This window comes from Streptomyces sp. NPDC101132, assembly GCF_044759225.1.
Taxonomy (GTDB): domain Bacteria; phylum Actinomycetota; class Actinomycetes; order Streptomycetales; family Streptomycetaceae; genus Streptomyces.
Map to the genome: position 1 here is coordinate 257,214 of NZ_JBIVYX010000004.1, position 57,671 is coordinate 314,884.

Below are 57,671 nucleotides of genomic sequence, written 5' to 3' on the forward strand. Positions count from 1 at the left end.
TCAGCCCTCTTGATCTACGCATGAGCCCCCCAGGGCAATTCGCCCGGTGATGAATGGCTGAAATTATCCGAACAGCCATATGTACTGGCGCAGATTAGGGCTCAAGCGAGGGCCCGGTCACCCCACTTGACCCATTGCATACCAATGGGCTCGAGCGAATCGGTGCACTGCGGACATACGGCACTACGGACGTTCGAACGGCATGTTCCGGCCACGACCCGGTGGTGGTGACCGGAACATGCAAACTCTAGGACCTCAGCGGTCGATCCGGACGGTTGCCCCGGCCAACTGGTCCTCGACCTGGCGGATGTCGGCGTCCACCATGATCCGCGCCAGCTCGTCCACCAGGACCGTCGGCTTCCAGCCGAGCAGCTCCTGGGCCTTGCTGGAGTCGCCGATGAGGGCGTCGACCTCGCTGGGGCGCTCGTACTTGGGGTCGTACCGCACGTGCTCGTTCCAGTCGAGGCCGGCGTGCGCGAAGGAGGCCTCCACGAACTGGCGGACCGTGGCCGCGACGCCGGTGGCCACCACGTAGTCGGTCGGCTCGTCCTGCTGGAGCATCCGCCACATCGCGTCGACGTACTCCGGGGCGTAGCCCCAGTCGCGGACCGCGTCGAGGTTGCCCAGGTACAGCTTGTCCTGGAGGCCCGTCTTGATCCGCGCGACGGCGCGGGTGATCTTGCGGGTCACGAAGGTCTCGCCGCGGCGCGGGGACTCGTGGTTGAAGAGGATGCCGTTGACGGCGTACATGTCGTACGCCTCGCGGTAGTTCACGGTGGCCCAGTACGCGAAGACCTTCGCGGCGCCGTAGGGGCTGCGCGGGTGGAACGGCGTGGACTCGTTCTGCGGCGGCGGGGTGGAGCCGAACATCTCGGACGAGGACGCCTGGTAGATGCGGGTGTTCACGCCGCTCGCCCGGATCGCCTCCAGCAGCCGCAGCGCGCCGAGGCCCGTGACGTCGCCGGTGTACAGCGGGGCGTCGAAGGAGACGCGGACGTGGGACTGGGCGCCGAGGTTGTAGACCTCGTCGGGCTGTATCTCGCGCAGCAGGTTCACCAGGGCCACGCCGTCGGACAGGTCCGCGTGGTGCAGCACGAAGGAGCGGTTGGCCGTCTGCGGGTCCTGGTAGACGTGGTCGATCCGCTCGGTGTTGAAGCTGGACGACCGCCGCACGAGCCCGTGCACCGTGTAGCCCTTCGAGAGCAGGAGCTCGGCCAGGTACGAGCCGTCCTGTCCCGTCACGCCGGTGATCAGTGCGGTCTTGCTCATGCGGGTTCCCCCAGGATCGTTGTTGTTCGTACTGAAATACGGGGTTGGTCCCCTGCGGGTGAAGCGGGTTTGACATCATCCGACGCATGACTGCATCGATGCCGTACCTGCCCACGCACGCCCGCGTCTTCGTCGCGGGTCACCGCGGCCTCGTGGGCTCCGCCGTGGCCCGGCGGCTCACCGCCGACGGCCATGAGGTGATCACCCGCGGCCGCGCCGAGCTGGACCTCCGCGACGCCGCGGCCACGGAGGCCTTCCTCAAGGACGTCCGGCCCGACGCCGTGGTTCTCGCCGCCGCCAAGGTGGGCGGCATCATGGCGAACAGCACCTACCCGGTGCAGTTCCTCGAGGACAACCTGAAGATCCAGCTGAGCGTCATCGCCGGGGCGCACGCCGCCGGTGTCGGCCGTCTGCTGTTCCTCGGTTCCTCGTGCATCTACCCGAAGCTGGCGCCCCAGCCGATCAGCGAGGACGCGCTGCTGACCGGCCCGCTGGAGCCGACCAACGAGGCGTACGCGCTGGCCAAGATCGCCGGCATCGTCCAGGTCCAGTCGTACCGGAAGCAGTACGGGGCCTCGTACATCTCGGCGATGCCGACGAACCTCTACGGCCCGGGCGACAACTTCGACCTGGAGACCTCGCACGTGCTGCCCGCCCTGATCCGCCGCTTCCACGAGGCGGCCGCCGAGGGGCGCGAGGAGGTCACGCTGTGGGGCTCGGGCACGCCGCGCCGCGAGTTCCTGCACGTGGACGACCTGGCGGCCGCGTGCGCGGTGCTGCTGGCCTCGTACGACGGCGACGAGCCCGTCAACATCGGCTGCGGCGAGGACCTGACCATCCGGGAGCTCGCCGAGACCGTGGCCGACGTGACCGGCTTCCGCGGCCGGCTCGCGTGGGACACGAGCAAGCCCGACGGTACGCCGCGCAAGCTGCTGGACGTGTCCCGGCTGACCTCCCTCGGCTGGAAGCCGGGGATTCCGCTGCGGGACGGCATCGCGTCCACCTACCGGTGGTGGCGCGAGCAGGGCTGAACTCATCCGGGGTGCTCCTCAGTACGCTCCGCGCCCGTCGACGACGGCGCGGAACGTACGGGCCACCAGGTCGACGTCGCTGGTGAAGGACCAGTTGTCGACGTACTGGAGGTCGAGCTGGATGGTCTCGTCCCAGGACAGGTCGGAGCGGCCGCTGATCTGCCACAGGCCGGTCATGCCGGGACGGACCGTCAGGCGGCGCAGCTCGACCTCGTCGTACTCGGCGACCTCCTCGGGCAGCGGCGGCCGGGGGCCGACCAGCGACATCCGGCCGGTGAGCACGTTGATGAGCTGCGGCAGCTCGTCGAGCGAGGTACGGCGCAGGAAGCGGCCGACCCGGGTGATCCGGGGGTCGCGGCGCATCTTGAACATGTGGCCGTCGTTCTCGTTGGCCCCGGCCAGGTCCGCCTTGCGCTGGTCGGCGTCGACGACCATGGTGCGGAACTTCCACATGACGAACGGGACGCCGTCCCGGCCGATGCGGCGCTGCCGGTAGAAGGCGGGGCCGGGCGAGCCCAGCCGGATCGCGGCGACGAGCGCGAGGAAGACGGGCGCGAGGAGCAGCAGGCCCAGGCCGGCGCCGGCCCGGTCGAGCACCGACTTCAGTACGGGCTGCACGCCGCGGCGCACGGGGGGCGCGACCCGCAGCACGGCGAGGCCGCCCGCCGACAGGGTCTCCAGCCGCTTCACGGATATCTCGACGAGGCCGGGGAAGACGGCGAGTTCGAGGCCGGCGTCGTGCAGGGCCCAGGCCACCCGGCGCAGCCGCTCGCCGGCCAGCCGGGCTCCGGGGGCGACGAGCACGAGGTCGGCGCGCAGGCCGCGGACCGCGGCGAGGACGGTGTCGGCGTCCCCGGCCGGGGCCGCGGGCATCTCGTGGGCGAGGCGGGCGGGCACCGGTACGCCGCTGGTCGTGCGGCCCGGGCCGACGGGGAGGGCGCCCACGACGACGTACGGGTGGTCGGTGCGGCCGGCCAGGTGGGCGATGACGCTCTCGGCCGCGTCCGGCTCCCCGATGACCAGCACCCGGCTGACGGCCTGGGCCTCGCGCCGGGCGGCGGCGAGGTGCCGGTAGGTCAGCTTGTGGCAGACGAGGGTGACCAGGAGGGCCGGCAGCAGGGCCGCGAGGGAGACCAGCGGATGACTGGACTCGCCCGTGGCGGCCCGGGCAACGGCCAGGACACCGAGCAGAATCAGCCAGTCGTGGAGTACGGGCAGCGCTCCCCGGGACTCGCCCAGGGCACGGGAGGAGTAGCGCCGGCGGAGCGTCTGGACGCCCGTCCAGGCGAGCGCGGCGCCGACGGCGCAGAGCACGGGACGCGGCTGGTGGGAGGCCTCGAAGGCGAGGGCGACCGGGACCCCGGCGCCGAGCAGGTCGGAGCTCAGCGCGGCGGGCAGGTACCAGCGGGCCTTGTCACCGAGGCCGCGCGGGACGGCTTCCGAAACCGGCTCTGATCTGGCCACTCTTTGAGCGGGAACGTGAACATGCCTCATGGGCCCCCCTGGCACGTGTGGTCTCGACTGTCGCGCTCGTCCACGCTTCCCCTGGCGATGGACGTCTGACGCACCGGGAAACAGTACGACAAACACCCGTACGGTAAGTGCCGTTTACGGCAAAGAGACATCTCGTTGCCCAGTCGTTAACACCCGGTACCTCTCATTCCACATGCCGGATGCCCGGCCATCCACCCGGCCGCCCATAAGGAGATGAACGGTTCGTATAGCGGACATGCCGCTTCGGACAACGAACCATTTCTGGCCAACCTTGCGCCGCGCCACTGACATGTTCATGCCTCTGGTGGCACTCTTCACTCCGTTCTGCGCACTGCCTGCTCTGCCCGGTGGCCCACCCAGCCGTCCGGAACCCCCCTGCAGAAGGAGTCCTGCGTTGAGTCCCACCCCCCATAGGCGTGCCACCGCGGCCGGCGCGCTCGTTGCCGCTGCGGCCATGCTCGCCGTCGGCATCCAGGCCGGTTCCGCCACCGCCGACGCCACCGCGTCGAACGCGGTCCAGGCCGCCCGCCCGAACCCGGGCGCCGCTGCCGTCAAGCTGACCCCCTCCCAGCGTGCGACGCTGATCGCGGAGGCGGGCTCCGGCACCGCCCAGGCCGCCAAGGCCCTCGGGCTCGGCGGCCAGGAGAAGCTCATCGTCCGCGACGTGGCCAAGGACGCCGACGGCACGACGCACACCACCTACGAGCGGACCTTCGCGGGACTGCCCGTGCTCGGCGGTGACCTGACGGTCCATGCCCGCAACGGCGTGACCAAGTCCGTCACCAAGGCCACCAACCACACCATCAGCGTGCCGACGACCTCCGCCACGGTGGCCGCCTCGGCCGCCGAGAAGCAGGCGATCGGCGCCGCGAAGGCCGAGGGCGGCAAGGACGCCAAGCCGTCCCGGGCCGCCCGCAAGGTCGTCTGGGCCGCCTCCGGCGCCCCCGTCCTCGCGTACGAGACCGTCGTCGGCGGCCTCCAGCACGACGGCACGCCGAGCGAGCTGCACGTGGTCACCAACGCCAAGACCGGCGCGAAGATAGCCGAGTGGCAGGGCGTCGAGACCGGTACCGGCAACACCATGTACAGCGGCACCGTGACGCTGGGCACCTCGCAGTCGGGCAGCACCTACAACCTGACCGACGCGGCGCGCGGCAACCACAAGACGTACAACCTCAACCGGGGCACCTCCGGCACCGGCACGCTGTTCTCCGGGTCCGACGACGTCTGGGGCAACGGCTCGCCTTCCAACCTGGAGACGGCCGGCGCCGACGCCCACTACGGCGCCGCCCTGACCTGGGACTACTACAAGAACGTGCACGGCCGCAACGGCCTGCGCAACGACGGTGTGGCGCCCTACACCCGGGTCCACTACGGCAACGCCTACGTCAACGCGTTCTGGCAGGACTCCTGCTTCTGCATGACGTACGGCGACGGTGACGGCAACGTCAAGCCGCTCACGTCGATCGACGTGGCCGCGCACGAGATGACCCACGGCATGACCTCGGTCACCGGCAACATGACCTACTCGGGCGAGCCCGGCGGTCTGAACGAGGCCACCTCCGACATCTTCGCGGCGGCGGTCGAGTTCTACGGCGCCAACTCCAACGACGTGGGCGACTACCTCGTCGGCGAGAAGATCGACATCCGCGGCAACGGCACCCCGCTGCGCTACATGGACAAGCCGAGCAAGGACGGCTCGTCCAAGGACGCGTGGTACTCCGGCATCGGCTCCATCGACGTCCACTACTCCTCGGGCCCGGCGAACCACTGGTTCTACCTCGCCTCCGAGGGCAGCGGCCCGAAGGTGATCAACGGCGTGAGCTACGACTCGCCGACCTCCGACGGCCAGCCGGTGACGCCGATCGGCCGCGCCGCCGCCGAGAAGATCTGGTTCCGCGCGCTGACCGTGGGCTACTTCAAGTCCACGACCAACTACGCGGACGCCCGCGTCCAGACGCTGAAGGCCGCGGCCGACCTGTACGGCCAGGGCTCGGCCACGTACAACAACGTCGCGAACGCCTGGGCCGCCATCAACGTCGGCTCGCGCATCGTCAACGGCGTCTCGGTCACCAACCCGGGCAACCAGAACACCGTCGTCAACACGGCGGCCAGCCTGCAGATCCAGGCGACCTCCACCAACCCGGGCGCGCTGAGCTACTCGGCCACCGGCCTCCCGGCCGGCCTGTCGATCAACTCCTCCACCGGTCTGATCTCCGGCACCGCCACCACCGCGGGCACCTCCAACGTCACGGTGACGGTCACGGACTCGACCAACGCGACCGGTACCGCGTCGTTCACCTGGACGGTCGGCACCAACCAGCAGAACGTCTTCGAGAACACGAACGACTACACGATCAGCGACAACTCGACCGTCGAGTCGCCGATCAACGTCACCCGCACGGGCAACGCCCCCGCGACCCTCAAGGTGGACGTGAACATCGTCCACACCTACGTCGGTGACCTGAAGGTCGACCTCGTCGCCCCCGACGGCTCCGTCTACAACCTGCGCAACCGCACCGGCGGCAGCGCGGACAACATCGTGCAGAGCTTCACGGTGAACGCCTCCTCCGAGGTGGCCCAGGGCACCTGGAAGCTCCGTGTCGCGGACCTCGCGTCCCTCGACACCGGCTACATCAACAGCTGGAAGCTCACCTTCTGACCGGGGCGAGTGACAGCCGCACCACCTGAGTGACCCACAGAACGGCCCGGGGACCTTCCCCGGGCCGTTCTGCCCGTACGGACGGGACCTTCGCCGGGCTCCCGGCCCCCACCCCCGCGCCACACTGGAGCCGCGAACCTACGGAACCGTAGGTTCGAAGGCGACCCGAGGACGCGACGCGCATGCCCGAGACCGCAGAACACCCGTGGCTGATCCAGGGCGGCATGGGCGTCGCCGTCTCCGGCTGGCGCCTGGCGCGCGCCGTCTCAGGGCCCGGCCGGCTCGGCGTGGTCTCCGGCACCGCCCTCGACGTCGTCCTGGCCCGGGTGCTCCAGCTCGGCGACCCCGGCGGCCACACCCGCCGTGCCCTGGCCGCCTTCCCGGTCCCCGGCCTGGCCAGGACCGCCCTCGACCGCTGGTACCGGCCGGACGGGCTGCCGGAGGGCGCCCCGATGCGGAGCACACCGAAGCTGCGCGCGGCCGGCGGCGGCCCCGCGGAACTGCTCACCGTCCTCGGCAACTTCGTCGAGGTCTGGCTGGCCAAGGAGGGCCACGACGGGCCGGTCGGCGTCAACTACCTGGAGAAGATCCAGCCGGCCACGGCCCCCGCGATGTTCGGCGCGATGCTCGCGGGCGTCGACCACGTGCTGGTCGGCGCCGGCGTACCGGGCCGGATCCCGGCCATCGCCACCGCCCTCGCGCGGTACGAGCCCTGCGTCACCCAGATCACCGTGGAGGGCGACGAGGAGCCGCTGGAGCAGCACTTCGACCCGGTCGCACTGCTCGGCGGCCGGCCCGTCGGCGCCCTGCGCCGCCCGCGGGTGCTGGCGATCGTCTCGCTGCCGGTGCTCGCCGCCTACCTCGCCCGGGACCCGGCCACCCGCCCCGACGGGGTCGTCATCGAGACCAGCCGGGCGGGCGGCCACAGCGCGCCGCCGCGCGGCCCGCTGCGGCTCGACGCGGCCGGCGAGCCCGTATACGGCCCCCGGGACCATCCCGACCTGGCCCGGATGGCCGCGCTCGGCCTGCCGTTCTGGCTCGCGGGCGGCCAGGCGCATCCGGAGGCGGTGGCCGCGGCCCGGGCCGCCGGCGCGGCCGGGGTCCAGATCGGCAGCGCCTTCGCGCTCTGCGAGGAGTCGGGACTGGCGGAGCCGCTGCGGCGGGAGCTGCGGGAGCGGGCCGCGGCAGGCACCCTCCGGGTGCGCAACGACCCGGACGCCTCCCCCACCGCCTTCCCCTTCAAGGTGGCCGAACTCCCGGGCACCCTCTCGGAGCCCGGGGTGGCCGGATCCCGGCGCCGGGTGTGCGACCTGGGGCTCCTCCGGACGCCGGTGCGCGGGGCGCGCGGGGTGGCGTACCGGTGTGCGGCCGAGCCGGAGGGCGCGTACGTCCGCAAGGGCGGGGCCCTCGCGGACACCCGGGGCCGGCTGTGCCTGTGCAACGGGCTGCTGGCCACCGTCGGGCTGGGCCAGCGCCGCGGCTCGGGGCAGCCGGAGCCGCCCCTGGTCACGATCGGCCAGGACCTCTCGTTCCTGGCCACCCTGTCCCCCGCCGGCGCCCCGTACCCGGCCGCGGACGTCATCTCCTGGCTCAGGCCGGGCGCTGCCTGAACCCTGCGGGCCCCCGCTCCTGAATCTGCCCCCGGGGCCACTTCCGGCCTCGCCGGCGGTTGAGGCGTGGGGGTCCCCCCGGACGGAGTCTGGGGGAGGGTCCGGGGCGGAGCCCCGGTTTCGGGAAAGGGGCGGGGTGGGGAACCGGCTCCGCGCAGCGGCAACGGCCCGCACCCCGCACGGCCCCGCACGGGACCGGCACGGGACCCGCACCCCCCGGAGGGCTACCGCAGCGGCGGCGGCGCGGCCGTGGACGCCGCGGTCGACGGCGCGGCCAGCAGCCCCAGCTCCGCCCCGTGGGCCAGCAGCCCGTGGGACGGCAGGATCCGCACCGTGTAGCCGAACGGCCCGGTGCGGTCCAGGGCCAGCGGCCCCTCGTACAGCCAGCGCCCGTCGAGGTCCGGGCCACCCGCCGGCTTGAGCGGGAACACCCGGGCGTCGGTGATGACGTCCTCCGCGTCCACCCGGCCGGCCAGCGCCTGCACCTCCACGTCGTCCGGCCCGAGCGCGTCCAGGCTCACCTGCACCCGCAGGCTCAGCGTGGCGCCCAGCTGCGCCGTGCCGTTGACCGGAGTGGCCGCGAGGGCCTCCACGTGGTCCACCGCCACCCCCGGCCAGGCGGCCCGCACCCGGGACTTCCATTCGGCCAGTCCGCGGGCGGCGTCCGGGACCAGCGCGCGATGGGCCCGGGCGGCCGGGGTGTACAGCCGCTCCACGTACTCGCGCACCATCCGGCCCGCCAGCACCTTCGGTCCCAGTGACACCAGCGTCCTGCGGACCATCTCGATCCACCGGCCCGGCAGGTTGCCGCCCCCGGAGCGGTCGTAGAACCGGGGCACCACCCGGCGCTCGATCAGCTCGTAGAGGGCCGCCGCCTCCAGGTCGTCGCGGCGGTCCTCGTCCGTGCCGGCGCCGTCGGCGGTCGGGATGGCCCAGCCGAAGTCCGGCTCGAACCACTCGTCCCACCAGCCGTCCAGCACCGACAGGTTGAGGCAGCCGTTGAGCGCCGCCTTCATGCCGCTGGTCCCGCAGGCCTCCAGCGGCCGCAGGGGGTTGTTCAGCCACACGTCGCAGCCCGGGTAGAGCTTCTGGGCCATCGCCATGCCGTAGTCGGGCAGGAAGACGATGCGGTGCCGCACCCGGGGGTCGTCGGAGAACCGCACCAGCTCCTGCACCAGCCGCTTGCCGCCGTCGTCGGCGGGATGGGCCTTGCCCGCCACCACGATCTGCACCGGCCGCTCCGGGTCGAGCAGCAGCCTGCGCAGCCGCTCCGGATCGCGCAGCATCAGCGTCAGCCGCTTGTACGAGGGCACCCGGCGCGCGAACCCGATGGTCAGCACGTCGGGGTCCAGCACCGAGTCGACCCAGCCGAGCTCCGCCGCGCCGGCGCCGCGCTGCCGCCAGGAGGCCCGCAGCCGCTCGCGCACCTCCTGCACCAGCTGCTCGCGCAGCCCCCGGCGCAGGTCCCAGACGTCCGCGTCCGGGATGTCCGCCACGGCGTCCCAGCGCGCCGAGCCGCCCACCGACAGGGCGTCCTCGGCCCGTCCGGCGCCGATCTGGCGGGCGCCGAGCCGCATCACCTCGGGCGCCACCCAGGTCGGCGCGTGCACGCCGTTGGTGATGGAGGTGATCGGCACGTCGGCGGGGTCGAACCCGGGCCACAGGCCCGCGAACATGCCGCGGCTGACGGCCCCGTGCAGGGTGGAGACGCCGTTGGCGCGCTGCGCCAGCCGCAGCCCCATCACGGCCATGTTGAAGATGCCGGGGTCGCCGCCCTCGTAGGTCTCCAGGCCGAGCTCGAGGATGCGGTCGACGGGGATGCCGGCCAGTTCGCCGCCCTCGCCGAAGTGGCGGGCGACCAGGGCGCGGTCGAACCGGTCGATGCCGGCGGGGACGGGGGTGTGGGTGGTGAAGACGGTCCCCGCGCGGACCGTCTCCAGCGCGGCGTCGAAGCCCAGGCCCTCGCCCGCGAGTTCCCTTATGCGTTCCAGGCCGAGGAACCCGGCGTGTCCCTCGTTCGTGTGGAAGACCTCGGGTTCCGGGTGCCCGGTCAGGGCGCAGTACGTGCGGACCGCGCGCACCCCGCCGATGCCGAGCAGCATCTCCTGGAGCAGCCGGTGGTCGCTGCCGCCGCCGTAGAGCCGGTCGGTCACCTCGCGGGCGGCGGGGTCGTTGTCCTCGACGTCGGAGTCGAGCAGCAGCAGCGGCACGCGGCCCACCCGCGCCTGCCAGACGTGGGCGTGCAGGGAGCGGCCGGACGGGAGCTGGAGGGTGATCCGGCAGGGGTCCCCGTCGGGCTGGCGGAGCAGGGAGACGGGCAGCTCGTTCGGGTCGAGCACCGGGTAGTGCTCCTGCTGCCAGCCGTCCCGGGAGAGGGACTGGCGGAAGTAGCCGTGGCGGTAGAGCAGCCCGACGCCGATGAGCGGGGCTCCGAGGTCGCTGGCGGCCTTGAGGTGGTCCCCGGCGAGGATCCCGAGGCCGCCGGAGTACTGCGGCAGCGCGGCGGTGATCCCGAACTCGGGTGAGAAGTAGGCGACGGCGGCAGGGAGTTCCGGGGCGTTCTCCTGGTTCTGGTACCAGCGGTCGCCGCGGAGGTAGTCGTCGAGGTCGGCGGAGACGGCGGCCAGCCGGCGCAGGAACCTGCGGTCCTGGGACAGCTCGGCGAGCCGGGCGGCGGAGACGGAGCCGAGCAGCCGGACGGGGTCGCCGCCCGCCGTGTGCCAGCCCTCGGGGTCGACGGATTGGAAGAGTTCGCGGGTCTCCGCGTGCCAGGACCAGCGCAGGTTGCGCGCGAGGCCGTGGAGCGGCTGGAGGGGTTCCGGCAGGACGGGGCGCACGGTGAATCGACGGATTGCCTTCACGTGTCCACCTTCGCAGGGGAGGTACGGATCGTCATGGACGCACCACGCTGTGCGTTCCGGCTTCACCCCAGGAAAGGTAGCCGCGTCGAACTCCCGCCATTCCCGTTACGTATGAGTAGTTGACCCGAAGACCGGATTGCACCGCCCGAAGGCGGGGAAAGGCTGACCGCGTGCCTCCCCCGCCGGGAGTGCACCGTGCACCCGCCCCCCACTTCCCGCCACCCGAGTGAACGCGGACAGGAGCGGCCATGCCCGCACTTCAGCCGTCGTTGGAGCGGCTAGAAACAGACCGAGCAGAGCGCGTCGCCCCGGCGCGTCTCGGACCATGCCCCCGGAACCACCCCCAGGTGATCTCATGATCGGTCGCATTCCCGTGCTGGACGTCCGCCCTGCCGTCGACTGCGGCGCCAGGCCCGCGAAGGCGGTGGTGGACGAGGTGTTCGAGGTGTCGGCGACGGTGTTCCGCGAAGGGCACGACTGCGTCGCGGCGCAGCTCGTGCTGCGGGACCCCGCCGGCAAGGAGCAGCCGCCCGTCCCGATGCGGGAGCTGGCCCCCGGGACCGACCGGTGGGGGGCGCGGGTGTCGGCGCCGGCGGAGGGCCGCTGGACGTACACGGTGGAGGCGTGGAGCGATCCGCTCGCGACCTGGCGGGAGCACGCCGGCATCAAGATCCCGGCCGGGATCGACACGGCCCTGGTGCTGATGGAGGGCGCGGAGCTGTTCGACCGGGCGGCCGCGGGCGTGCCGAAGCGGGACGGCCGCGAGGTGGTGCTGGCGGCGGCGGACGCGCTGCGGGACGAGGAGCGGCCGGCGGCCGAGCGGCTGGCGGCCGCGGTGGCGCCGGAGGTGACGGAGGTGCTGGCGCGGTTCCCGCTGCGGGAGCTGGTGACGCCCTCGAAGGCGCTGCCGCTGCTGGTGGAGCGCAAGCGGGCGCTGTTCGGCTCCTGGTACGAGATGTTCCCGCGCTCGGAGGGCGCGGTGCTGCCGACGGGCAACCGGCGCAAGCCGAAGAGCGGCACCTTCCGCACGGCCGCCGAGCGGCTGCCCGCGGTGGCCGCGATGGGCTTCGACGTGGTCTACCTGCCGCCGGTCCACCCGATCGGCACGACCTTCCGGAAGGGGCCGAACAACTCCCTCAAGGCGGGGCGTTACGACGTGGGGGTGCCGTGGGCGATCGGTTCGCCGGAGGGCGGCCACGACGCGGTCCACCCGGACCTGGGCACCATCGACGACTTCGACCGCTTCGTGGCGCGCGCCGCCGAGCTGCGGATGGAGATCGCGCTGGACTTCGCGCTCCAGTGCTCGCCGGACCACCCGTGGGTGGAGAAGCACCCGGAGTGGTTCCGGCACCGGGCGGACGGCACGATCGCGTACGCGGAGAACCCGCCGAAGAAGTACCAGGACATCTACCCCCTGGACTTCGACCGGGACATGGACGGGCTGGTCGAGGAGACGGTACGGATCCTGCGGTTCTGGATGGACCACGGGGTGCGCATCTTCCGGGTGGACAATCCGCACACCAAGCCGGTGGTGTTCTGGGAACGGGTGATCGCGGAGGTCAACGGCAGGGACCCGGACGTGATCTTCCTGGCGGAGGCGTTCACCCGGCCGGCGATGATGCGGACGCTGGCCGCGGTGGGCTTCCAGCAGTCGTACACGTACTTCACCTGGCGCAACACCAAGGCGGAGCTGACCGAGTACCTGACGGAGCTGTCGGGTGAATCCGCTGCGGCCATGCGGCCCAACCTCTTCGTCAACACGCCGGACATCCTGCACGCCTACCTCCAGCACGGCGGCCGCCCGGCGTTCGAGGTGCGGGCCGTGCTGGCGGCCACGCTGTCCCCGACCTGGGGGGTGTACGCGGGCTACGAGCTGTGCGAGAACACCCCGCTGAAGGAGGGCGGCGAGGAGTACCTGGATTCGGAGAAGTACCAGCTCAGGCCGCGTGACTGGGCGGCGGCGGACCGCGAGGGCCGGACCATCGCCCCGCTGATCACCTCGCTGAACCGGCTGCGCCGCCGCAACCCCGCACTCCAGCAGCTGCGCGACCTGCACTTCCACGAGACCGACAACGACCAGGTCATCGCCTACTCGAAGACGGCGGAGACGCCGCAGGGCCGGAACACCGTGCTCGTGGTCGTCAACCTGGACCCGCACCACACCCAGGAGGCGACCGTCTCGTTGGACATGCCGGTACTCGGGCTCGACTGGCACGGGTCCCTCCCGGTGCGCGACGAGCTCACCGGCGACACCTACTACTGGGGCAGGGCGAACTACGTGCGCCTCGAACCGGGCCGCTCGCCCGCGCACGTACTGGCGGCCCTGCGACCGTCCCCGCCGAACGGAGGGTCACCCGCCTCATGATGATCAACGATCCCGTCCACGACACCTTCGAGGACACCCCCGCCAAGGACCGCGACCCCGAGTGGTTCAAGCGCGCGGTCTTCTACGAGGTCCTGGTCCGCTCCTTCCACGACAGCAACGGGGACGGCGTCGGGGACCTCAAGGGGCTGACCGCCAAGCTGGACTACCTCCAGTGGCTGGGGGTGGACTGCCTCTGGCTGCCGCCGTTCTTCAAGTCCCCGCTGCGGGACGGCGGGTACGACGTCTCGGACTACACGGCCGTGCTGCCGGAGTTCGGCGACCTGGCGGACTTCGTGGAGTTCGTCGACGCGGCGCACCAGCGCGGGATGCGGGTGATCATCGACTTCGTCATGAACCACACGAGCGACCAGCACGAGTGGTTCCAGCAGTCGCGGATGCATCCGGACGGCCCGTACGGCGACTACTACATGTGGGCCGACAACGACAAGCAGTACCAGGACGCCCGGATCATCTTCGTCGACACGGAGACCTCGAACTGGACGTACGACCCGGTACGCAAGCAGTACTACTGGCACCGCTTCTTCTCGCACCAGCCGGACCTCAACTTCGAGAACCCCGCCGTCCAGGAGGAGATCGTCTCCGCCCTGCGCTTCTGGCTGGACCTCGGCATCGACGGCTTCCGGCTGGACGCGGTCCCGTACCTGTACGCGGAGGAGGGGACGAACTGCGAGAACCTCCCCCGCACCCACACCCTGCTGAAGCGGATCCGCGCCGAGATCGACGCGCACTACCCGGACACGGTGCTGCTGGCCGAGGCCAACCAGTGGCCCGAGGACGTGGTCGACTACTTCGGCGACTTCGCCAAGGGCGGCGACGAGTGCCACATGGCCTTCCACTTCCCGGTGATGCCGCGCATCTTCATGGCGGTCCGGCGGGAGTCGCGGTACCCGGTCTCCGAGATCCTGGCCAAGACCCCGGCCATCCCCTCGGGCTGCCAGTGGGGCATCTTCCTCCGCAACCACGACGAGCTGACCCTCGAAATGGTCACGGACGAAGAGCGCGACTACATGTACGCGGAGTACGCCAAGGACCCGCGGATGCGGGCCAACATCGGCATCCGCCGCCGGCTCGCCCCGCTGCTGGACAACGACCGCAAGCAGATGGAGCTGTTCACCGCCCTGCTGCTGTCGCTGCCCGGCTCGCCCGTCCTCTACTACGGGGACGAGATCGGGATGGGCGACAACATCTGGCTGGGCGACCGGGACGGCGTCCGCACCCCGATGCAGTGGACCCCCGACCGGAACGCGGGTTTCTCCTCCTGCGACCCGGGCAGGCTGAACCTGCCGGTCATCATGGACCCGGTCTACGGGTACACGGTGACCAACGTCGAGGCCGCGATGTCCTCCCCGTCCTCGCTCCTGCACTGGACGCGACGGCTGATCGAGATCCGGAAGCAGAACCCCGCCTTCGGACTCGGCTCGTACACCGAACTGCCGTCGTCCAACCCGGCGGTGATCGCGTTCCTGCGGGAGTACGGGGACGACCTGGTCCTCTGCGTGCACAACTTCTCGCGCTTCGCCCAGCCGACCGAGCTGGACCTGCGGTCGTTCAACGGACGGGTGCCGATGGAACTGACCGGGGAGATCCGCTTCCCCCCGATCGGCGAGTGGCCGTACCTGCTGACCCTGGCGGGCCACGGCTTCTACTGGTTCCGGCTGCGCGGGGAGTCCTGACCGCGTCCGCGCGGTCGGCGCGAACGACCTCACCAAGTGCACAGCGGCTCGCGGCGAACGGGTCAACCGCCGTCCCTGTACGGACCATCCTGACCCGACACTCGCTCACGACCGGACAGCAACTGCCGTGATCCGGGACACTCTGCGCATTCTGTGGCGGGCCCGGGGAAAGGACGCGATGCCATGTCGGAGGCTGCATCCGCCCGGGCGCTGGAACCCCTGCTGCGCGGCTGGCTGCCGCGCCAGCGGTGGTTCGCGGGCAAGGGGAGGGCCATTGCGCGGATCGAGGTGGTCTCGGCGGCCGAACTCTTGCCGCCGGGCACCTCGCCACGCCTGCTCCACCTGCTGGTCGACGTCGACGACGACTGCTACCAGCTGCTGCTCGGGCTGCGCCCCACCCTGCCCCCCGCCCTCGCCGCGGCCCTGATCGGCCGGGTGGAGACGGGGGCGTCGGGCTCGTACGCCGGACTGACGGTGTACGAGGGACTCGGCGACCCGCGGCTGGCGGGGCTGCTGCTGGAGCGGCTGCGCACGCCCGGCCGGCTCGGGCCGCTGCGGTTCGCCCGGGACGAGGGCGTGCGGATCCCGGCCGGGCTGGCGCCCAGACCCCTGTCGGGCGAGCAGTCGAACTCCTCGCTCATCTACGGGGATACGTTCATCCTGAAGGTGTTCCGCCGGGTGGGCCCGGGCACCAACCCGGACCTGGAGCTGCCCAGGGCCCTGGCCGGGGCGGGCTGCGCGCGCGTCCCGGCGCCGGTGGCCTGGTACGAGGCCGAGCCGCCGGGACCGGCCGGGACGGGCGAGCCGCTGACCCTCGGCGTGCTCCAGCCGTACCTGCGCGGCTCCCACGACGGCTGGCAGCTGGCGCTGCGCGGCCTCGGCGCCGGCGACGCCTTCACGGACGAGGCGTACGAGATGGGGCGTGCCACCGCCGAGGTGCACAGCGCACTGGCCGCGGCCCTGCCGACGGTGCGGCTCGGTCCCGCCGAGACCGCGCGGCTGGCGGCGGCGATGACCGCCCGGCTGGCCTCGACCGTCCGGGAGGTCCCGGCGCTGCGGCCCTACGAGGCCGGGCTGCGGGCCGCGTTCGACGCGCTGGCCCGGATGCCCGGCGGCCGCGGCGGCCGCGGCGGCTGGGCCCAGCGGATCCACGGCGACCTGCACCTGGGCCAGACCCTGCGGGCCGCCGACGGCAGCTGGCGGCTGATCGACTTCGAGGGCGAACCGGCCCGGCCGCTGGCCGAGCGGCGCTGCCCCGAACCGGCGGTCAAGGACGTGGCGGGGATGCTGCGCTCCTTCGACTACGCGGCCCGCTCCCACGAACCCTGGTCCCCCGCCTGGGCCGAGGCGTGCCGGGCCGCCTTCTGCTCGGGCTACGCGGCGACCACCGGCCGCGACCCGCGCGAGGACCCGGTGCTGCTGCGCGCCTTCGAGACCGACAAGGCCGTGTACGAGGCCCGGTACGAGTACCGGCACCGGCCGGACTGGCTGCACGTCCCGATGGCCGCCATCCGGCGGCTGGCCGCGGGCGGCGAGGCGGCGGTCAACCCCGCCACCTCCCGGGCGCCCGCCGACCGGCCGCCCCGCCGCAGCCGCACCCCCGGACCGGCCAAGCAGGCCAACAACCCCGCCCCTGGCTCCCTCCCGACCCCCCACCGCCCGCAGCCCCCGAGGAGGCCGCACACGTGACCCCCGCCCGTCAGCCGTCCCGTACCGTCGCCCAGCAGCCCGCGAAACCGTCCGCCACGTCGCCCAGGAGCGCGGCCGGGCCGGACGAGCGGCCCGACGGGGTCCCGCCGGGCCGGGTCGGCACGCTCGACGCGGAAGAGCCCCCGGCCGGCCCGGACGCCACCGGTTCGGACAGCACCGGCCCGGACGCCGCCGGCCCGGACTCCCCGGCCGAGCTCCCCGCGGCCAAGACCGCCACCCGCAGGACCGGCACCGGGAAGGCCGGCACCGCGAAGGCCGCCACCACGAAGACCGGCACCGCCAAGACCGCCGCCGCCAAGACCGCCGCCGGTGCCGCGGCCCCCAAGCCGCCCCGCGCCCGGCGCGCCCCCGCCGCCCGCCGCCCCCGGCCGGCGCCCGCACTGACCGACGAGGACCGGGGCCGGCTGCTGTCCGGCACCCACCACGACCCGCACGCCCTGCTGGGCGCCCGGGTGGTCCGGGGCGGTGTGGCCTTCCGGGCGCTGCGCCCGTACGCCCGCGCGGTCACGGTGGTGGCCAAGGGGCTGCGGGCCCCGCTGCACGACGACGGCGACGGCCTGTTCTCGGGGCTGCTGCCGCTGGCCGCGGTGCCCGACTACCGGCTGCTCGTGACGTACGAGAGCGACGAGATCGAGGTCGAGGACCCGTACCGCTTCCTGCCCGCGCTCGGCGACCTGGACCTGCACCTGATCGGCGAGGGCCGGCACGAACAGCTGTGGAAGGCCCTCGGCGCGCAGCCGATGGTGCACGAGGGGGTGGCGGGCACCCGGTTCACGGTGTGGGCGCCCAACGCCCGCGGCGTGCGGGTCACCGGCGACTTCTCGTACTGGGACGCCACCGCCTCCCCGATGCGCTCGCTCGGCTCGACCGGCGTGTGGGAGCTGTTCCTGCCGGGCGTGGGCGAGGGGGCGCTGTACAAGTTCGACATCGCCCGCCCCGACGGCAGCCACACGCTGCGCGCCGACCCGATGGCCCGGCGCACCGAGGTGCCGCCCGCGAACGCCTCCGTCGTGACCTGCTCCCGCCACGAGTGGGGCGACGCCGAGTGGATGGCGCGGCGCGGCGACCGCCCGGCGCACACCTCGCCGTTCTCCGTGTACGAGGTGCACCTGGCGTCCTGGCGGCCGGGGCTCACGTACCGCCAGCTCGCCGAGCAGCTGCCGGCGTACGTGAAGGAGCTGGGCTTCACACACGTGGAGCTGATGCCCGTCGCCGAGCACCCCTTCGGCGGGTCCTGGGGCTACCAGGTCACCGGCTTCTACGCGCCGACCTCGCGGATGGGCACGCCGGACGACTTCCGCTTCCTGGTGGACGCGCTGCACCGGGCCGGGATCGGCGTGATCGTGGACTGGGTGCCGGCGCACTTCCCGCGCGACGAGTGGGCGCTGGCGGAGTTCGACGGGCGGCCGCTGTACGAGCCGCAGGACCCGAAGCGGGCGGCGCACCCGGACTGGGGGACGCTGGAGTTCGACTACGGCCGCAAGGAGGTGCGCAACTTCCTGGTGGCCAACGCCGTGTACTGGTGCGAGGAGTTCCACATCGACGGCCTGCGGGTGGACGCGGTGGCCTCGATGCTCTACCTGGACTATTCGCGCGGGCCCGGCGAGTGGTCGCCGAACGAGCACGGCGGGCGGGAGAACCCGGACGCCGTGGCCTTCCTCCAGGAGATGAACGCCACCGTGTTCCGGCGCTGTCCGGGGGTGGTGACCATCGCGGAGGAGTCCACGGCCTGGGACGGGGTGACCCGGCCCACCCACCTCGTGGGCGCGGGCGGCTTCGGCGGTCTGGGCTTCGGCCTGAAGTGGAACATGGGCTGGATGCACGACTCGCTGGGGTACGTGGGGCACGAGCCGGTGCACCGGAAGTACCACCACCACGAGATGACGTTCTCGATGGTCTACGCGTACAGCGAGAACTACGTGCTGCCGATCTCGCACGACGAGGTGGTGCACGGCAAGCGGTCGCTGGTGTCGAAGATGCCCGGCGACTGGTGGCAGCAGCGGGCGTGCCACCGCGCGTACCTCGGCTTCATGTGGGCCCATCCGGGCAAGCAGCTGCTGTTCATGGGGCAGGAGTTCGCGCAGGGTGCCGAGTGGTCGGAGGCGCACGGTCCCGACTGGTGGCTGGTGGACCCCTCGTACGCGGCGGCGGCCGACCACCGCGGGGTGCGGGACCTGGTGCGCGAGCTGAACACCGTGTACGCGCAGGCGCCGGCCCTGTGGGAGCGGGACACCGTGCCCGAGGGCTTCGCGTGGGTCGTGGGGGACGCGGCGGAGGACAACGTGTTCGCGTTCCTGCGGTACGACGCCCAGGGCGCCCCGCTGCTGGCGGTGAGCAACTTCTCGCCGGTGGTCCGGCACGACTACCGGCTGGGGGTGCCGGACCCGGACGCGGTGCCCGCCTGGAGCGAGGTGCTGAACACGGACGAGGCCCGGTTCGGCGGCAGCGGAGTGCTCAACCCGGGGCCGGTCAAGCCGGACTGGGTGCCGGCGCACGGGCGGGGGGCCAGCCTGCGGCTGACCCTCCCGCCGCTGGCGACGGTCTGGTTCCGGCCGGCGTGACCCGGCCGGCGTGACGCGCCTCAGGCGGTCAGGGCCTCGTCGATCTCCTGGAGGAGCTTGCGCTCGGCGCGGGCTCCGACCATCTGCCTGACGGGCTCGCCCCGCCCGAAGACGAGCAGGGTCGGCATGGACAGCACCCCGTACCGGGACTGGGTGACGGGGTTGCTGTCCACGTCGATCTGCACGACCTTGATCCGCCCGGCCTCCTCCGCGGCCACCGCGCTCGGCACGGGGGCCGGCTGGCGGCAGGGGCCGCACCGGTCCGCAGTGATCTCGACGAGCAACGGCAGCCCGGCCGCCGGCACCTCCGCGTCGAAGTCCGCGTCCGTCACCTCGGGCACTCCGGCCGCCCGCACCGTGGGTCCTCTCCTATCCGGTCAGTTCGCAGCGCGGCTCCGGACCGCCCGCCTTGACGCCCCCGTCAAGGCAAGGGGAACAGGGGACGGTCCCGGGCGCTTGTAGGAGGGGACACGTCGGTACTGAGGAGCGGGGGACGCGTGAGCAGGGTGTGTGTCATCGGGGGCAGCCGGTACTTCGGCAAGCGGCTGATCCGGCGGCTGCTGGAGCGGGGCGACCGTGTGACGGTGGTCAACCGCGGGTCGGCGCCGGCGCCCGAGGGCGTGGAGCTGCTGGTGGCGGACCGGAACGACGAGGCCGCGCTGCGGGCGGCGGTCGGGGACCGGCGGTTCGACGTGGTGGTGGACCAGGTCTGCTACACGCCGGTGCAGGCCGCGATCGCCCGCCGGGTCTTCGAGGGCCGCACGGCGCGGTACGTGATGACCTCGACGATCGAGGTGTACGAGCACGAGGACGCGCCGGGCGGGGTGCCGGAGGACGCGATCGACCTGTCGGCGGTCGCGGTCCGGCCGGAGCTGCCGTGGGGTGACGCGGACTTCCTGGACGAGCACTACGGGGAGGGCAAGCGGCAGGCGGAGGCGGTGTTCGCGGCGGCGCCGGCGTTCCCGTACGTCACGGTCCGCGTGGCGCACGTACTGGGCGGGGCGGACGACTTCACCGGGCGGCTGGAGCACTACGCGGACCGGCTGCGGGCGGGCGAGCCGATCGCGGTCGACGTGCCGGGCCACCCGTCGACGTACATCCACGTCGAGGAGATCGCGGACTTCCTGGCCTGGGCGGCGGACGCGGACTTCACCGGGCCGGTGAACGCGCACGCGCACGGCCCGCTGGACACGGCCGACGTGGTGGCGGCGGTCCGGGCGGTGACGGGCGGGCCCGAGCCGGTCTACCGGCCGGTGGCGGAGGGCGAGCCGGCCTCGCCGTTCTCCTTCGCTCGGGCCTACGGCATGTCCAACGCGCGGGCTGAGGGCCTGGGCTTCCGGTTCTCGCACACCGGGGACTGGCTGGCCGCCGCGGTGGCGGAGAGCCTGACGCGCTGACGGGGCCTCCACGACCCCCGTACGCGGAGGCCCCGTCCTGGGATCACGGACGGGGCCCGGGTCCGGTTCACACGGCGGCGGGGATTCCTCGCGCCACCGGCCGGAATCCGCGTCTCGGGGAGGACAACCATCGGGCCGGGTGGCGAGTCGGACAGGTGAACGAACATCCACGCCCTTCCCTGGGGGAATCTTGAGAAAGCTCACGGCCGCGGTCGGCACCGTCCTCGCAGTGACCGCGACCACGCTGGCCGTCGCGCCGCAGGCGCAGGCGGCCGAGGTCCACCTGCAGTCGCACGCGTGGACGACCCAGGAGAACGGCAGGATCCACGCCGTCTTCAACGTCCTCGACGACGACGTGCACCCGTCGGACGTCAGCCTCCGCGTCCGACGGAAGGGCGCCGACCAGGTCCTCACCACACTGAAGCTCAACGGCACCGAGTCCTGCCCCGAGACGGGCTGCTGGGACTCCACGTTCCTGAGCGAGCCGGCCAAGCTGCCCGGCCTCGGCGTCTACACCGTCGACGTGGTGGTCGACGAGGGCCAGGCGGACGAGCGCGTCGACCGCGACAACAGCGAACTCGACTACGGCCTCGACCCGCAGCTGACGGTCGCCGGCGACCACCCGACGGACTCCTGGGAGCACCCGGTCACGGTGACCGGCACCCTCCGGGCCGAGGACCCCGACACCCACGAGATCAAGCCCTTCCCCGGGGCTTCCGTGTCGAAGGACGTGCCGCACGGCGGCACGTGGGAGCGGACGGACGCGGACGGCCGCTTCACGGACGTGCCCGAATTCCGGGAGGCCACCGAGGTCGCGCTCACGTACTCGTTCCACTCCGCCAGGGCCTCCCTCACGGTGAAGCGGGACCGGAAGGACCTCAAGCTGGCCGTGGACGCTCCCGGCGGCACGATCACCGCTCCCTCGGGCAGCACCATCCCCGTCCGCGGCAGGGTCACCGGCACCACGGACTCCGGCGTCGACAAGCCCGTGAGCGACATGTACATGTTCGCAGACGGCAGGTACACGAGCTCGTGGACGAAGGCCGACGGCAGCTTCTCGTTCACGTACGGCGTCGGACGGAACACCTCGGTCACCGTCATGCCCGGCGGGACGTACCACTTCAACCCGGCCCCCCGGCAGGTGGTGAAGCTCCGCCTCGTACCCACCAGGTTCGAGGCGCTGAAGGCCACCGTGAGCAAGTACCGCAAGGTCACGTTCAGCGGCACCCTGGGGGTCACCGAGGGCTCCTACCCGGCCGGGACGACCACCGTGGTGGACATGCAGCACTCCCCCGACGGCAGGACCTGGTCGACCGTCGGCTCCTTCACCGCCCGGTACGGCGAGGCCTTCGCCAAGTCCCCGAGCAGGACCGCCCCGGCCGGCAGCAGCCACTGGCGCCTGCGGATCGCGGCCGCGGCCCAGAGCAGCGCGTCGTTCAGGCTGGGCCGCAAGGCCACTCTGCTCGTCAACGACGACGTGACGCCGGAGCCGGTCCGCAAGGGTGCGACGCTCACCGCGAAGGGGGGCCTCCTCCAGGAGTACGGCAGCTCCTGGAAGTCCTTCGCCGGGCAGACCGTCCGCGTGTGGTTCAAGGCTTCCGGCTCCACCGCCTGGAAGCAGCTCGGCACGGCCACCACCGGGAACGACGGCACGTTCAGCCGGAAGTTCACCGCCCAGCGGGACGGCACCTGGCAGGTCCGCTACACGGACACGCCGAGCACGCACTACGCCGACCTCGGACGCGAGGATTTCGTGGACGTGCGCTAGGAAGTTACCGTGTCGTACGGGTGGCGGAGGCTGGAAGTCCACCGTCATAGTGGATCTTCAACCAGCAGGGTTACCGGACAGTCGCGGGGGAAACGGGCGAAAGCACCGGGCTTCCTCGTACGTTCATACGAGTTGTGACCTTGGGGGAACAGCCCGTAGTCATCACAACTCCGCCACTTCTACGGTGTGCCTCGTGCACCAGAGCCCACCCTTTGACGCCCTCGCCGCCCGCCGCCTGCGGGCGGCCCTGGGCATGGCGCCCGGCCACGTCGCGTACGGGCTCCGCGCCCAGTACGGACTGCTCGTCACCCCCGAGACGGTGATGGCGTGGGAGCGCGGGGAGATCCCGCCCACCTCCGCCGAGCTCACCGCCCTGGCCGGCGTGCTGTGGTGTTCGCCCGGCGAACTGCTGGCCCGGCCCCGCACCCTGCGCGAGCACCGCATCGCCAAGGGCGTGGCGGTGGAGGAGCTGGCCCGGCGGCTGGGCATGGAGGCCTCCTCGTACCAGAAGATGGAGGACTCGGGCCGGTGGAAGGGGAACGAGCGGCAGACCTCGGCCCTCGCGTACGCCCTCTCCCTGAGCCTGCCCGACCTGGTGGTCGCCCTCGGCAAGGAGGAGGAGCTGGCGGAGGTGCTGCGGAACGCGGTCACCACGCGCTGGCAGGCCTACGTCAAGCCGCTGGCCAAGCTGGTCCCGTTGCCCCGGCAGCAGCTGGAGGGGGTCGTGGGCCGGCTCTACGACGAGTACCAGTCGAAGATGGTCGCCACCCTGAGCTGGGGCGGCGGCGGGGGCCAGGCCGGCAGCGGCGACGCGGGCCGCGAGTTCCTGGCGCAGATCGTCGAGCGGTTCTGGGAGCTGGCGGGCGGCTCGCGGCCCGCCTGAGAAGGCCTCCCGGACGGTACCGCGCGAACGGCCCCGGTGCGCTCCTGGACGGAGCGGACCGGGGCCGTTCGGCGTGGAAGTGGGGCCACAGGTCCCGGCCCGCCGGGTCAGAAGACCGACTCGGCCTCGAACATCCGGGCCTCGGGCACCCGCTTCAGCTCGGTGACCGCGGAGGCCAGCGGGGCCATGACGATGTCGGTGCCGCGCAGGGCGGTCATGTTGCCGAAGTCGCCCCGGTGGGCGGCCTCGACGGCGTGCCAGCCGAAGCGGGTGGCGAGGACGCGGTCGTAGGCGGTGGGGACGCCGCCGCGCTGGACGTGGCCGAGGATGACCGGGCGGGCCTCCTTGCCGAGGCGGCGCTCCAGCTCGACGGCGAGGCGGTTGCCGATGCCGGCGAAGCGCTCGTGGCCGTACTGGTCGATCTCGCCCTTCTCGTACGGCATGGAGCCCTCCGCCGGGTGGGCGCCCTCGGCGACGCACACGACGGCGAACTTCTTGCCGCGGTCGAAGCGCTCCTCGACCATCTTGACCAGGTCGTCGACCTGGAAGGGGCGTTCGGGCAGGCAGATGCCGTGGGCGCCGCCGGCCATGCCGGACTCCAGGGCGATCCAGCCCGCGTGACGGCCCATGACCTCGACGACCATGACGCGCTGGTGGGACTCGGCGGTGGTCTTCAGGCGGTCTATGGCCTCGGTGGCCACGGTGACGGCCGTGTCGAAGCCGAAGGTGCGGTCGGTGGCGGAGATGTCGTTGTCGATGGTCTTCGGGACGCCGACCACGGGCATGCCCGCGTCGGAGAGGATGCGGGAGGCGGTCAGCGTGCCCTCGCCGCCGATCGGGATGAGGACGTCGAGGCCGTAGCGCCTGCGCAACTCGGCGCAGTTCTCGGCGGCTTCGCTCAGGCGGGCGCGCTCCATGCGGGCCGAGCCGAGGATGGTGCCGCCGCGGGCCAGGATGCCGCTGACCGCGTTGAGGTCGAGCGGGCGGTAGTGGCCGTCGAGGAGGCCCTTGAAGCCGTCCTCGAAGCCGATGACCTCGTCGCCGTGACCGACCAGCGCACGGTGCACGACGGACCGGATGACGGCGTTCAGGCCGGGGCAGTCTCCGCCTGCGGTGAGGACTCCGATACGCATCGTGCTGTGTCTCCTGCTTCTCGTCGTACAAGTGTGGCAGTACGGGTCGGACTGTCCGATTGTTCCACGCACCCCGCACGGGGCGCGCTCCGTGCTGCTCCGGCCGAAGGGACTTCCGGCCCTCGTCCGGGGCCGTTCAGCCCGGGGCGTTCCGCGCATCCGGAGGGCCTTCTTCCGGGGGCGCCTGCACCATGCCGAGGGGTATTGTCAAGGGGGCAAGCCCACACTAACTGGGAAATTCAACTCGTAAAGCCGCTGCCGGACCGGACAGCGAACAGGGATGGAGAGCAGGCGTGACCCGCAGCGTGTACGTGACCGGCATCGACCGGGGAGACGGCCGGCAGGTCGTCGAGCTGGGAATCATGGAGCTGCTGGCCCGCCAGACGGGCCGCGTGGGGGTCTTCCGCCCGCTGCTGCACGACGGACCCGACCGGCTGTTCGACCTGCTGAAGGCGCGCTACCGGCTGGAGCAGGACCCGGCGACCGTGCACGGCATGGAGTACCACGAGGCCACCGCGATCCTGGCCGAGAAGGGCACCGACGAGCTGGTCTCGCGGCTGGTCGACCGCTTCCACCGGATCTCCCGCGACTACGACGTGATGCTCGTGCTCGGCACCGACTTCGCCGACACCAGCCTCCCGGACGAGCTGGCCCTCAACGCCCGGCTGGCCAACGAGCTGGGCGCGGTCGTCGTCCCGGTGGTCGGCGGCACCACCCAGACCGCGGAGTCGGTGCGCGCCGAGGCCCGCAACGCGCACCGCGCGTACGAGAGCCTCGGCTGCCAGGTGGTGGCGATGGTGGTCAACCGGGTGGCCCCGGCCGACCGCGACGTCATAGCGGAGCGGCTCGCCGCCCGGCTCCCCGTGCCCTGCTACGTGCTGCCGGACGACAAGTCGCTCTCCGCCCCCACCGTCGACCAGATCCGCCGCGCCCTGGACGGCGAGGTGCTGCTGGGCGACGAGGCCGGACTGGCCCGGGACGCCCTGGACTTCGTGTTCGGCGGCGCCCACCTGCCGAACTTCCTCAACGCGCTGACCCCCGGCTGCCTCGTGGTCACCCCCGGGGACCGCTCCGACCTCGTCGTCGGCGCCCTGGCCGCGCACACCTCGGGCACCCCGCCGATCGCGGGCGTGCTGCTCACCCTGAACGAGCGGCCGGCCCCGCACATCCTGACCCTGGCCTCGAAGCTGGCCCCCGGCACCCCCGTGGTCTCGGTCGCGGGCAACAGCTTCCCCACCGCGGGCGAACTCTTCGCGCTGCAGAGCCGGCTGAACTCGGCGACCCCGCGCAAGCTGGAGACCGCACTCGGTCTCTTCGAGCGCCACGTCGACACCGCCGAGCTGCGCGACCGGATCTCCGTGACCCGCTCGACCCGCGTCACCCCGATGATGTTCGAGCACCAGCTGCTGGAGCGGGCCCGTTCCGAGCGCCGCCGCGTGGTGCTGCCGGAGGGCACCGAGGACCGGGTGCTGCGCGCCGCCGACGTGGTGCTGCGCCGCGGGGTCTGCGACCTGACGCTGCTGGGCGACGAGAAGGCCATCCTGAAGAAGGCCGGCGACCTCGGCATCGACATCTCGGCCGCGCAGCTGATCGACCCGCTGACCTCGCCCCTGCGGGAACGTTTCGCCGAGTTCTACGCCAAGGCCCGCGCCCACAAGGGCATGACGGTCGAGCTGGCCAACGACGTGGTGACCGACGTCAACTACTTCGGCACCCTGATGGTCCAGGAGGGCCTGGCCGACGGCATGGTGTCCGGCTCGGTGCACTCCACGGCCGCGACCATCCGCCCGGCCTTCGAGATCATCAAGACCAAGCCGGAGGCTTCGATCGTCTCCTCCGTCTTCTTCATGTGCCTGGCCGACAAGGTGCTCGTGTACGGCGACTGCGCGGTCAACCCGGACCCCAACGCCGAGCAGCTGGCCGACATCGCGGTCCAGTCGGCCGCCACCGCCGCCGCGTTCGGCGTCGAGCCGCGGATCGCGATGCTCTCGTACTCCACCGGCACCTCGGGCTCGGGCGCGGACGTGGACAAGGTCCGCAAGGCCACCGAGCTCGTCCGCGCGCAGCGGCCCGACCTGCTGATCGAGGGTCCGATCCAGTACGACGCGGCCGTGGAGCCCTCGGTGGCCGCGACCAAGCTGCCGGAGTCCGACGTGGCCGGCCGGGCCACCGTGCTGATCTTCCCGGACCTCAACACCGGCAACAACACGTACAAGGCCGTGCAGCGTTCGGCCGGCGCCGTGGCGGTCGGCCCGGTGCTCCAGGGCCTGCGCAAGCCCGTCAACGACCTCTCCCGGGGCGCCCTGGTCCAGGACATCGTCACCACCGTGGCGATCACCGCGATCCAGGCGCAGGGCGGCAACGCCCCCGCGACCCCGGCCGTATGACCTCCCCTCACCCAGAAAGCTCCGCACCTGTGACCGCATCGCGCGTACTCGTCCTCAACTCAGGCTCCTCCTCGGTCAAGTACCAGCTGCTGGACATGGCCGACCGCACCCGGCTGGCCGTCGGCCTGGTCGAGCGCATCGGCGAGGAAACCTCCCGGCTGGTCCACTCGCCACTGACCGGCGGCGGTGCCAAGCGGGAGCAGACCGGGCCGATCGCGGACCACGGCGCCGCCCTCAAGGCGGTGGCCGCCGAGCTGGCCGCCGACGGGCTGGGCCTCGACTCCCCCGAGCTGGCCGCGGTGGGCCACCGGGTGGTCCACGGAGGCACCCGCTTCACCCGGCCGACGGTGATCGACGACGAGGTGCTGGCCGAGATCCAGAACCTGGTGCCGCTGGCGCCGCTGCACAACCCGGCCAACGTCACGGGCATCCAGGTGGCGCGCTCGCTGCGCCCGGACATCCCGCAGGTGGCGGTCTTCGACACCGCCTTCCACGCGACGATGCCGGAGTACGCGGCCCGGTACGCGATCGACACCGAGGTCGCCGACCGGCTCTCGATCCGCCGGTACGGCTTCCACGGCACCTCCCACGCCTACGTCTCGCGGGCCACGGCGGCCCTGCTGGGCAAGGACCCGGGAGAGGTCAACGTGATCGTCCTGCACCTGGGCAACGGAGCCTCGGCCTCGGCGGTGCGCGCCGGCGTCTGCGTGGACACGTCGATGGGGCTGACCCCGCTGGAGGGCCTGGTCATGGGCACCCGCTCCGGCGACCTGGACCCGGCGGTGATCTTCCACCTGGCGCGGGTGGGCGGGCTGTCGGTGGACGAGATCGACGACCTGCTGAACAAGCGGAGCGGGCTGCTGGGGCTGTGCGGCGACAACGACATGCGGGAGATCCTGCGGCGCGCGGGCGAGGGCGACCGGGCGGCCCGGACGGCGTTCGAGACGTACGTCCACCGGCTGAAGAAGTACATCGGCGCCTACGCGGCCGTGCTCGGGCGGGTGGACGCGGTGGCCTTCACGGCGGGGGTCGGCGAGAACGCGGCCGCCGTACGGGAAGCTGCGGTCAGCGGCCTGGAGGAGCTGGGACTGGCGGTGGACGCCGGGCTGAACTCCGTCCGGGCGGACGAGCCGCGGCTCATCTCGCCGGACTACGCGCGGGTGGCGGTCGCGGTGGTGCCCACGGACGAGGAGCTGGAGATCGCCACCCAGGCCTACGAGCTGGTTACCCATTAGTCACTTGGACTTTCCACCAGACGGAATATTCCGCTACGAAACAAACCGGATAGGATCCGCTCCATGCGCCGTTCCAAAATCGTCTGCACGCTGGGCCCCGCCGTCGACTCGCTCGAGCAGCTGAAAGCTCTCATCGAGGCCGGTATGAACGTGGCCCGATTCAACTTCAGCCACGGTTCCCAGGCAGAGCACCAGGAGCGGTACGACCGCGTCCGGCAGGCCGCGGAAGAGACCGGCCGGGCCATCGGCGTCCTCGCCGACCTCCAGGGCCCCAAGATCCGTCTGGAGACCTTCGCCGAGGGTCCCGTCGAGCTGGTGCGCGGTGACGAGTTCACCATCACCACCGAGGACGTCCCCGGTGACAAGTCCATCTGCGGCACCACCTACAAGGGCCTGCCCGGGGACGTCTCCAAGGGCGACCAGGTCCTGATCAACGACGGCAACGTCGAGCTCCAGGTGACGGCGGTCGAGGGCCCCCGGGTCAAGACCATCGTGATCGAGGGCGGCGTCATCTCGGACCACAAGGGCATCAACCTGCCCGGTGCCGCCGTGAACGTCCCCGCCCTCTCCGAGAAGGACGTCGAGGACCTCCGCTTCGCGCTGCGCATGGGCTGCGACATGGTCGCGCTGTCCTTCGTCCGCGACGCCAACGACGTCAAGGACGTCCACAAGGTGATGGACGAGGAGGGCCGCCGGGTCCCCGTCATCGCCAAGGTGGAGAAGCCGCAGGCCGTCGAGAACATGGAGGCCGTGGTCCTGGCCTTCGACGCGGTCATGGTGGCCCGCGGCGACCTCGCCGTGGAGTACCCGCTGGAGCGCGTCCCGATGGTGCAGAAGCGCCTCATCGAGATGTGCCGCCGCAACGCCAAGCCGGTGATCGTCGCGACCCAGATGATGGAGTCCATGATCACCAACTCCCGCCCGACCCGCGCCGAGGCCTCCGACGTGGCCAACGCGATCCTGGACGGCGCGGACGCGGTCATGCTGTCCGCCGAGTCCTCGGTCGGCGCCTACCCGATCGAGACCGTCAAGACGATGTCGAAGATCGTCACGGCGGCCGAGGAGGAGCTGCTCTCCAAGGGCCTGCAGCCGCTGGTCCCGGGCAAGAAGCCGCGTACGCAGGGCGGCTCCGTCGCCCGCGCGGCCTGCGAGATCGCCGACTTCCTCGGCGGCAAGGCGCTGGTGGCCTTCACGCAGTCCGGCGACACCGCCCGCCGGCTGGCGCGCTACCGCACGGCCCAGCCGATCCTGGCCTTCACCACCGACACCGGCACCGCCAACCAGCTCACCCTGACCTGGGGCGTGGAGACGTTCGTGGTCCCGCACGTGGACAACACCGACGCCATGGTGGACCTGGTGGACGCCGAGATGCTGAAGCTGAAGCGCTTCAACGCCGGCGACACCATGATCATCACCGCCGGCTCGCCCCCCGGCGTCCCCGGCACCACCAACATGGTCCGCGTCCACCACCTGGGTGGCACCGCCAACAGCTGACCGAGTCTCCGCACAGACGACCGAGGGCGGCACCCCGTCAGGGGGTGCCGCCCTCGGTGTGCGTCCGCCGGCCCCCGGGAAGGGCCGGGCCCGCTGCGGGCCTACTCGATCCAGTTGTGCAGACCGGGCACCGTGAGGTTGCCGCCGAGCTGGCCGGCCTGGATCACCTTGGCGTTGGTGAAGAACGCGAAGGGGACGTTCAGCGGCGGCGGGGTCTCCGGGCTGAAGGTGACCGGGATGAGGCCGAAGAGGTTGCCCTTCAGCTCCTCGGTGTACATCGTCACCGTGCCGCCGCGGATGGTGGAGGTCGATCCGCTGCGGGCCTTCAGGTGGGCGACCTTCCGGGGCGGCTTGCCGACCCGCTGGTACAGGTCCTTGATGTCCACCGAGGACGCGGTGAACTTGAGGACCTTCTTGATCTTGCCGCCGGCCGTCTTCACCTCGACGATGCCGTGGTAGTCCAGGCCGTTCAGGGTCAGCAGCGAGCTGTCGAGGTACCAGGGCTCGTCCGGCAGCAGCGGGACACCGGTCTCCAGCTCCGCCGCGGCGAGGGCCTTCGGGTCCGGGGTGGGGCAGGGGAAGCGTTCCTTGCCGTCCGCGTCCTCGCCCCCGTCCTTGGTGTCCGAGCCGAGGACCGACTTCTTCTTCCGCTTCTCGCCGGTCTCGTCCTTGGGCTCGTCCGCGGTCTTCCTGACCTCGTCCGACAGGTCCTCGACCGTGGCCCCGGACTTCCTGGCGGCCTCGCGGATCGCGGACTCCGTCGACGAGCCCGTGCGCGCGGTGCTCGTCCCGGCCTTCTCGGTGGCGGTGGCGGTGGGAGTCGGCGTGGCCGACCCGCCCAGGCTGCCGAGGTCCTCGACGAGGTCCTGGAGCCGGTCGCCGACACCCAGCGGGTCGAGCGGGTTGACGGTGCCGGCGGAGCCGCGCGCGGCCCGCTCGGTGTCGGTCGCCCGGGTGGTCTCCGTCGCCTTCGGCTCGCTCGTCGCGGAGGACCGGGCCGAAGGGGACTGGGAGGGCGTCGGCTCCTTCGTCGCGCGGGGCGTGGCGGTGGGTGACGCGGAGGGCTCCGCGGTCTTCTTCTTCCGCTCGGCCTTCTTCGTGGCCTCGGCCTTGGGCGACTCCGACTCCGGGGGCTCGTCGGAGCGGGTGACGCAGGGGCCGGGCGCGAAGGGTATGTCCTTGTCGTCGGCGAGGGCGAGCTTCGGGGCCATGCCCATGCCGACGAAGACGGCGGTCGGCATGGCGGCCAGGGCCATCGTCTTGCCGACGGGTATCTGCAGCTTGGTCAGCAGCGACTTACGGGGCGCCGCGTGGCGCGGGCCCTTCCTCTCACGGGACTCTGCGCCTGGGGCCACGGCCCGCTGCGTCTCGTCACCCCGCACTGTTCCTCCCGCCATTGGCGTGGGCAGTCGTCTCGGTCGCGTCGGGCTTCTCGAACGAGACGCTCTCGGCGTGCTCGTACGGGAGCCCCTGCGGGTCCGTTTCCGTGCGGGGTCCGGGGACGTACTCGAGCTCGTGCGCGCCGGCCTCGGCCGCGGCCTCGTCGGCGTCCTCGGTCTCGTCCTCGGGGACGCCCGGGGCCCAGGACAGCGCGAGGGCGCCGCCGAGCAGCGAGCAGAGGAAGCCCATGAAGAAGCCGCCCAGGTTCGACACCGGGAGCGAGACCAGCGCCAGCAGGATCGAGGCGATGCCGGCGAAGACCCGCATGCTCTGCTGGAACCACAGGCAGAAGCCCAGCGTGATCAGCAGGACGCCGATGATCAGCGAGCCCGCGCCCGCCGTCGTGGCCATCGCGATGGTGACGTTGCCCAACCGCATGTCGGCGTACGGGAAGTAGGCGATCGGCACGCCGCCGAGCAGGGTGAACAGTCCGGCCCAGAAGGGACGGCTGCCGCGCCAGTCGCGGAACACGCGCCGGCCGGTCGCGAGCCAGTGTTCGTCCTTGTGGGAAACCGGGGCCTCGGCGTTCATTGGACAACAGCTCCCTGGAAACGGTGGTACGGAGAACTACGTGATGGCCCGGCCGGGCGGGGGACGGCAGGCGCCTCCCGCCCGGCCGGATCAGGCCGCTAGGCGGTCAGGCCTAGTAGCAGGGCTTGTCGCCCGAGAGCAGACGCAGGTTCAGGTCGGGGAGGCTGAACGTCCCCGCCGTGGTGGCCCACGCCTTCTGCTCGACGTTCTTCAGCACGGCCTTCTTGGCGCGCTGCGAGAACGCGTACGGGCTGGCGACCGTACCCGGCTGCGGCTTCGTGGTGTGGCTGGAGTCGCCCACCGCGACACCGATGTCGAGCTGCTCGAAGTACGCGTCCGCGTCGAGCTCGGCGACGTCGAGGTAGATGTTGCTCGCGACGGCCGGCTCGCCCTTGTGGCCCGTGCGGAGCTGCAGGGTGATGTTGCCGAGGCCGGGCACCGGGGTGACCAGCGACTGGCACATGTTGGTGATCTCGGCCTTCTTGAAGCCAGAGATGGTCACCGGGTGGTGCTGGGGGTTGCCCTTGAGGTCGTGACCCTCGGCGACACCGCCGTACTGGATCAGGTCATCGCCCTCGAGCTTGTCCGCAGAGACCTTGAAGTCCTGACCGGACACGCTGAACGACGCGGCGAGCGCGCCCTGAGCCAGACCCACACCGACAGCAGCGGTGGCCGCGATGCTCGGCACCATGACGAGCGCGAAGCGCTTCCATCTGGTCCCACCACGAACCTGGGAATTCATTTCTCGTTCCTCCTTCTCGGACGTACATCTCCGGTCCGGGTCGAGCCCGTCCTGGGATGGGAGAAGTGCTACGTCCTCGGAGGAGCGCAGGCGACCGGAACGCGGAAACGCGTCCGAAACACCGGCGATCACCCCCGAGCGACAACCACTGGCCGCGCAGCCGCGCGACCGAGGACAGGCCCCGCCGGTCGGCGGAGACCCCCCTGTCCAGACAGCCGGGGGCAAGCCGCCGGCTCACTCGGTGGGGACCCATGTCCACGGCCCCGGGTGTGCGGGGGCTGCGGGATGGACCGAGCGTGGCCGATCGTGGTGCATTCGGGGCCGGGGCACAAGGGGGTTCGTTACTGGCTAGTAACGGCCCGATAACCGTGGTACGACACGGCGGCGTCGGGCGGGCACACAGGGTGTCGCCGAGGGCCACGACAGAAGGGGAGATCGAACGACAAACCGGGCAGATTCGGGGGTTCGATTTACTGCGAGTAACAGCGGCCGCGATTACCAAGTTTTGGTAAAGCGCGGCCGCTGTTTATCTCTGTGTCAACAAATCACCGGGGTCCGGCGGGGGCGAAGCGGAACCCTCCGCACCCCCTGGGCGGACCTCAGAAGAGCACGCGCGCGAGCGCCGTGCGAGCGCGCGTCACGCGCGGGTCGTCCGAGCCGATCACCTCGAACAGCTCCAGCAGGCGCAGGCGCGCCGCCTCGCGGTCGTCGCCCGCCGTCCGCCGGACGGTGTCCACGAGCCGGCCGAAGGCGTCCTCGACGTGACCGCCGACCAGGTCCAGGTCGGCCGCGGCGATCTGGGCCGCGGGGTCCGCGGGCCGCTCGGCGGCGTCCTTGCGGACCTGCTGCGGGTCCATGTGCTGGACGCGCGCGAGGAGTTCGGCCTGGGCCAGGCCCAGCTTCGCCTCGGGGTGCCCCGGGTCCTCCGCGAGCACGTTCTTGTACGCCTGCACGGCACCGCCCAGGTCACCGGCGTCCAGCGCCGAGACCGCCGCCTCCAGCAGGGCGTCGTACGGCCCGACGGGCGCCTCGGCGGGCTCCCGGCCCGGTACGGCGTCGGGGTCGACCGTGACGCCGGTGAGCCCGAAGCGCTCCTCGGCCACCTGGATCAGCTGGGCCAGCGTCTCGCGGATCTGCTGCTCGGGCGCCGCGCCCTGGAACAGCGGCAGGGCCTGTCCGGCGACGACGGCGAAGACCGCCGGGATGCCCTGGATGCCGAACTGCTGCATCAGCATCTGGTTGGCGTCGACGTCGACCTTGGCCAGGACGAAGCGGCCGTTGGCCTCGACGGCCAGCCGCTCCAGCAGGGGGCCGAGCTGCTTGCAGGGCTCGCACCACTCGGCCCAGAAGTCGATGACGACCGGGACCTCGGTGGACCGCTGGAGCACGTCGCGCTCGAAACCGGCCTCGTCGACGTCGATGACCAGCGCGGAGGGCGGTACGGCCGCGACGCCGCCCTGCCGGGCGGACTCCGCGCGGGCCTGCTCGGCCTTGGCCTTGGCCTCACCGGCCGCCTTCACAGCGGCGAGGTCGACCACGCCGCTCATGGACATGTTTCTGGGCTGCATGCGTACATCCTCCCCCCTGCGCGCACGGCCGCGAAAAGACCGGCTGAAAACACTCCTCGACGGAACGCGTGATGATGAAAAGCTGCGGCGCGCAGGTCCCCACCTGGCGCCAGTGGCTGTCGCTCTTACGCTACGAGTCGTAGCGTAACTAAACCGAGCCCTTCGCGCCCCGTGATCTGGGTCACGGCGCTTTCCCTACTGGCGGGTATGGTCACGGGATGCGCATCAGCTGTTCCCTCGGCAACACCGGCGGATCCGGCCGGGGCGGCGGATCCGGCGACGCCGGCAGGCCGCAGCCGTCCGGCCGCACCGGCCGGCCCCGCAACGCGGCGGCCGACGCGGCGATCCTCGCCGCCACCCGGGACGCGCTGGTGGAACTGGGCTGGTCCAAGCTGACGATGGGCGACGTCTCGGCACGCGCCGGGGTCGCCAAGACCACCCTCTACCGCCGCTGGGCGGGGAAGAACGAGCTGGTCGTCGACGCCGTCGCCGAGCTCTTCGACGCACTGGAGCTGCCCGACCGGGGCTCACTGGAGGCGGACATCGAGCACGTGGTGCTCCAGTTCGCCGCCCTGCTGCACCGCCCCGAGGCCAAGACCGCGCTGATGGCCGTGGTCGCCGAGTCCACCCGGGACCCCGCCCTGCGCGACCGGATCAGGTCCGCCATCGTCGAGCGCCAGAAGCACCTGGTGGTCCTCGGCCGCGAACGCGCCCAGGCCCGCGGCGAACTCCCCCGCGAGGAGGACGACGCGCTCGCCGGCCACACCACCGACCTGATCTTCGACGTGATCGCGGGGACCGTGGTCCACCGCGCGCTGGTCAGCGCCGAACCCGTCGACGAGCTGTGGGTGGCCACCTTCACCGCCCTGCTCATGCACGGCCTGAAGGGCGCGGCCCAGTAGGACCGCGCCCTCCCGGCGCACACGCGGACCGGCTCAGAAGCCCGCGGGTTCGGTGTACGTGCCCCACTCGTCGCGCAGCACGTTGCAGATCTCCCCGAGCGTGGCCTCGGCGCGCACGGCGTCGAGCATCGCGGGGATCATGTTCGAGCCGTCCCGGGCGGCCGCCAGCATGGCGTCCAGGGAGGCCTTCACCTTCGCGTCGTCCCGGCGCTCCTTGCGGTCGCCGAGCAGGCGCACCTGCTCCCACTCGACCTCGTGGCTGACGCGCAGGATCTCCAGGTCGCCGGTGACCGAGCCGTGGTGGCAGTTGACGCCGACGACCCGCTTGTCGCCCTTCTCCAGGGACTGCTGGTAGCGGAAGGCCGACTCGGCGATCTCACCGGTGAACCAGCCGTCCTCGATGCCGCGCAGGATGCCGGAGGTGATCGGACCGATCGGGTGCTTGCCGTCGGGGTGGGCGCGCAGGCCGCGCTCCTTGATCTGGTCGAAGATCTTCTCGGCGTCGGCCTCGATGCGGTCGGTGAGCTGCTCGACGTACCAGGAACCGCCCAGCGGGTCGGCCACGTTGGCGACGCCGGTCTCCTCCATCAGCACCTGCTGCGTGCGCAGGGCGATCTCGGCGGCCTGCTCGCTGGGGAGGGCGAGCGTCTCGTCGAGGGCGTTGGTGTGCAGGGAGTTGGTGCCGCCGAGGATCGCGGAGAGCGCCTCGACCGCGGTGCGCACCACGTTGTTGTACGGCTGCTGGGCCGTCAGCGAGACGCCGGCGGTCTGGGTGTGGAAGCGCAGCCACATCGCCTTGTCGGTCTTGGCGCCGTACACCTCCTTCATCCAGCGGGCCCAGATCCGGCGGGCGGCGCGGAACTTGGCGATCTCCTCGAAGAAGTCGAGGTGCGCGTCGAAGAAGAAGGACAGGCCCGGGGCGAAGACGTCCACGTCGAGCCCGCGGGACAGGCCGAGCTCCACGTAGCCGAAGCCGTCGGCGAGGGTGTACGCGAGTTCCTGCGCGGCCGTGGCCCCGGCCTCGCGGATGTGGTAGCCGGAGACCGAGAGGGGCTTGTACGCCGGGATGCCCCGGGCGCAGTACTCCATCAGGTCGCCGATGAGGCGCAGGTGGGGCTCGGGCTCGAAGAGCCACTCCTTCTGCGCGATGTACTCCTTGAAGATGTCGGTCTGGAGCGTGCCGTTGAGCACGGCCGGGTCGACGCCCTGGCGCTCGGCGGCGACCAGGTACATGCAGAAGGCGGGCACGGCGGGCCCGGAGATGGTCATCGAGGTGGTCACGTCGCCGAGCGGGATGTCCCGGAAGAGGACCTCCATGTCGGCGGCGGAGTCGATGGCCACGCCGCAGTGGCCGACCTCGCCGAGGGAGCGCGGGTCGTCCGAGTCGCGGCCCATGAGGGTGGGCATGTCGAAGGCGACCGAGAGGCCGCCGCCGCCCGCGGCCAGGATCATCTTGTAGCGCTCGTTGGTCTGCTCCGCGTTGCCGAAGCCGGCGAACTGGCGGATGGTCCAGGTGCGGCCGCGGTAGCCCGTGGGGTGCAGGCCGCGGGTGAAGGGGTACTCACCCGGCCAGCCGATGCGGTCGAAGCCCTCGTACGTGTCGCCGGGCCGCGGCCCGTACACGGGCTCGACGGAGTCGCCGGAGAGGGTGGTGAAGTCGGCGTCCCGCTTGCGGGCCTTGTCGTAACGGGCCTGCCAGCGGAGGCGGCCCTGCTCGATGGCGTCAGCGTCCATGCCTTCGAATTTACTAGGACGTCCTAGTAAATGTCGATGGCAAACCCCCGGGAGTCACCCGGGGGCAGGTCACGATTCCGTCGGCGCGGGTCCCGCGCGGACGGCGTCAGGCCTTGACGGGCGCCGGGCGGCCGTCGACCACCAGCGGCTCGACCTCTTCGCGGACCTTGCGCTCGACGAAGAAGGCGGCGAGCGGGATGGTGCCGGAGACCATCACCCAGAGCATCTTGCCGAAGGGCCACTTGGCCTTGGAGCTGAGGTCGAAGGCGAAGACCAGGTAGATCATGAAGAGGACGCCGTGGACCTGGGAGACCACGAAGGTCAGGTCGGCGCCCTTGTCGAAGCCGTACTTGAAAATCATGCACGTGCAGAGCACGAGCAGCATGACGGCGGTGGCGAAGGCCATCACCCGGTACCTGGTCAGCACGCTCTTCTTCATGCCCACGAGCGTAACCGCCCGTTTTAACAGATCTTGACCGCCCCCCGGGGAACCGGGCGCGCGCTACTTCTCGTCGAAGTCGGCCGCGGCCACCCGCAGCGGGCGGAGCATGGCGAAGATCTCCGCGCACTCCTCCGCGTCGTAGACCCCGAGGCCGAAGTCCATCGCCATCAGGTCGCGGGTGGCGGCCTCGACCACCTCGCGGCCCTTGTCCGTGATGGAGGCGAGCGTGCCGCGCCCGTCGTTCGGGTTCGGACGCTTGGCCACCAGGCCGGACCTGACCAGGCGGTCCACCGTGTTCGTCACCGAGGTGGGGTGCACCATCAGCCGCTCGCCGATCTTCGACATCGGCAGCTCGCCCTCCTTGGAGAAGGTGAGCAGGACCAGGGCCTCGTAGCGCGCGAAGGTCAGCCCGTACGGCTTGACGACCGCGTCCACCTCACCGAGCAGGATCTGGTGGGCGCGCATGATCGAGGTGATCGCGGCCATCGAGGGCGCGGCGCCCCAGCGGCGCTGCCAGAGCTCGTCGGCACGGGCGATCGGGTCGAAGGGAAGGCTCAGCGGCTTGGGCACGCACCCGACCTTACCGGCCGGTCATATGCTGGTCAGCCCCGTCTCGCTCCTCGGTCGCGCGCAGCTCGCGCAGGAGCAGCAGCACGCACGCGGTGCCGAGCAGCGCCGCCCCGGTGACCACGGTGTGCACGGCGAAGAACTCGGCGGCCAGTCCGGCCAGCGCCATGCCGACGCCCTGGAGGGTCATCAGGCCGGTGCTGAGCAGGGTCATCGCCCGGCCCCGCAGCTCCTCGGGGACGGCGTCGACGTACCACTGGTCGAGGCCCAGGGTGTACGCGTGGGCCAGGCCGGCGAGCAGCAGCGCGGCGAGCAGCGGCACGACCCCGGGCCGGACCGCGTACGCCAGCAGCGGCAGCAGGCTCGCCGCCGCCAGCGGGCGGACGATCCGGGAGCGGGCGGCCGCGCCGAGGGCGGAGCCGGCCCACAGCTCCCCGGCGATGGTGCCGACGGGCAGGGCGCACATCAGCAGGCCCAGGGCGACGGTGCCGGAACCGATGCCCGCGGCGTACGGGGCCATCAGCGCCTCGGGGGCGATGGTGAAGACGGCGGGCACCCAGAACATCAGGGTGAGCGCGCGCATCCGGCGGTCGCCGAGCACGGCCCGCGCCCCGGCCAGCGGGGAGCGGCGGTCGCCGTCGGCCCGGGCCGGGCGGCTGCGGGTGCCGAAGCGGAGCAGGGCGGCGGAGGCGAGGAAGGTGCCGGCCGTGACGCCCAGGGCGGCGCGCGGGGCGAGCACGGTCAGCAGCACGCCGCCGATGCCGAAGCCGGCGAGCTGGGCGGACTGGGCGACCATGCGGAGCAGGGAGCGGCCGAGTACGTACGCCTGGCCGCGGCCGAGGACGTCGGCGAGCGAGGCGTTGCGGGTGCCCTGGAAGAGGGGTGCGACGAAGGCCATGGCGCACCGGAGCACGAGCAGGGCGGCCACCGGGGTGCCGGGCAGCACCATGGCGGTGGCGCAGGCGGCGCACAGCAGGTCGCAGACGACGAGCACCCGGCGGGCCGGGACGCGGTCCGCGACGCCGGCCAGGAGGGTCCCGCCGAGCACGTGGGGCAGGAACCCGAGGGCGAAGGTCAGCGCGCTCATGAGCGGCGACCCGGTGAGGCGGAAGACGAGGACGGTGAGGGAGATCTCGGCGACGACGAGCCCGAGCACGGACAGCAGGTGCGCGGCGAACACGGCCCGGAACTCCCGCACCCGGAACGCGGCGCCGTACCCCGCGCGGGGCGACTGACTGACAGCGGTCATGCGGGCCACCATCAGGCCGCCGCCGAGCCGGGCGGTATACATTCGCCCCACCCCGAATCTCGGCCGGCCGCACGACCGCCCGCGCCGACACCACCGGCACCGTGCGCCGACCACCCGCACCCGGAACAGAAAGGGCGACCCGCATGCCCTTCCGGCTCTGCTTCGGCGACGGCGACCTGCTCCGGTGCCGCTTCGCGCTGTCGCCCCGCTGGGAGACGCAGGAGGCCGTCCGTACCCTCCAGCGCCCCGGCCGGCACGGCTACCACCTCCCCTGGCTCCGGGCGATCCGCGCCTCCGCGGCCTCCCTCGACCTGCGTCCCCTCTGGCTGCTGATGCCCCTCCGCGGGCACACCCCCGACTTCCTCGGCCCGCCCCCGATCGGCCCCGCGGCCTCCTTCGACGAGGAGATCGCCGCCATCCGCGCCGCCGACCCCGACGCGGCCCGCGAGGACATCGCCCGCTCCCTGGTCTGCACGCCCGGGGCGTACGAGAGCCCGCTCGGCCGGGCCATGCTGGCCGACCCGGCCCGCGCCGTACGCGACCTCGCGGACCTCACCGAGGCCGCCTGGCGCACCCTGGTCGAGCCGCACTGGCCCCGCCTGCGCGCCCTGCTCGAAGCGGACCTGGTCTTCCACTCGCGCCGGCTGGCCGAAGGCGGCCTGGAAGCCCTCTTCAACGGCCTCCACCCGTCCCTCACCTGGCACGACGGCACCCTCACCATCGACCGCCCCGGCACCCACGTACGCGAACTCGGCGGCCAGGGCCTGGTCCTGATGCCCAGTGCCTTCGGCTGGCCCGAGGTGGTGTCCGGCTTCGACCCGCCCTGGCAGCCCACCCTCGTCTACCCCGCCCGCGGGATCGGCGCGCTGTGGACCGAGGCGGGCACCCGCACCCCCGAGGCCCTCGCCCGGCTGCTCGGCAGGGGCCGGGCGGACGTGCTGTGCGCACTGGAGGCCCCCGGGGCGACCACCGCCCTCGCGCAGCGGCTCGGCATGGCGCCGTCCACCGTCTCCGCGCACCTGTCGGCGCTCCGCGACGCCGGACTGCTGCTCTCGCGCCGCCACGGCCACCGGGTCCTGTACGAGCGCACGCCGCTCGGCATCGCCCTGGCCACGGGCGTCACCCCGTGACCCCCGCCCCCTCCGGGCGCCACCCCGCAACCCGTGCCCTGCGGGCGCCCCCCGACCCCGGCCCCCTCGCCGAGAAGCCCCCGAAGGCCCCGGTGTCGTACCGCCCGCCCCACCTGTCCGTCATGTCACGATGAGCCGGTCCCCTGTACCCCCACCCTGCCGAGGGGCCTGGATGTCCGGCCACAGACGAACCGCCCGGCGGACCGCGAGCGGCCTGGCGCTGCTGCTCGCCCTGACCGCCGCCTGCTCCCCCGGGTCGGGGCCCTCGGGCACCGCCGCCGGAGGACGGAGCCCGGCGACGCCGGCCGCCACCGGCGGCACCGCCGCCGGGTCGCCCTTCTGGGTGGACCCGGAGAGCGACGCCGCCCGCCAGGTCGCCCGGTGGGAGCAGCAGGGCAGGAAGGACGACGCCCAGGTGCTGCGCCGCATCTCGGAGCGGCCGATGGCGCTGTGGGGCCCGGGCGACGACCCCGGCCCGGAGATCCGGCGGGCCCGCGCCGGGGCGGCCGCGGAGGGCCGCACGCTGGTGCTCGTCGCGTACAACATCCCGCACCGCGACTGCGGCCAGCACTCGGCCGGCGGTGCCTGGGACGCGGACGCCTACCGCCGCTGGATCGGCGCCTTCGCGGACGCCATCGGCGACGCCCGGGCCATCGTGGTGCTCGAACCCGACGCGGTCCCCCACATCGTCGACGGCTGCACCCCGGCCGAGCACCACGACGAGCGGTACCAGCTCCTCTCGGAGGCCATCGGCCGGCTCAAGGCCCAGCCGAACACCCGGGTCTACCTGGACGCCGGGAACCCGGCCTGGATCCCGGACCCCGAGAAGCTCGTCGAGCCGCTGAAGCGGGCCGGCATCGACCGGGCCGACGGCTTCTCGCTCAACGTCTCCAACTTCCAGCCGGACGCGGCCGGACGCGCCTACGGGGAGCGCATCTCCCGGGGCACGGGCGGCAAGCACTTCGTGATCGACACCAGCAGGAACGGCGACGGCCCGCTCCCGGGCAACCGGGACCAGGCCTGGTGCAACCCGCCGGGGCGGGCGCTCGGCGCGCCGCCCACCGACCGGACGGGCGACGCGCTCCTCGACGCGTACCTGTGGATCAAGCGCCCCGGCGAGTCGGACGGCACCTGCCGCGGCGGCCCGCAGGCCGGCCGCTGGTGGCCCGACTACGCCCTCGGACTGGCCAGGCGGGCCCGGCAGTAGCACCGGGCCCGCGGGCGGGGGCGTCCCCGCGGGGCCCCGTCAGTCCTCGTCCGCCGCGGCCGGCTTCTTCGGCGCCCGCACCTGGATCCACTTGGCCTCGGACGGGGTCCCGTCCGCGTCGGTGACGAACAGCATGTACCAGCCCGGCGGTACGAGCGTGGGGTCGGACGGCACGTCCACGGTCACCGAGTCCGCCGTCTTGCTGAGCCCCAGCTCGATGGACCGCTGCTCCACGTCGGTGGTGTGCGTGACGGCGCTGGGCCGCATCAGCCGGGCCCGCACGATCCGGTCGGTGTCCTGGGCGCGGAAGGTGGCCCGGCCGTTCTGGTCGACCTCGTCCGGGCCCGCGCCGAGGGCCGGCCGGAGGGCGGGGTCCCGGTGCAGATACGGCGGCGAGTAGACCTCCAGCCGGTGCTCGAACTTGCCGAGCTTGGTGTTGTCCTTGTCCGCGAAGAGCGGGTCGGAGCCGAAGGTGGCGACCCGTCCGTCGGGCAGCAGCAGCGCCTCGGAGTGGTAGTTGCGGCCGACGGCCGGGTCGGCCGCCGCGGTGAACCGGCCGGCGCGCGGCCAGTAGAACTGCGCCTTGTGGATGTCGCTGGCGCCGCGGCCCCGGTAGTCGCGGGCGCCGCCGGTGGTGAACACCGAGTCGTCGGGCAGGATCACGCTGCTGAGGTAGCGCGTGCCCTGCGGGAGCCGGGGTCCGTCGCGCCAGGCCGGGGTGGCGGCCTTGAGGTCGACGATGGCCGTGCGGGCGGTGGACTTGGGGGACTCGCCGACGCCGCCGCCGCCGAGCACCATCACCTTCTGGTCCTGCGCCGGCGGCAGCAGCAGGGAGGCGGAGGTCTCCAGCTGGTCCGGGTCCGTCAGGCCCTTGACCGGCTCGAAGGTGTTGGTGCGCGGGTCCCACAGGCCCGGTGCGCGGCCCTTCTCGGCCGGCCCGTAGCCCGCGTTGGAGCCGGTGTAGAGCAGCTTGCCGCCCTTGGTGAGGAACAGCGCGGGGTAGGTCGGGAAGTAGCGGAAGGGCCCCTTGGTCCACTTCTTGGTCCGCGGGTCGTAGATCTCGTTGTCGCCGGGCACGACGTCGCCGACGTCGTTGAGGCCCGAGACGGCGAGCACCCGGCCGTCCTGGAGGGTGACCAGGGTCGGGTACCAGCGGGCGTCCTTCATGGGGGCGACCGGGACGTACTTCTCCGCCTTCGGGTCGAACTCGTAGGCGGCCTTGATGCCCTGGAAGTCCTGCTTCGCGGTGCTGAGGCGTTCGGCGAGGCCGTAGACGTTGTCGGCGTCCTTGCCCTTGAGGCCGATGACCTCGTACTGGGCGGCCTCGGTGGTGAGTCCCTGCGGGCCCTCCTGGACCGCCTCGACGAAGACCCGCGCCTCGGCCGCCGTCACCTTCGTCTTCCAGGGCAGCATCCGGCCGCTCTTGGCGTACGAGATGAGGAACTCGCGCTTGGCCTTGGGCACGGTGACGTCGAACTTCGACTCGTACTCGACCCCGGACGGCGAGCGGAAGCGGGTGCCCTTGCGGAGGGTGACCGTCTTGTCCGGGCTCTCGTTCTTGACCCGCATGCCGCCGCCGGCCCGGGTGACCTTGCCGTCGAGCACCTCGTAGCGGGCGGTGCCGCCGGCCACCAGCAGCCGGCCGTCGGGGAGCTGGCTGTGGCCGGCGCAGAAGAAGTCCTCCGGGGTGGGGATCCGCTTGAAGGTGTTCTTCGCGGGGTCCCACAGGACGGTGTCGAAGGTCCCCTTGTCGAACTTCTTCTGGTCGTTGCCGGAGCCGGCGATCAACAGCACCTTGCCGGTGTGCAGCAGCGCGGCGTGCATGGCGTTGATGCGCTGGTCCTCGGGGAGGGCGACCAGGCCCCAGGAGCCGTACTGCGCCTTGTAGCCGGGCTGGGCGATCTTGTACGCGTGGTACCTGTCCTCGGCGAAGGAGAAGGCCGCGGGTGCGTTGAGCCCGGCCAGCAGGACCACGGCGCCCACTCCGAGGACGGTCTTCTTGAACTTCTTCGACGGCCGGTAGGCCATGGCTCAGTTCCCTCCTGTGGTCGTGGCGAGCGCGGGTTCCGGCTCGTCGCCCGGTCCGGCACCCGGAGCGGCGACGGGGGCGGTCGCGGTCCTGGTCCCGCGGTCGCGGAACAGGGTCACGGTCCACACCACGACCGGTGACAGGGCGATGAGCAGGCCGAGGACGGCCCAGGTCCGCATGGCCGCGTGCGTGTGGCCGTACCGGACCGAGGCGGCGAGGGAGGCGGCGAGGACCGCCACCCAGAAGAGGTGGATGCGGAAGGTCATCAGCCGGTCGGGCGAGGCGGTGCCGCCCTTGGGCGTGACGACGAAGCGCCCCCGGGTGCGGATCAGGGCCGAGCCGAGCGACCTGAGGTAGACCGGCGCGCAGATCGCGGACATCGCCATGCCGGCCAGGCCGCCGGAGCCCTCGGGCTCGTGGGGCGAGACGTTGTGGCGCCGGTTCCAGAGGTAGAGGCCGATCTGGAGGGCGGCGGCGTCGCTGTAGAGCATCAGCCACACCGAGGACGAGACCTGGGTGCCGGAGGCGCCGAGCCAGAGGAAGAGGACGCAGCTCAGCACGCCCAGCAGCCAGTTGACCGCGGTCATCGGGTAGTAGACGAGCATCAGCGTGTAGTTGAGGAGCCGGCCGGGCGGCACCCTGAACAGCGCCTTCCAGTACTGCTTGAAGAGGGTCTCGTAGGTTCCCCTGGACCAGCGCAGCTGCTGGGTGAAGAAGTCCGTCCAGGAGGCGGGGCCCTCGCCGACCGCGAGTACGTCGGGGGTGTAGACGGAGCGCCAGAACCGGCCGGTGCGCGGGTTCTTCCTGCGGTGCAGTTCGAAGCCGGTGGCCATGTCCTCGGTGATGGAGTCGTAGAGGCCGCCGACGCTCTTGAGGGCACTCACCCGCACCGCGTTGTTGGTGCCCACGAACATCGGGGCGCCGTACCGGTTGCCGGCCCGCTGGATCAGGGCGTGGAAGAGGTACTGCTGGGACTCGGCGGCCTTGGTGACGTGCTCGGTGTAGTTCCCGTACACCTGGGGGCCGACGACGAAGGCGACGTCCGGGTCGCGGAAGTAGCCCAGCATGCGCTCCAGGAAGTTCGGCAGCGGCACGTGGTCGGTGTCGACGGACGCGAAATGGTCGTAGTCGTCCCCGTGCATCGCCAGCCAGGCGTTGTAGTTGCCGTGCTTGGTCTTCGCGCGGTGGGGTCCCTTCCTGCGGTTCCACTCGGGTACGTCTTTGCGGGTGAAGTGCCGGACGCCCAGTTCCGCGCAGAGGGCCTTGGCCTCGGGGTCGTCGCCCTCGTCGAGCAGCCAGACGTCCAGCGGGCCGTCGTGGCGGACCCGGACGGCGCCTTCGAGGGTGGCGCGCACCATGGTGAGCGGTTCCTTGCCGGGGACGTACGTGGTGAGGAACGCGACCCGCGTGCCGGGCTCGGCCTCCACGGGCACCGGGTCCCTGGCGACCATCGTGGCGTGGGCGATCGACACCACGTTGACCAGCATGAAGAACATGATCAGCGCGATGGAGACCAGCATCACGGTGTCGAACCGCACCAGCCAGCGGTCGCCTCCCTCGCGCACCGTCCAGTGGGTCGGCCAGACCAGGTAGAGCAGCAGCGCGGCGGAGAGCAGCGGCGCCAGCGTCATGAGGGCGACGGCGCGTATTCGGTGCGGCTCCTTCGAGAGCAGGGAGCGGTACTGCACGCGGTAGGCGTTGGGGTCCGCCTTCGTCAGCGGACCGGCGAGACGGCTGTGGGCCTCGTAGTCAATGCCTTCCGGCCGCACGGTGCCTCCAGAGCTTGGAGCCGAGGTTGATAATCCAACAAAAGTGGACAAACTCGGGCGTGTCGAACCGGATTCGGCCGAGTGAGGGGTTCTCCTGAACGTTCGCCTCCGCACCGCCGTTCGGGGGTCGGGCGGCCCGGCGCCGGCCGCCCGGAGACGCACAGCGCGGTGCGGGGACGTACGAAGCCCCCGCTCCCGGCGGCTGCGCGACCGGGGGCGGGGGCTTCGCGGGAGGCCCTTCGGGGGGTCAGGAGGCCAGGTGGCGCTCCACCGTGGCGACCTTCGAGGTGAGGCCGTCCGTGACGCCGGGGCGGATGTCGGCCTTCATGACCACCGATACGCGCGGCGCCCGCTCCTCCACGGCCGCCACCGCACGCCTGACGACGTCCATCACTTCGTCCCACTCGCCCTCGACGGAGGTGAACATGGCGTCGGTGCGGTGGGGCAGGCCGGACTCGCGGACCACGCGGACCGCGTCGGCGACGTACTCGCCGACCTCTTCCCCCACGCCCAGCGGGGTGACCGAGAAGGCGACGATCACGCGGCGGCCTCTTCCTTGCGCGCGCGGGCGGCGACAACGCTGTCCGCCTCGTCGCGCTTGAGCAGCTTGTCGCCGTACAGGCCGCCGAACGGGATGACGGCCAGCAGGAAGAACAGGGCGACCTTCCTCAGCGGCCACTTCGCCTTGTTCCACACGTCCAGCAGGAAGAGCGCGTAGAGCACGAACAGCACGCCGTGCAGCATGCCGAGCGGCATCACCAGGTTGACGTCCGAGATCCGGCTCAGCAGCGAGCCGAAGATCAGCAGGGCCGGGAAGGACAGGGCCTCGGGGATGGAGACGAGGCGCAGCCTGTGCAGGGCGGAAGCGGTCTTGATGTCCACGGTCAACCTTCGGGGCGGAGGGCGAAATGTCCGGCCCATTCTCCCAAGGCGGTTTACCCGATCTTGACCCGGGGTCGGGCCCACGGGCACCCGGATGTCTCCGCCAGGTCTCGGCCGCGTCCCATCCCCGTCCCACCGGGGCCCTTATCGGCCATCGGGCCCTGTTCGGGTGCGCGCGCTGCCGTTAACGTCATCCCCGTGGCTCAGTTCCGACTCCAAGGCAGCAAGGTGCTCGCCGTCGACCTGTCCGGCGACGCCGTCAAAGCGAAGAACGGCTCGATGGTCGCGTACGACGGCCAGATGGCCTTCAAGAAGATGACCGGCGGCGGTGAGGGCATCCGCGGCATGGTGACCCGGCGCCTGACCGGCGAGCAGATGACCGTGATGGAAGTGCAGGGGCACGGCACCTGCTACTTCGCCGACCGCGCGAGTGAGATCAATCTGGTCAATCTCCACGGTGAGAAGCTCTACGTCGAGTCCAGCAACCTGCTGTGCACCGACGGCGGGCTGCGCACCGGCACGACCTTCACCGGTCTGCGCGGCGGTGCGACGGGCAACGGCCTGTTCACGACCACCGTCGAGGGCACCGGCCAGGCGGCCATCATGTCCGACGGGCCGGCGGTCGTGCTCCGCGTCAGCGCCCAGTACCCCCTTTCCGTGGACCCCGGCGCGTACATCGCGCACACCGGCAACCTCCAGCAGCACTTCCAGTCCGGTGTGACGTTCCGCACGTTCATGGGCGAGGGCGGCGGCGAGGCCTTCCAGATCCGCTTCGAGGGCGAGGGGCTGGTCTACGTCCAGCCCAGCGAGCGCAACACGATCGGGGGCGACGTCTGATGCCGTTCACCCAGATCAACTCGAAGATGATCGAGGCCCAGGTGATCCCGGGCCAGCGCCTCTTCAGCCAGCGCGGCGCGATGCTCGCCTACCGCGGCGACGTCAGCTTCACCCCGAACCTGACCGGCGGTCAGGGCGGCGTCATGGGGATGATCGGCCGCCGGGTGGCCAACGAGCAGACCCCGCTGATGACCGTCGAGGGCCAGGGCACCGTGATGTTCGGCCACGGCGGCCACCACATCCACGTGGTCCAGCTCACCGGCGACACCCTGTACGTCGAGGCGGACCGGCTGCTCGCCTTCGACGGCACCCTCCAGCAGGGCACCATGTTCATGGGCTCGCAGGGCGGCGTCATGGGCATGGTGCGCGGCCAGGTGACCGGGCAGGGCCTGTTCACCACCACGCTGGCCGGGCACGGCTCGGTCGCGGTGATGGCCCACGGCGGTGTCATCGAGCTGCCGATCACCCCCCAGCGGCCGATCCACGTGGACCCGCAGGCGTACGTGGCCCACCGGGGCGACGTACGGAACAAGCTCTCCACCGCGCTCGGCTGGCGCGACATGGTGGGGCGTGGCTCGGGCGAGGCGTTCCAGCTGGAGCTCTCGGGCCACGGAGTCGTGTACGTGCAGGCCTCGGAGGAGAAGCTGTAATGACCGGACCCGTGGTCCTCGACCCGTACTCCCTGCCGTCCGACGACAACGTCAACCCGTACACCTTCTGCGTGGAACTCAAGGGGAGCCAGTGGTTCCTGCAGAAGGGCAAGATGATCTCCTACTACGGGCAGATCGAGTTCAACGGCATCGGCCACGGCCGCTTCGAGCGGCTGCTGCGCACGAGCTTCCACTCGCCGCTGCACGCGAGCGACTGGGTGGTGGCGGAGGGCTCGGGCAAGATGCTCCTGGCCGACCGCGCCTTCGACGTGAACTCGTACGACCTGGACAACGGCAACCTGACGATCCGCTCGGGCAACCTGCTCGCGTACCAGCCCTCGCTCGCGCTGAAGCAGTCGATCGTGCCGGGCTTCCTGACGCTGATCGGGACCGGCAAGTTCGTGGCCGCGTCCAACGGCCCGGTGGTCTTCATGGAGCCGCCGCTCAAGGTCGACCCGCAGGCGCTGGTGGGCTGGGCGGACTGCCCCTCGCCGTGCCACCACTACGACCACGGCTACATGCAGGGTGTGATGGGCGGCCTGCGGCAGCTCGCGGGCATCGGGGGCGCCTCGGGCGAGGAGCACCAGTTCGAGTTCGTCGGGGCCGGCACGGTGCTGCTCCAGTCCACCGAGATGCTGATGGCGGAGCAGGCGGTCGGCGCGGTCGCGCACGAGCCCGGGGTGCCGCAGCAGCACGGCCCGCTGGGCCAGCTGGGGAACCAGCTGGGGGTGCCGCGGATGCCGGGGCAGCTCGGCGACCTGCAGCGCCGCTTCGGACTGTGACCGATACGCTTCCTTCGGTCACAGCCCGTGTCGGGTGCCGGAATTTTTGTACATCATTCAACTTCTTAGGTAGAGTCCTTGTATGGAGACTGAGACTGCCACCCGCTGGCTGAACGATGCCGAGCAGTGCACTTGGCGCACCTATCTGGACGTCAACAGACTTCTGACGCACCGGATGGAGAAGGATCTCCAGCCATTCGGACTGACCAACAACGACTACGAGATCCTCGTGAACCTCTCGGAGTCCGAGGACCACCGGATGCGGATGAGCGATCTCGCGACCGCCACCCTGCAGTCCAAGAGCCGCCTGTCCCACCAGATCACCCGCATGGAGAGCGCGGGCCTGGTGGTCCGGGCGAACTGCGAGTCCGACCGGCGCGGGCTGTACGCCGTGCTGACCGACCTGGGCATGGAGACCATGCGCAAGGTCGCCCCGCACCACGTGGCGTCCGTGCGGAAGCACTTCATCGACCTGCTTCCGCCCGAGGCCCTCGCGGACCTGCACGAGTCGCTCAAGCCGATCGCGGAGCACCTGCGCGACCAGCGCGGCAAGCTCTGACCCGGGCCCGGCGGCCCTCCCCCGTCGCCGTCGTGTGACGCGGGTAGACCGTACCGGACCGCGCGAAGGGCCCGTCTCCCCTTTTCGGGAGGCGGGCCCTTCGCGTGCGTCACGGGCGGCTGCGGCGGGCTCAGCCCTCCGTCAGGCTCGCCAGCAGCTCGTCCGAGGCGGCGTACGGGTCCAGCTCGCCCGCCACGACCCGCTCGGCCAGCGCGTCCAGGTGGCGGTCGCCGTGCAGGTCCCCGATCCGGGAACGCAGGGCCGTGACGGTGATCGTCTCGACCTCGCGGGCGGCACGGGCGATCCGGCGGCGGGCCAGCACCCCGTGCTCCTCCATCCACGCCCGGTGCTTCTCCAGGGCCTCCACGACCTCGTCGACGCCCTCGGAGCGGGCGGCCACGGTCTTGACGATCGGCGGGCGCCAGTCGCCGGGCCCGCGGGCCTCCCCGAGGCCGAGCATGTGGTTCAGCTCGCGGGCGGTGGCGTCGGCGCCGTCCCGGTCCGCCTTGTTCACCACGTACAGGTCGCCGATCTCCAGGATGCCGGCCTTGGCCGCCTGGATGCCGTCGCCCATGCCCGGGGCGAGCAGCACCACGGACGTGTCGGCCTGGGAGGCGATCTCCACCTCCGACTGGCCCACGCCCACGGTCTCGACCAGGACCACGTCGCAGCCGGCCGCGTCCAGGACGCGGATGGCCTGCGGCGCCGCCCAGGCCAGGCCGCCCAGGTGCCCGCGGGTGGCCATGGAGCGGATGTACACCCCCGGGTCGGAGGCGTGGTCGGACATGCGCACCCGGTCGCCGAGCAGCGCACCGCCGGAGAAGGGCGAGGACGGGTCGACGGCGAGCACGCCGACCCGCTTGCCCGCCCTGCGGTACGCCGTCACGAGCGCCGAGGTCGAGGTGGACTTGCCCACGCCGGGCGAGCCGGTCAGGCCCACCACGTACGCGTTGCCGGTCAGCGGCGCCAGCGCCGCCATCACCTCGCGCAGCTGCGGGGACGCCCCCTCGACCAGTGAGATCAGCCGGGCCACCGCCCGTGGCCTGCCCTCGCGGGCCTGGTCCACCAGCTGGGGGACGTCCACCGCCATGCCTGTCTGCCTCCTGCCGTGGGTGACGGGACCGCCCGTGGGTTACGGGCCGCCCGTGGGTTGCGGGACTACGCCTTGGGAACGCGGACGATCAGCGCGTCGCCCTGGCCGCCGCCGCCGCACAGCGCGGCCGCGCCGACGCCGCCGCCGCGGCGCTTGAGCTCCAGCGCCAGGTGCAGCACCACGCGGGCGCCGGACATGCCGATGGGGTGGCCCAGGGCGATGGCACCGCCGTTGACGTTCACCTTTTCCGGGGTCACGCCCAGGTCCTTCATTGACTGGACGGCGACCGCCGCGAAGGCCTCGTTGATCTCGATCAGGTCGAGGTCCTCGACCCCCAGGCCCTCCTTCTTCAGGGCGTGCTGGATGGCGTTGGACGGCTGCGACTGGAGCGAGTTGTCCGGGCCCGCCACGTTGCCGTGGGCGCCGATCTCGGCCAGCCACTCCAGGCCCAGCTCCTCGGCCTTGGCCTTGCTCATCACGACCACCGCGGCGGCGCCGTCGGAGATCTGCGAGGAGGTGCCGGCCGTGATCGTGCCGTCCTTGGCGAAGGCCGGGCGGAGCTTGCCCAGGGACTCCACGGTGGTCTCGGGGCGGACGCCCTCGTCCACCGAGAAGACCACCGGCTCGCCCTTGCGCTGCGGGATCTCGACCGGGGTGATCTCGGCCTCGAAGATGCCGTTCTTCTGGGCGGCGGCCGCGCGCTGGTGCGAGCCCGCGGCGAACTCGTCCTGCGGGGCGCGCTCGATGCCGAGGCGGGTGTTGTGCTTCTCGGTGGACTCGCCCATCGCGATGTTCTCGAAGGCGTCGGTCAGGCCGTCGTACGCCATCGCGTCGAGCATCTCGATCGCGCCGTACTTGTAGCCCTCGCGGGACTTCGGGAGCAGGTGGGGGGCGTTCGTCATGGACTCCTGGCCGCCCGCGACCACGATGTCGAACTCGCCGGCGCGGATCAGCTGGTCGGCCAGGGCGATGGCGTCGAGGCCCGAGAGGCAGACCTTGTTGATCGTCAGGGCGGGCACGTTCATCGGGATGCCGGCCTTGACCGCGGCCTGGCGGGCGGGGATCTGGCCCGCGCCGGCCTGGAGGACCTGGCCCATGATCACGTACTGGACCTGGTCGCCGGAGATGCCGGCCCGCTCCAGGGCGGACTTGATGGCGAAGCCGCCGAGGTCGGCGCCCGAGAAGGACTTGAGCGAGCCCAGCAGCCGCCCCATGGGCGTGCGGGCCCCAGCGACGATCACCGAAGTAGTGCTGTTCGTTCCGGACATGAGGCACAGCCCCTTGGATGAGGAGTGAACGAGGGTTTACCTGAATGTACTGAGAGGCACTCGGTGCCGTCACCGGGCATCCGGTGTGATCGCGCGCACGTTGCGTAACCACCCTGTCGACCGCTCCACTGGAGCCATGCTGACGCGAATCGACCACATCGGGATCGCCTGTTTCGACCTCGACAAGACTGTCGAGTTCTACCGTGCCACGTACGGATTCGAGGTGTTCCACACCGAGATCAACGAAGAGCAGGGCGTACGCGAGGCCATGCTCAAGATCAACGAGACGTCCGACGGCGGCGCCTCCTACCTCCAGCTGCTGGAGCCCACCCGCGAGGACTCCGCGGTGGGCAAGTGGCTGGCCAAGAACGGCGAGGGCGTGCACCACATCGCCTTCGGCACCGCGGACGTCGACGGCGACGCCGAGGCCATCCGCGGCAAGGGCGTGCGGGTCCTCTACGACGAGCCGCGGATCGGCTCGATGGGGTCCCGGATCACGTTCCTGCACCCCAAGGACTGCCACGGCGTCCTCACCGAACTGGTCACTTCCAACCCCTCCTCCCACACGGAGCACTGACCGCCGGATTCCCCGGCCGGTAGAGTGGCGGTGGCTCGGCCGGGGTTTGGTGTGTTTGCCGAGGGGTCGGGGCCTTCTGACACGCGGCAAGAAGTCTGACACCATTCCCCGGGGGCGCCGTTCAGCGGGCGGACGGTGCTCTTGGGAGAGAGCTTGCGACCAGGGGACGGATGGGACCGCGCCGTGCGGGGCTACGAACGCCAGGAGAGTATTCAGGCTGAGGCCGACCATCTCTCGCGCTTCGAGGCCGAGATGGAGCGGCTGAAGAAGGAACGCGAGAAGGCCGTCCAGCACGCCGACGACCTCGGCTACCAGGTCGAGGTGCTGCGGGCCAAGCTCCACGAGGCCCGCCGGGCCCTGGCGTCCCGTCCCGCCTACGACTCCGCGGACATCGGCTACCAGGCCGAGCAGCTGCTGCGGAACGCCCAGATCCAGGCCGACCAGATGCGCTCCGACGCGGAGCGCGAGCTGCGCGAGGCCCGTGCCCAGACCCAGCGCATCCTCCAGGAGCACGCGGAGCACCAGGCCCGCCTTCAGGCGGAGCTGCACACCGAGGCCGTCAACCGCCGGCAGCGGCTGGACCAGGAGCTGAACGAGCGCCGCCAGACCGTCGAGGCGCACGTCAACGAGAACGTCGCCTGGGCCGAGCAGCTGCGGGCCCGTACGGAGTCCCAGGCCCGCCGCCTGATGGACGAGTCGCGCGCCGAGGCCGAGCAGGCCCTGAACGCCGCCCGCGCCGAGGCCGCCCGGGTCGCCGAGGAGACCCGGCGCCGGATGTCCGCGGAGGCGGAGGCCGCCCGTACCGAGGCCGAGGCCACCCTGCTGCGCGCCCGCAAGGAGGCCGAGCGGCTGCTGACCGCCGCCTCCGCGCAGGCCCAGGAGGCCACCGAGCACGCCGAGCGGCTGCGTTCCACCGCCAGCGCGGAGTCCGAGCAGACCCGCCAGCAGACCATGGACCTGGGCCGGGTCGCCGAGCAGCGGGTGCAGGAGGCCGACAGCGCGCTGCGCGAGGCCCGCGCCGAGGCCGAGAAGCTGCTCGCCGACGCCAAGGAGAGCGCCGCCCGGCAGCTCGCCTCCGCCGAGTCCGTGAACGAGCAGCGCACCCGCACCGCCAAGGAGCAGGTGGCGCGGCTGGTCGGCGAGGCCACCAAGGAGGCCGAGGAGCTCAAGGCCGAGGCCGAGCAGGCGTTGGCCGACGCCCGTGCCGAGGCCGAGCGGCTGATCGCGGAGGCCGGCGAGAAGGGCCGTACCGCCGCCGCCGAGGACACCGCGGCGCAGCTGGCCAAGGCCGCCCGTACCGCCGAGGACGTGCTGAACAAGGCCTCCGAGGACGCCCAGGCCACCCGCAAGGCCGCGGCGGACGAGGCCGAGCGGATCCGCCGCGAGGCGGAGGCCGAGGCCGACCGGCTGCGCGCGCAGGCGGCGGCCACGGCCGAGCAGCTCAAGGGCGCGGCCAAGGACGACACCGAGGAGTACCGCGCCAAGACCGTCGAGCTCCAGGAGGAGGCCCGGAGGCTGCGCGGCGAGGCGGAGCAGCTGCGCGCCGAGGCCGTCGCCGAGGGCGAGCGGATCCGCGGCGAGGCCCGCCGGGAGGCCGTCCAGCAGATCGAGGAGGCGGCCAAGACCGCCGAGGAGCTGCTGACCAAGGCCAAGGCGGACGCCGACGAGCTGCGCGGCGGCGCCACCGCCGAGAGCGAGCGCGTGCGTGCCGAGGCCATCGAGCGCGCCACCACCCTGCGCAAGCAGGCCGAGGAGACCCTGGAGCGCACCCGCGCCGAGGCCGACCGGCTGCGCGCGGAGGCCGAGGAGCGGGCGGAGACCGTACGGGCCGAGGCCGACGCCACCGCCCGGCAGCGGCACGAGGAGACCGACCGCGCGCTGGCGGCCAAGCGGACCGAGGCCGACGCCGAGCTGTCCCGGCTCCAGGAGGAGGCCGAGACCCGGCTGACCACGGCCGAGCAGACCCTGCGCGACGCCCGCCAGGCGGCCGAGGGCATCCGCCGCGAGGCCGCGGAGGAGACCGACCGGCTGCGCGCCGAGTCCGCCGAGCGGATCCGTACGCTCCGGGCGCAGGCCGAGGCAGAGGCCGGTCAGCAGCGCACGGAGGCCGCGGAGGACGCCGGCCGGATGCGGGCCGAGGCCGAGCAGACCGCCGCGCGGCTGACCGGCGAGGCCGAGGCCGAGGCCGAGCGGGTGCGCACCGAGGCCCAGGAGACCGCCGACCGGCTGCGTGCGGAGGCCAAGGCCGCCGCCGAGCGGGTGGCCGAGGAGGCCGCCGAGGCGCTGGCCGCCGCGCAGGAGGAGGCCGCCCGGCGCCGCCGCGAGGCCGAGGAGACGCTGGGCTCCGCGCGCGAGGAGGCCGAGCGCGAGCGCGCCCAGGCCCGCGAGCAGAGCGAGGAGCTGCTGGCCGCCGCCCGCAAGCGGGTGGAGGAGGCCCAGGCCGAGGCGACCCGTCTGGTCGAGGAGGCGGACGCCCGCGCGACCGAGCTGGTCTCGGCCGCCGAGCAGACCGCCCGTGAGGTGCGCGAGTCCGTGGCCGGCCTGCACGAGCAGGCCGAGGAGGAGGTCGCCGGGCTGCGCAGCGCCGCCGAGCACGCGGCCGAGCGCACCCGCGCCGAGGCCGAGGAGGAGGCGGACCGGGTCCGCTCCGACGCGTACGCCGAGCGGGAGCGGGCCACCGAGGACGCCAACCGGATCCGCACCGAGGCGCGCATCGAGACGGACGCCGCCAAGGCCCTCGCCGAGCGCACCGTCTCCGAGGCGATCGCGGAGGCCGAGCAGCTGCGCTCGGACACCGCGGAGTACGCCCAGCGCATCCGCACCGAGGCCACCGACGCGCTGGCCGAGGCCGAGCAGACGGCCGCGCGCACCCGTGCCGACGCCCGCGAGGACGCCAACCGGATCCGTTCCGAGGCCGCCGAGAAGGCCGGCCAGGTGGTGGCGGAGGCCGAGGAGGCCGCCGAGGCGACGCGTGCCGAGGCCGCGACCGTCCTGGAGGACGCCCGTGCGGAGGGGGCCCGCCTGATCGGCGAGGCCACCGCCGAGACCGAGCGGATGACGGTCGAGACGCAGGCCGCGAACGACCGTACCGTCGGCGAGGCCGCCGAGGAGGCCGAGCGGCTGCGTGCCGAGGCCGCGCAGATCCTGGAGGACGCGCGCGGCGAGGGCGGCCGGATCGTCGGCGAGGCCACCGCCGAGGCGGAGCGGGTCACGGTCGCCGCCGGCGAGACGCTGGCCACGGCCGAGCGCGAGGCCGAGCAGACCATGGACGAGGCGCGCGCCGAGGCCAACCGGCTGCGCACCGAGGCGGCCGAGCAGGCCGACCGGCTCATCGGCGAGGCCACCGCGGAGGCGGAGCGGCTCACCGAGCGCACCCGCGCGGAGAACGAGCGGACCGTCGGCGAGGCCGCCGACGAGGCCGAACTGCTGCGCGCGGAGGCGGCGGAGAACCTGTCGTCCGCCCAGGAGCACGCCACCCGGACCCGCGAGGAGGCCGAGCGGGTCAAGGCGGAGGCGGCGGCGGAGGCCGAGCGGCTGCGCACGGAGGCCCGCGAGGAGACCGAGCGGCTGCTGGACGAGGCCCGCGAGGCGGCGAACAAGCGGCGTACCGAGGCGGCCGAGCAGGTCGACCGGCTGATCTCGGAGACCGCCGCCGAGGTCGAGAACCTCACGGCGGAGGCGCAGCAGCAGGCCCTCGCGACGACCACGGCCGCCGAGGAGCAGGCCGACTCGATGGTGGACGCGGCCCGCAAGGAGGCGGCGCGCATCACCGCCGAGGCGACGGTCGAGGGGAACACCCTGGTCGAGAAGGCCCGTACGGACGCGGACGAGCTGCTCGTCGGCGCCCGCCGGGACGCGACGGCCATAAGGGAGCGGGCCGACGAGCTGCGCACCCGGGTCGAGTCGGAGATCGAGGAGCTGCACGAGCGGGCCCGCCGCGAGTCGGCGGAGCAGATGAAGTCCGCCGGCGAGCGCGTGGACAAGCTGGTCAAGGCCGCCACCGAGCAGAGCGCCCAGGCCGAGGCGAAGGCCAAGAACCTGGTGTCGGAGGCGAGCAGCGAGGCGAGCAAGGTCCGCATCGCCGCGGTCAAGAAGGCCGAGCAGCTGCTCAAGGAGGCCGAGCAGAAGAAGGCCGAGGCGGTCCGCGAGTCCGAGCGCATGCGCAGCGAGGCGGAGGCCGAGGCGGCGCGGCTGGTCGAGGAGGGCCGCCGTGAGCTGGAGGTACTCGTCCGCCGCCGGGAGGACATTCAGGCCGAGATCTCCCGTGTCCAGGACGTGCTTGAGGCGTTGGAATCATTCGAGGCGCCCTCGGGTGGCGGGAAGTCGCCGTCCGGCGGTCCGGCCGGTGGCGGTGTGAAGGCCGGAGCGGCCGCGGGATCCACTCGTTCGGGTGGCAAGACGTCAGAGGGCTAGAAAGTTCGCCTGGATCTGTGCTCCTGATGGAGGTTCAGGCGAACGGGTGACAAGCGTTCTGGCGCCTTGCCACTCAAAAGGGGTGTCATTGTCCAGATCAAACGCGGATTGACTCGATGACACGCCGCTCGGGCGCCTAGGATTCCCCTAACACCTCACCGGTCTCATTCGACAGGAACCCCATGAGCGACACTTCCTCCCCCTTCGGCTTCGAGCTCGTGCGGCGTGGTTACGACCGCGGTCAGGTGGACGACCGCATTACCAAGCTCGTCGCCGACCGTGACAGCGCCCTGTCCCGCATCAACTCCCTGGAGAAGCGCATCGAGGAACTCCACCTCGAGACGCAGAACGCACAGGCCCAGGTCAACGACGCGGAGCCGTCGTACGCCGGTCTCGGCGCCCGGGTCGAGAAGATCCTGCGGCTCGCCGAGGAGGAGGCGAAGGACCTGCGCGAGGAGGCCCGCCGGGCCGCGGAGCAGCACCGCGAGCTCGCCGAGTCGGCCGCCCAGCAGGTCCGCAACGACGCCGAGTCGTTCGCCGCCGAGCGCAAGGCGAAGGCGGAGGACGAGGGCGTCCGCATCGTCGAGAAGGCCAAGGGCGACGCCTCGACCCTGCGCGCCGAGGCGCAGAAGGACGCGCAGTCGAAGCGCGAGGAGGCCGACGCGCTGTTCGAGGAGACCCGCGCCAAGGCCGCGCAGGCCGCCGCGGACTTCGAGACCAACCTGGCCAAGCGGCGCGAGCAGTCCGAGCGCGACCTGGCCTCCCGCCAGGCCAAGGCGGAGAAGCGTCTCGCCGAGATCGAGCACCGCGCCGAGCAGCTGCGCCTGGAGGCCGAGAAGCTCCGTACGGACGCCGAGCGCCGGGCCCGCCAGACGGTGGAGACCGCGCAGCGCCAGGCCGAGGACATCGTGGCCGACGCCAACGCCAAGGCGGACCGTATCCGCAGCGAATCCGAGCGCGAGCTGGCGGCGCTGACGAACCGCCGCGACTCCATCAACGCGCAGCTGACCAACGTCCGCGAGATGCTGGCGACGCTGACCGGTGCCGCCGTGGCCGCGGCCGGCTCCCCGATGGACGACGAGCCCGTCACCCGCGGCGTCCCCGCGCAGCAGAGCCGCTAGTCCCCCCGGGCGGCCGCGCGCGGCCCGCTCCCCCGGGCGGATCCGCGACGCACCACGCGCAGGCAGCGCACAGCGGTACCCCGTGCCCCAGGGCCCTCCGTCACTCCGGTGGCGGGGGGCCCTGGGCCGTTCTAGCGTGAACCGCATGATCGAGCTTGAGGGCCTCACGAAGCGCTTCGGCGCCAAGATCGCCGTCGACGACCTCAGCTTCCAGGTCAGACCGGGGGTGGTGACGGGTTTTCTGGGGCCCAACGGGGCGGGCAAGTCGACCACGATGCGGATGATGCTCGACCTCGACAACCCCACCAGCGGGACGGTGCGGATCGACGGGAAGCACTACCGGGACCTGGACGAGCCGCTGAAGTACATCGGGGCGCTGCTGGACGCCAAGGCGATGCACGGCGGCCGCAGCGCCTACAACAACCTGCTGTGCCTGGCGCAGTCGAACCGGATCCCGGCGAGCAGGGTGGACGAGGTGCTGGACACGGTCGGCCTGACGGCCGTGGCCCGGAAGAAGTCCAAGGGGTTCTCGCTGGGCATGGGCCAGCGGCTGGGCATCGCCTCGGCGCTGCTGGGGGATCCGGAGATCCTCATGTTCGACGAGCCCGTCAACGGTCTGGACCCC

44 protein-coding genes (2 of these 44 cut by a window edge) are annotated in these 57,671 nt (G+C 72.1%); 24 read left to right on the plus strand and 20 right to left on the minus strand.

Going from position 1 to position 57,671, the window contains the following annotated elements; genetic code table 11:
- Nucleotides 1-22, minus strand: partial view of a DNRLRE domain-containing protein gene (locus ACIQUR_RS11625; protein ID WP_403662031.1) — the beginning only. Its footprint begins 2,765 nt before the window's first position; only the first 22 of its 2,787 coding nucleotides appear in the window; its start codon is at nt 20-22; its stop codon lies off the left edge, out of view.
- Nucleotides 23-255: 233 nt separating this feature from the next.
- Nucleotides 256-1,269, minus strand: coding sequence for a GDP-mannose 4,6-dehydratase (gene gmd, locus ACIQUR_RS11630; protein ID WP_399948739.1), 1,014 nt, complete (start codon nt 1,267-1,269; stop codon nt 256-258).
- Between the two features lie 86 nt (nt 1,270-1,355).
- Here gmd and ACIQUR_RS11635 point away from each other — a divergent pair, with 86 nt between their 5' ends.
- Nucleotides 1,356-2,300, plus strand: a complete 945-nt coding sequence (locus ACIQUR_RS11635; protein ID WP_403662034.1) for a GDP-L-fucose synthase family protein — start codon at nt 1,356-1,358, stop codon at nt 2,298-2,300.
- Between the two features lie 18 nt (nt 2,301-2,318).
- Here the strand turns inward: ACIQUR_RS11635 and ACIQUR_RS11640 are convergent, their stop codons facing one another.
- Nucleotides 2,319-3,794, minus strand: a complete 1,476-nt coding sequence (locus ACIQUR_RS11640) for a sugar transferase (RefSeq protein ID WP_403662037.1) — start codon at nt 3,792-3,794, stop codon at nt 2,319-2,321.
- 454 nt (nt 3,795-4,248) lie between these two features.
- On the opposite strand from ACIQUR_RS11640, the gene ACIQUR_RS11645 reads away from it, so the two are divergent.
- Complete coding sequence (locus ACIQUR_RS11645) at nt 4,249-6,456, plus strand: M4 family metallopeptidase (protein ID WP_403662688.1); 2,208 nt, start codon at nt 4,249-4,251, stop codon at nt 6,454-6,456.
- A gap of 182 nt (nt 6,457-6,638) precedes the next feature.
- Nucleotides 6,639-8,066: a nitronate monooxygenase gene (locus ACIQUR_RS11650; protein WP_403662040.1), complete on the plus strand. Its 1,428-nt coding sequence runs from the start codon at nt 6,639-6,641 to the stop codon at nt 8,064-8,066.
- Between the two features lie 224 nt (nt 8,067-8,290).
- Here the strand turns inward: ACIQUR_RS11650 and glgP are convergent, their stop codons facing one another.
- On the minus strand, nt 8,291-10,927 hold the full coding sequence (gene glgP, locus ACIQUR_RS11655) for an alpha-glucan family phosphorylase (RefSeq protein ID WP_403662043.1): 2,637 nt from the start codon (nt 10,925-10,927) through the stop codon (nt 8,291-8,293).
- Nucleotides 10,928-11,282: 355 nt separating this feature from the next.
- Here glgP and ACIQUR_RS11660 point away from each other — a divergent pair, with 355 nt between their 5' ends.
- The 4 genes from ACIQUR_RS11660 (at nt 11,283) to glgB (ending at nt 19,257) form a co-directional block, all read left to right on the plus strand.
- On the plus strand, nt 11,283-13,292 hold the full coding sequence (locus tag ACIQUR_RS11660; protein WP_403662046.1) for an alpha-1,4-glucan--maltose-1-phosphate maltosyltransferase: 2,010 nt from the start codon (nt 11,283-11,285) through the stop codon (nt 13,290-13,292).
- The gene (treS, locus tag ACIQUR_RS11665; RefSeq protein WP_403662048.1) at nt 13,289-14,986 is read left to right on the plus strand and encodes a maltose alpha-D-glucosyltransferase; all 1,698 of its coding nucleotides are present in this window, start codon (nt 13,289-13,291) and stop codon (nt 14,984-14,986) included. The genes ACIQUR_RS11660 and treS overlap by 4 nt, the downstream gene beginning before the upstream one ends.
- Nucleotides 14,987-15,169: 183 nt before the next feature.
- Nucleotides 15,170-16,675: a maltokinase gene (locus ACIQUR_RS11670; RefSeq protein ID WP_403662051.1), complete on the plus strand. Its 1,506-nt coding sequence runs from the start codon at nt 15,170-15,172 to the stop codon at nt 16,673-16,675.
- Complete coding sequence (glgB, locus tag ACIQUR_RS11675) at nt 16,672-19,257, plus strand: 1,4-alpha-glucan branching enzyme (protein WP_403662054.1); 2,586 nt, start codon at nt 16,672-16,674, stop codon at nt 19,255-19,257. Before ACIQUR_RS11670 ends, glgB begins: the two co-directional genes overlap by 4 nt.
- A 20-nt stretch (nt 19,258-19,277) precedes the next feature.
- Here glgB and ACIQUR_RS11680 read toward each other — a convergent pair whose 3' ends face one another.
- Nucleotides 19,278-19,613 (minus strand): thioredoxin family protein, encoded by a 336-nt coding sequence (locus tag ACIQUR_RS11680; protein ID WP_403662057.1) that lies wholly within the window; start codon nt 19,611-19,613, stop codon nt 19,278-19,280.
- 141 nt (nt 19,614-19,754) lie between these two features.
- On the opposite strand from ACIQUR_RS11680, the gene ACIQUR_RS11685 reads away from it, so the two are divergent.
- The 3 genes from ACIQUR_RS11685 (at nt 19,755) to ACIQUR_RS11695 (ending at nt 23,305) form a co-directional block, all read left to right on the plus strand.
- Nucleotides 19,755-20,654, plus strand: a complete 900-nt coding sequence (locus ACIQUR_RS11685) for an NAD-dependent epimerase/dehydratase family protein (RefSeq protein WP_403662060.1) — start codon at nt 19,755-19,757, stop codon at nt 20,652-20,654.
- A gap of 190 nt (nt 20,655-20,844) precedes the next feature.
- The gene (locus tag ACIQUR_RS11690) at nt 20,845-22,422 is read left to right on the plus strand and encodes a hypothetical protein (protein ID WP_403662063.1); all 1,578 of its coding nucleotides are present in this window, start codon (nt 20,845-20,847) and stop codon (nt 22,420-22,422) included.
- Nucleotides 22,423-22,606: 184 nt separating this feature from the next.
- Complete coding sequence (locus ACIQUR_RS11695) at nt 22,607-23,305, plus strand: XRE family transcriptional regulator (RefSeq protein ID WP_403662065.1); 699 nt, start codon at nt 22,607-22,609, stop codon at nt 23,303-23,305.
- 107 nt (nt 23,306-23,412) lie between these two features.
- On the opposite strand, the gene ACIQUR_RS11700 is transcribed toward ACIQUR_RS11695, so the two are convergent.
- Nucleotides 23,413-24,438, minus strand: coding sequence for a 6-phosphofructokinase (locus ACIQUR_RS11700; RefSeq protein WP_403662068.1), 1,026 nt, complete (start codon nt 24,436-24,438; stop codon nt 23,413-23,415).
- A gap of 293 nt (nt 24,439-24,731) precedes the next feature.
- Here ACIQUR_RS11700 and pta point away from each other — a divergent pair, with 293 nt between their 5' ends.
- The 3 genes from pta (at nt 24,732) to pyk (ending at nt 29,554) form a co-directional block, all read left to right on the plus strand.
- Complete coding sequence (pta, locus tag ACIQUR_RS11705; protein ID WP_403662071.1) at nt 24,732-26,825, plus strand: phosphate acetyltransferase; 2,094 nt, start codon at nt 24,732-24,734, stop codon at nt 26,823-26,825.
- 29 nt (nt 26,826-26,854) lie between these two features.
- On the plus strand, nt 26,855-28,060 hold the full coding sequence (locus ACIQUR_RS11710; protein WP_403662074.1) for an acetate kinase: 1,206 nt from the start codon (nt 26,855-26,857) through the stop codon (nt 28,058-28,060).
- A 63-nt stretch (nt 28,061-28,123) separates the two neighbouring features.
- Nucleotides 28,124-29,554 (plus strand): pyruvate kinase, encoded by a 1,431-nt coding sequence (gene pyk / locus ACIQUR_RS11715; RefSeq protein WP_403662077.1) that lies wholly within the window; start codon nt 28,124-28,126, stop codon nt 29,552-29,554.
- Between the two features lie 101 nt (nt 29,555-29,655).
- Here pyk and ACIQUR_RS11720 read toward each other — a convergent pair whose 3' ends face one another.
- The 4 genes from ACIQUR_RS11720 to ACIQUR_RS11735 form a co-directional block, all read right to left on the minus strand.
- Nucleotides 29,656-30,936: a hypothetical protein gene (locus tag ACIQUR_RS11720; protein WP_403662080.1), complete on the minus strand. Its 1,281-nt coding sequence runs from the start codon at nt 30,934-30,936 to the stop codon at nt 29,656-29,658.
- Nucleotides 30,926-31,525, minus strand: coding sequence for a DUF6114 domain-containing protein (locus ACIQUR_RS11725; protein WP_403662083.1), 600 nt, complete (start codon nt 31,523-31,525; stop codon nt 30,926-30,928). Before ACIQUR_RS11725 ends, ACIQUR_RS11720 begins: the two co-directional genes overlap by 11 nt.
- A 112-nt stretch (nt 31,526-31,637) precedes the next feature.
- Nucleotides 31,638-32,267 carry a DUF6230 family protein gene (locus ACIQUR_RS11730; RefSeq protein ID WP_403662086.1) on the minus strand — a complete coding sequence of 210 codons (630 nt, stop codon included), beginning with the start codon at nt 32,265-32,267 and terminating at the stop codon, nt 31,638-31,640.
- Nucleotides 32,268-32,866: 599 nt separating this feature from the next.
- Nucleotides 32,867-33,835, minus strand: coding sequence for a tetratricopeptide repeat protein (locus ACIQUR_RS11735; RefSeq protein WP_403662090.1), 969 nt, complete (start codon nt 33,833-33,835; stop codon nt 32,867-32,869).
- A gap of 218 nt (nt 33,836-34,053) precedes the next feature.
- On the opposite strand from ACIQUR_RS11735, the gene ACIQUR_RS11740 reads away from it, so the two are divergent.
- Nucleotides 34,054-34,737: a TetR/AcrR family transcriptional regulator gene (locus tag ACIQUR_RS11740; RefSeq protein ID WP_403662093.1), complete on the plus strand. Its 684-nt coding sequence runs from the start codon at nt 34,054-34,056 to the stop codon at nt 34,735-34,737.
- Between the two features lie 33 nt (nt 34,738-34,770).
- Here the strand turns inward: ACIQUR_RS11740 and ACIQUR_RS11745 are convergent, their stop codons facing one another.
- The 4 genes from ACIQUR_RS11745 to ACIQUR_RS11760 all read right to left on the minus strand — a co-directional run bounded on the left by ACIQUR_RS11745 (nt 34,771) and on the right by ACIQUR_RS11760 (nt 38,729).
- The gene (locus tag ACIQUR_RS11745; RefSeq protein ID WP_403662096.1) at nt 34,771-36,471 is read right to left on the minus strand and encodes a methylmalonyl-CoA mutase; all 1,701 of its coding nucleotides are present in this window, start codon (nt 36,469-36,471) and stop codon (nt 34,771-34,773) included.
- Between the two features lie 106 nt (nt 36,472-36,577).
- A complete protein-coding gene (locus ACIQUR_RS11750; RefSeq protein WP_403662099.1) occupies nt 36,578-36,910 on the minus strand; it encodes a DUF3817 domain-containing protein in 333 nt (110 codons plus the stop codon).
- A 63-nt stretch (nt 36,911-36,973) separates the two neighbouring features.
- On the minus strand, nt 36,974-37,483 hold the full coding sequence (locus ACIQUR_RS11755) for a MarR family winged helix-turn-helix transcriptional regulator (RefSeq protein WP_403662102.1): 510 nt from the start codon (nt 37,481-37,483) through the stop codon (nt 36,974-36,976).
- A gap of 10 nt (nt 37,484-37,493) precedes the next feature.
- Complete coding sequence (locus tag ACIQUR_RS11760) at nt 37,494-38,729, minus strand: MFS transporter (protein ID WP_403662105.1); 1,236 nt, start codon at nt 38,727-38,729, stop codon at nt 37,494-37,496.
- Between the two features lie 143 nt (nt 38,730-38,872).
- Here ACIQUR_RS11760 and ACIQUR_RS11765 point away from each other — a divergent pair, with 143 nt between their 5' ends.
- Together ACIQUR_RS11765 and ACIQUR_RS11770 are read left to right on the plus strand one after the other, a co-directional pair.
- Nucleotides 38,873-39,859 (plus strand): DUF5937 family protein, encoded by a 987-nt coding sequence (locus ACIQUR_RS11765; protein ID WP_403662108.1) that lies wholly within the window; start codon nt 38,873-38,875, stop codon nt 39,857-39,859.
- 172 nt (nt 39,860-40,031) lie between these two features.
- Nucleotides 40,032-41,066 carry a glycoside hydrolase family 6 protein gene (locus ACIQUR_RS11770; RefSeq protein WP_403662111.1) on the plus strand — a complete coding sequence of 345 codons (1,035 nt, stop codon included), beginning with the start codon at nt 40,032-40,034 and terminating at the stop codon, nt 41,064-41,066.
- Nucleotides 41,067-41,105: 39 nt separating this feature from the next.
- On the opposite strand, the gene ACIQUR_RS11775 is transcribed toward ACIQUR_RS11770, so the two are convergent.
- The 4 genes from ACIQUR_RS11775 to ACIQUR_RS11790 all read right to left on the minus strand — a co-directional run bounded on the left by ACIQUR_RS11775 (nt 41,106) and on the right by ACIQUR_RS11790 (nt 45,746).
- Nucleotides 41,106-43,094, minus strand: a complete 1,989-nt coding sequence (locus ACIQUR_RS11775) for a galactose oxidase-like domain-containing protein (protein WP_403662114.1) — start codon at nt 43,092-43,094, stop codon at nt 41,106-41,108.
- Between the two features lie 3 nt (nt 43,095-43,097).
- Nucleotides 43,098-44,864 carry a glycosyltransferase family 2 protein gene (locus ACIQUR_RS11780; RefSeq protein WP_403662117.1) on the minus strand — a complete coding sequence of 589 codons (1,767 nt, stop codon included), beginning with the start codon at nt 44,862-44,864 and terminating at the stop codon, nt 43,098-43,100.
- Between the two features lie 247 nt (nt 44,865-45,111).
- Nucleotides 45,112-45,405 carry an MTH1187 family thiamine-binding protein gene (locus ACIQUR_RS11785; RefSeq protein ID WP_403662120.1) on the minus strand — a complete coding sequence of 98 codons (294 nt, stop codon included), beginning with the start codon at nt 45,403-45,405 and terminating at the stop codon, nt 45,112-45,114.
- A complete protein-coding gene (locus tag ACIQUR_RS11790; protein ID WP_403662123.1) occupies nt 45,402-45,746 on the minus strand; it encodes a DUF3817 domain-containing protein in 345 nt (114 codons plus the stop codon). Before ACIQUR_RS11790 ends, ACIQUR_RS11785 begins: the two co-directional genes overlap by 4 nt.
- Before the next feature lie 198 nt (nt 45,747-45,944).
- Between ACIQUR_RS11790 and ACIQUR_RS11795 the strand changes: the two genes are divergently transcribed.
- From ACIQUR_RS11795 to ACIQUR_RS11810, 4 genes are all read left to right on the plus strand, one after another.
- Nucleotides 45,945-46,583 (plus strand): AIM24 family protein, encoded by a 639-nt coding sequence (locus tag ACIQUR_RS11795; RefSeq protein ID WP_399948675.1) that lies wholly within the window; start codon nt 45,945-45,947, stop codon nt 46,581-46,583.
- Nucleotides 46,583-47,233: an AIM24 family protein gene (locus tag ACIQUR_RS11800; RefSeq protein WP_403662127.1), complete on the plus strand. Its 651-nt coding sequence runs from the start codon at nt 46,583-46,585 to the stop codon at nt 47,231-47,233. Before ACIQUR_RS11795 ends, ACIQUR_RS11800 begins: the two co-directional genes overlap by 1 nt.
- A complete protein-coding gene (locus tag ACIQUR_RS11805; protein ID WP_403662130.1) occupies nt 47,233-48,015 on the plus strand; it encodes an AIM24 family protein in 783 nt (260 codons plus the stop codon). Before ACIQUR_RS11800 ends, ACIQUR_RS11805 begins: the two co-directional genes overlap by 1 nt.
- An 82-nt stretch (nt 48,016-48,097) precedes the next feature.
- Nucleotides 48,098-48,574, plus strand: coding sequence for a MarR family winged helix-turn-helix transcriptional regulator (locus ACIQUR_RS11810; protein ID WP_399948669.1), 477 nt, complete (start codon nt 48,098-48,100; stop codon nt 48,572-48,574).
- A 130-nt stretch (nt 48,575-48,704) separates the two neighbouring features.
- Here the strand turns inward: ACIQUR_RS11810 and meaB are convergent, their stop codons facing one another.
- The gene (gene meaB, locus ACIQUR_RS11815) at nt 48,705-49,664 is read right to left on the minus strand and encodes a methylmalonyl Co-A mutase-associated GTPase MeaB (RefSeq protein WP_403662135.1); all 960 of its coding nucleotides are present in this window, start codon (nt 49,662-49,664) and stop codon (nt 48,705-48,707) included.
- A gap of 68 nt (nt 49,665-49,732) precedes the next feature.
- A complete protein-coding gene (locus ACIQUR_RS11820) occupies nt 49,733-50,935 on the minus strand; it encodes an acetyl-CoA C-acetyltransferase (RefSeq protein ID WP_403662138.1) in 1,203 nt (400 codons plus the stop codon).
- A 136-nt stretch (nt 50,936-51,071) separates the two neighbouring features.
- On the opposite strand from ACIQUR_RS11820, the gene mce reads away from it, so the two are divergent.
- The 4 genes from mce to ACIQUR_RS11840 form a co-directional block, all read left to right on the plus strand.
- On the plus strand, nt 51,072-51,512 hold the full coding sequence (gene mce / locus ACIQUR_RS11825; RefSeq protein WP_403662141.1) for a methylmalonyl-CoA epimerase: 441 nt from the start codon (nt 51,072-51,074) through the stop codon (nt 51,510-51,512).
- Between the two features lie 183 nt (nt 51,513-51,695).
- Nucleotides 51,696-55,925: a polarized growth protein Scy gene (gene scy / locus ACIQUR_RS11830; protein WP_403662691.1), complete on the plus strand. Its 4,230-nt coding sequence runs from the start codon at nt 51,696-51,698 to the stop codon at nt 55,923-55,925.
- A gap of 182 nt (nt 55,926-56,107) precedes the next feature.
- Nucleotides 56,108-57,046, plus strand: a complete 939-nt coding sequence (locus ACIQUR_RS11835) for a cellulose-binding protein (RefSeq protein ID WP_399948661.1) — start codon at nt 56,108-56,110, stop codon at nt 57,044-57,046.
- Nucleotides 57,047-57,191: 145 nt separating this feature from the next.
- Nucleotides 57,192-57,671: the beginning of an ABC transporter ATP-binding protein gene (locus ACIQUR_RS11840; protein ID WP_403662144.1), read on the plus strand. The gene runs 549 nt beyond the window's last position; the window shows 480 of its 1,029 coding nt (coding positions 1-480); its start codon is at nt 57,192-57,194; its stop codon lies beyond the right edge, outside the window.

Coding starts and splice junctions, on each gene's coding strand:
- ACIQUR_RS11635 (WP_403662034.1), top strand. CDS start 1,356: ATGACTGCATCGATGCCGTACCTGCCCACGCACGCCCGCGTCTTCGTC.
- ACIQUR_RS11820 (WP_403662138.1), bottom strand. CDS start 50,935: ATGTCCGGAACGAACAGCACTACTTCGGTGATCGTCGCTGGGGCCCGC.
- ACIQUR_RS11810 (WP_399948669.1), top strand. CDS start 48,098: ATGGAGACTGAGACTGCCACCCGCTGGCTGAACGATGCCGAGCAGTGC.
- ACIQUR_RS11640 (WP_403662037.1), bottom strand. CDS start 3,794: ATGAGGCATGTTCACGTTCCCGCTCAAAGAGTGGCCAGATCAGAGCCG.
- ACIQUR_RS11735 (WP_403662090.1), bottom strand. CDS start 33,835: ATGCAGCCCAGAAACATGTCCATGAGCGGCGTGGTCGACCTCGCCGCT.
- ACIQUR_RS11750 (WP_403662099.1), bottom strand. CDS start 36,910: ATGAAGAAGAGCGTGCTGACCAGGTACCGGGTGATGGCCTTCGCCACC.
- ACIQUR_RS11650 (WP_403662040.1), top strand. CDS start 6,639: ATGCCCGAGACCGCAGAACACCCGTGGCTGATCCAGGGCGGCATGGGC.
- ACIQUR_RS11835 (WP_399948661.1), top strand. CDS start 56,108: ATGAGCGACACTTCCTCCCCCTTCGGCTTCGAGCTCGTGCGGCGTGGT.
- meaB (WP_403662135.1), bottom strand. CDS start 49,664: ATGGCGGTGGACGTCCCCCAGCTGGTGGACCAGGCCCGCGAGGGCAGG.
- mce (WP_403662141.1), top strand. CDS start 51,072: ATGCTGACGCGAATCGACCACATCGGGATCGCCTGTTTCGACCTCGAC.
- gmd (WP_399948739.1), bottom strand. CDS start 1,269: ATGAGCAAGACCGCACTGATCACCGGCGTGACGGGACAGGACGGCTCG.
- ACIQUR_RS11670 (WP_403662051.1), top strand. CDS start 15,170: ATGTCGGAGGCTGCATCCGCCCGGGCGCTGGAACCCCTGCTGCGCGGC.
- ACIQUR_RS11660 (WP_403662046.1), top strand. CDS start 11,283: ATGATCGGTCGCATTCCCGTGCTGGACGTCCGCCCTGCCGTCGACTGC.
- ACIQUR_RS11775 (WP_403662114.1), bottom strand. CDS start 43,094: ATGGCCTACCGGCCGTCGAAGAAGTTCAAGAAGACCGTCCTCGGAGTG.
- ACIQUR_RS11725 (WP_403662083.1), bottom strand. CDS start 31,525: ATGAACGCCGAGGCCCCGGTTTCCCACAAGGACGAACACTGGCTCGCG.
- ACIQUR_RS11765 (WP_403662108.1), top strand. CDS start 38,873: ATGCCCTTCCGGCTCTGCTTCGGCGACGGCGACCTGCTCCGGTGCCGC.
- ACIQUR_RS11770 (WP_403662111.1), top strand. CDS start 40,032: ATGTCCGGCCACAGACGAACCGCCCGGCGGACCGCGAGCGGCCTGGCG.
- ACIQUR_RS11805 (WP_403662130.1), top strand. CDS start 47,233: ATGACCGGACCCGTGGTCCTCGACCCGTACTCCCTGCCGTCCGACGAC.
- ACIQUR_RS11760 (WP_403662105.1), bottom strand. CDS start 38,729: ATGACCGCTGTCAGTCAGTCGCCCCGCGCGGGGTACGGCGCCGCGTTC.
- pyk (WP_403662077.1), top strand. CDS start 28,124: ATGCGCCGTTCCAAAATCGTCTGCACGCTGGGCCCCGCCGTCGACTCG.
- ACIQUR_RS11700 (WP_403662068.1), bottom strand. CDS start 24,438: ATGCGTATCGGAGTCCTCACCGCAGGCGGAGACTGCCCCGGCCTGAAC.
- ACIQUR_RS11730 (WP_403662086.1), bottom strand. CDS start 32,267: ATGAATTCCCAGGTTCGTGGTGGGACCAGATGGAAGCGCTTCGCGCTC.
- ACIQUR_RS11800 (WP_403662127.1), top strand. CDS start 46,583: ATGCCGTTCACCCAGATCAACTCGAAGATGATCGAGGCCCAGGTGATC.
- ACIQUR_RS11740 (WP_403662093.1), top strand. CDS start 34,054: ATGCGCATCAGCTGTTCCCTCGGCAACACCGGCGGATCCGGCCGGGGC.
- ACIQUR_RS11645 (WP_403662688.1), top strand. CDS start 4,249: ATGCTCGCCGTCGGCATCCAGGCCGGTTCCGCCACCGCCGACGCCACC.
- ACIQUR_RS11745 (WP_403662096.1), bottom strand. CDS start 36,471: ATGGACGCTGACGCCATCGAGCAGGGCCGCCTCCGCTGGCAGGCCCGT.
- treS (WP_403662048.1), top strand. CDS start 13,289: ATGATGATCAACGATCCCGTCCACGACACCTTCGAGGACACCCCCGCC.